This is a genomic window from Clostridium sp. Marseille-QA1073, from assembly GCF_054863625.1.
On record NZ_JBSVQM010000014.1, the window covers coordinates 54,593 to 112,263 of the forward strand.

Here is a 57,671-nt window from a genome sequence, read left to right on the forward strand (position 1 = left end):
AAGTAGATTAAATTATTATGTTAATCCTATATTAGTTATTAACAAATGTATATATTATTATAAATTTCTATAGAAGAAGAATTTCTATAAAAAGTTAAATCTTTACATAAAATATTATGAATAAATGATAAAATATACCAATAACATGGTGATGATATATCTATATTAGGTATTTTAAAAGCTATAAATAAATTTGTAAAAAACTAAGTTATGGGGGAAAGACTAATGAAGGGTAATATGTTAATAAGAAGTTTTTTGATATTAGTAATTGTAATAGGACTAGTTAATGATAATACATATGCTTATCAAGCTGCATCATCAATTATCAATAAAGAAAATATCATTGAAAATATAGAAAGTAAATTAAAAACAAATATTAATTTTGGTAATAGTGTACAACCTATAAAACTACAGGGAACTTGGAATGGTAAAAAAACCACAGTAAACCCCTTAGTAATTTTAATGGAATTTTCTGACTATACACACGAAGATATAAATAAAGAAGAAACACCGAAAGACTTTAAAGATTGGTCTAAAAAACACTATGAAGATATGATATTTGGAGATAAAACTTATATTGGACCTAAAGGTGAAGAACTTTTTACTATGAAGCAATATTATAATGAGCAATCAGGAGGGAGCTTTAATATAGAAGGTGGAGTAGCTGGTTGGTATAAAGCAAAGCATAGCGTAGAGTATTATGGAAAGCCATATAGAAATGTTAGAGATAGTAATGTTACTTCCTTAATAAGAGAAGCTTTTGATAATGTTTGTAATGATAAAAATATTGATTTAAGTGAATATGATATAAAGGATCCTCTAGACATGGATGAAGATGGAGATTATGATGAACCAGATGGAATAATTGATTATCTAATTGTTATACATGCAGGAAAAGGTGAAGAAGTAGATGGAGGAACATTAGGAGAAAATGCTATTTGGTCTCATAGAAATGCTATCAGTGAACATGCACCATATATGAAGAAAGATATTAATGGAAATTTAATTGGTATTTATGATTATATGATAGTTCCACAAGATGCAGGAATAGGAATTTTAGCTCATGAATATGGACATGTACTGGGGCTTCCAGACGAATATAATGTAACAGATAATGGAGAAGATAACCCTGTTGGATATTGGTCTGTTATGGCAAGTGGTAGTTGGGCTGGAATAAGTGCTGGAGTTGATCCTACTGGATTTAGCCCTTGGTGCAAAAAATATTTACAAGATGAATATGGTGGCAATTGGGTTAAGGAAACTAGGCTAAAGTTAGAGGAGATAGATGAAAAGGGATTAGATTTTCTTTTAGATGAAGCAAGTAAAAAAGGGGAAAACACTCAATTAATTAGAATAGATTTACCTAAACAAAATGCCTATGATAGAAATGAAAAGGATAAATACTACCTTATTGAGTGGCGTAACTATCAAGGAACAGATAGAGGATTGTCATCTACAGAGGGGGGACAAGTATTCTATGATCCAGGTCTTCTGATATGGTATGTAGATGAAAATTATTTAGAAAAGGATAAACTCGGCTATTTAACAGGAAATAAAGATAATGATGTTGAAGTACATCCAGGATATAGTTTTATAGGAGTAGTAGATAGTGATCAACATTTAATACTATGGAGTGACGCTAATACTGGCGAAGAGGTTGAAAAAGCTTCATCAACTTATCATGTGCACGATGCTGCTTTTAGTTTAAAAAAGAGTAAAAAAATCTCTGTAGATAATATAAAAAATAAACCAGGTAAAACCACTTCAGATAATATTATTTTTATGAATCCTATATTTGATGATAGTAAAGATTATTCCAATAAAGGAATAGAAGAAGCTGGTAGAATACTTCCACAGTATGGGCTTAAAGTTTATGTGACAGGGGAGAGTAAAGATAGAACTGTGGGAAAAATCCATATAGTTAGGAAAAAAGGAGATAATAATTTTACTGAAAGGAAGATATTAAAAGAGGATATAACTTCTAATTTTATTCAGAACATATCATTAGATAAAAAAGTATTTAAATTAGGAGCAACTGTAACAGTTACATTAGAAACAAATATAGATAATCTAGATAAGGAAGCAGTTTTATGTTATGTAAATAATACTGAAGGGGTTGAAGAGGAAAAAAAGATTGATTTGTATTTAGTTAAAGGTAAATATATAGGAAAATTAAATATTGAAGATAATTTTAAATTAGGAAATTGGAAGCCAAGATATATTATTTTACAGGATAGAGAAGAAAGGGTAGATATAATATATAATGTAGATTATGAAAACATCATTGGAAATTCTGCTAATAAAGAAAAATTAACTGATGGAGAATTTAACGTTATTTCTAAATCCTAAATGGTATAAAAAACACTTTATTTGCAGATTTAAATAACATTAACGAGTATAATTATTATTTAAATTAAATTCATTGAGATTATCATACAATCTCTTGAATTTTATACTTAAATATTTGGAAATAATAATTATATAAATTTAGGAGGTGAATTTTATGATCAATAGATTACCAGCTCTATTTATTGCACATGGAAGTCCTATGAATGCAATATTAAAAAATTCATATACTGAATCACTTGAAAAATTAGGAAAGTATATGGAAAGACCAGAGGCTATTATGGTTATTTCAGCTCATTGGGAAACAAAGGGAATTTTTATTACCTACGATGATAAGCCAAAACAAATTTATGATTTTTATGGTTTTCCAGAAGAATTATATAATATAAAATATAATCCCAAAGGTGGCAAAGCTTATGTTGATATGGTTGTTGAAGAGTTGAAAGATGAAGATATTAAAAGAACTAATGAATGGGGACTAGATCATGGAGCTTGGGGAGTACTTACTCATATATATCCTAATGCAGATATACCTGTATTTCAATTGAGTTTAAACTTATTGGGTGATGAAACATATCACTATAATTTAGGCAAAAAATTACGCAAGTTAAGAGAAAAAGGAATATTAATAATAGGCAGTGGAAATATTGTTCATAATCTAAGGATGATTAATTATAATATGTACTCAAAGCCATTTGATTGGGCTATTGAATTTGACGAGTACATTGCAAAGGCTGTAAAAAATAAAAATCATAAAGAGTTAATAGAATATAATCAAATGGGCATGGCTGCTAAGTTATCAGTTCCAACAAAGGAACACTATCTGCCATTATTATATATTGCAGCTATGCAACAAGAAAATGATGAAGTTAAATTTATCCATGAATCTATACAAAATGGTTCTATGTCAATGAGAACCATACAAATAGGATAAAGAGGTTTTGTAATAATAGTATTTTAAAAATAAAAAACATACTCATTTATGTACGTTAAGTGAGTATGTTTTTTTATTTAGAGCATTATTATAAAATCCTATAGAACTCAGTAGTTATATTACATTATAGTATATTCATTGTATAGAGATAAGTTTGAAAATACAATAATAGATGAAAAGCTTTTAGAGGGAGGAAAATATGCACAAAGTTTACTTTAGCCAATATGATAAAGAAATCCATGTAGAGAATGGAAGTTTGCTTATAGATGTTATACGAAAAAATGGTTTTAAGTTAGAAACACCTTGCAATTCTAAGGGCATATGTGGAAAGTGCAAGGTAAAAATATATGGAATAAAATCGGAACCTAAAGATGAAGAAAAAAAGTCTTTGACAAATGCTAATGAGAGATTAGCTTGCACTACTAAAATAGAAGAAGACGTTACAGTAGAGTTTTTATCAAATGAAAAAGAGGATTTGAAGACTATAAATGAAGGTTATTCTATAAATGTAGATATAAACGGTAGATTACAGAAGAAAAAGTTCCAAAATATAAAAAAAGCTGAATACAAATGTTCCATAGAATGTACAAGTTTTAAGATAAAAGATATGGATATTATAAAAAAGATAGGAGACCTTAGAAAATATGAAGAAGAAAATCTTTATGTTGTAACTTTTGAAGATACCATTATAGATTTATTTAATGAAAATAAAAATATACTAGGTATAGCTTTAGATATAGGTACGACAGGGATATCTGCATATCTTTTAGATTTAGAAAATGGGAATATACTTAATAAAGCTTCTACTTTAAATCCTCAAACTACCTTTGGAGGAGATGTTATTTCTAGAATAAGTTTTACTATGCAGGAAGAGAACGGTTTGGACAAGCTTCAGCAAGTAATAATAGAAAAAATAAATGAACTTATAGAAGAATTAATAGGTAAAAAATTTAATAGAGACGATATATACAATTTAAGTATAGCAGCTAATACTACAATGTTACATATATTAGCAGGAGTAAATCCAGAATCTATAGCAAAAGCACCTTATAAAGCTACATTCTTAGATAAGATTGATTTAAGGTCTAATGAATTAAATATTGAGATAAACCCTAAGGGAATAATTACTTTATTACCGTCTATATCTTCTTATGTTGGAGCAGATATTGTAGCTGGGATAGTAGCTATAGATATAAGTAAGTATCAATCTGTAATATTCATAGATATTGGTACCAATGGTGAGATGGTTTTACTTAAGGATGGTAAACTCTACTCAACATCTACTGCAGCAGGTCCTGCACTTGAAGGAATGAATATAAGTTGTGGTATGAGAGCAGAAAGTGGAGCTATAGAGAAAGTTGAGTTAGATGAAAACTTTAATATAAGCTATTCTACCATAGGAGGGGTTAAGGCAAGAGGGATATGCGGAAGTGGACTTTTAGATATAACCTCTAATCTTATAAAAACAGGAATATTAGAATCTAGTGGAAGATTTTCAAAAAACCTTCCAGAGAGTATAAAAGAAAAATTTAGAGATAAGAAATTTTATATAACAGAAGATATATATATTTCTCAAAAGGATATAAGGCAAATACAATTAGCTAAGGGAGCTATAGCTTCTGGAATAACTATGCTTTTAAAAGAAGTAGATGATTCCATAGAGAATATAGACCATGCCATTATAGCTGGTTCTTTTGGTTATCATCTTAAAGAAGAAAGTATAAGAACTGTAGGTATAATACCTAATGGTTTTAAAGGAGATATAAAATTTGTAGGAAACTCTTCTGTAGAAGGAGCAAAATTATCATTACTAAATAAAGACAAGCTTTTAGAAATGATAGACATAAAAGATAAAGTAGAAGTAGTGGATTTAAGTAGCAAAGATTATTTTCAAAAGTATTTTATAGAAGCTTTGAATTTTAATTAGGCTCCTAAAATTCAATTCACAATGAAGAATTCACAATTCACAATTGTAGATATTTCTCAGTTATTCCTGAGAAATTCTAAATTGATTCTGTAGCGGCGAACAGTGTTCGCCACATGCCTAGTAATTACATTACTAATTACAAATCTGTTAAAGAAATTATTTTGTCTAAAAATAATTTCCTCCTTAATTGTCCATTGTCAATCGTCAATTGTCCATTATATAAATTGTACATTAAAACATAAGGAGGTGTTAGAATTGAACAAATTTAAATGCTCCGGAGATGATAATGAGCATATACCTGAGGAAATTTTACACTTAGGAATAAGCTTTCCAGAGGCATATAGTGAGAAGATAGCTATGACAAGGTTATCAAAAGAACTTAAAATTTATAAAAAAGATAATATATGTTTTTTACCTTTTTGTATGACTGTGTTACCAGAGGCACTTGGAGCAAAGGTAAATTTAGGAGATTATAAATACCTTCCAAGGGTTAAGGAATATGCTATAAATTCATTAGATGAAATAGATAATTTAAAGACAATTAATTTTAACTTAGGTAGGGTAAAGGAAGTACTAGACAGTATAAAAGAACTTAAAGCTGAAAATCCATATGTGGCATTAAAAGTAGAAGGAACCTTTACGGTTATAACTTCTATAATGGAACCAAGAATTTTTTATAAACTATTAAGAAAAGATGAACATAGTGCTTTAGAAATAATAAAGAAGGTAGAGCAGGGAATTTTAGAATATATAAAAGAAGGAGTTAAAAGAGGAGCTAATATAATATCCTATGGAGATTCTAGTGGAGTAGAGTCTATCGTAGGTAAAAATATATATTTAAATTATAGTGGTAAAAGTACTTGTAATATAATAAGAAGTTTTGAAAAAAATATTAATAATAGTTTAATTCATGTATGTGGATTAACATCTTCAAGTTTGTATAACAATGATTTTATTGATTTTAATCCTATAAAATATGATAACAATTTAACCTATGGAGAAGGAATAATAAATATATTAAATAAAAGAAATTCTATTAAAGCTTTAGGGGGAAGATGTATAAAAAGTACTAATAAGTTACTAAAGGAACCTTTAGCATATGAAATAATTTTAAAATAAAGAAGGGATGAGAAACTATGTATGATGGAGATTTAATACTTGATTTAAAACAAAGTGTAGTTGAGATGGAGGAGGATGAAACTAAAGTCTTAGCAGAAAAATGCATAGAAGATGAAATGGATCCTTTTAAAGCAATAAATGAAGGACTAGCTATGGGAATGCAAGAAGCAGGAAAATTATATGAAGAAGGAGAATACTACATACCGGAACTTTTAATGTGTTCTGATGCTATGTATGTAGGTCTTGATGTTTTAAGACCGCATCTGAAAAGTGAAAGTAGTAATAATAATTTAAGAGCAGTAGTTGGAGTAGTGGAAGGTGATACTCATGATATAGGTAAAAACCTCTTTAAGATAATGCTAGAAACTAATGGTTTTGAAGTGTTAGATTTAGGGAGAGATGTACCTCCTATAGAATTTGTAAACAAAGCTAAGAATTTTAATGCTAATTTAGTTGGAATGTCTACTCTTATGACTACTACTATGGACAATATGCAGGTAGTTATAGATTTATTAAAAAAAGAAGGAATAAGAGAAGATGTAGTGGTTATGGTAGGTGGAGGTCCTATATCACAAAATTTTGCAGATAAAATAGGGGCTGATGCTTATGCTCCAGAAGCTTCTAGAGCTGCCAGAATTGCAAAGAATCTTGTGAAGGGGAAAGTTTTAAATGCATAAAGATAAAATGACTGCTTTAGAAAGAGCTATTGCACTATCTAAAGGTCAGGAGGTAGATAGAATTCAATGCAATCCTAATCTTTCTAATGGTATAGCAAGAATATCAGGATGTAAAATTTCAGAATTTAATCATAGCTCAAAGGCGTTAGCAGATGCAGTAATAGCTACTTATAATAGATTTGGTGGAGATGGCGCTAAGATTTTTACAGATTTATTTATACTTTCAGAAGCTATGGGAGCAAAAATGAAATATCCCGAAGATGGTACAGTAGATCTTTTAGAACCAGCAATAAATAAGGTAGAGGATATAGAAAATTTAAATATAGTTAATCCTTATAAAGATGGTAGATTAGCTATTCAAATAGAAGCAATGAAAATAGTTAAAGATAGAATTGGGAAAGAGGTGCCTGTTAGTACATTAATTGTAGGGCCTTTTACTAGTGCATTTTTCCTTATAGGAGTAAAGGAAATGACTAGACTTATGATAAAGAATTCTGAAACTGTTCACAAATTATGTGAAATTTCTTTAGAAAGCTGTTTAAGATTTACAGAAGAAGCTATTAAACAAGGTGTAGGCGTTACTATTGCAGAACCTATGTCATCTTGTACTGTTATAAGTCCTAAGCATTTTAGAGAGTACGCATATCCTTATATTAAAATCTTCAGTGATTTTATAAAGAAAAAATGCGGAGGAGTGTCCATACATATTTGTGGACAAACTGAAGATATTTGGGGAGATTTAGCAGACATGGGGATGGACGGTGTTAGTATAGATAATGTAGCTAGTCTTAAAAATTGTGTTGAGAAGGTTGGACATCGAATGAAGGTAATGGGAAATATAGATCCTTCTGCAATAATGTATTCCGGCAGCAGAGAAGAAGTTAGAAAAGCAGTGCTAAATTCTATAAAGATTGGACATAAAAGTCCTAAAGGTTATATGGTAATGTCTGGCTGCGGACTTCCTGTAGAAACGCCAGTAGAAAATATAGATGCTATGATGGATGCTGCTAGAGAAGTAGGCTGGCCTATAGATGAGGAAAAAATAGATTATCTTTTGAGTATAGATAGATATTAAAGGAGTAAAACTAAATGTTAACATCAAAAGAAAGATTATTTAAAGTATTAAAGAATGAAAAAGTAGACAGACCGCCTTGTATATGCCCTGGTGGAATGATGAATATGATAATAGAAGATTTGATGGATATAACAGGAATAAAGTGGCCAGATGCTCATATTAATCCAGAATTAATGGCAAACTTAGCATATAGTATGTATGAAAATGGAGGATTTGAAAACTGTGGAGTTCCTTTTTGCATGACTGTAGAGGCGGAATCTATGGGAGCAGGAGTTTCTTTAGGAGATAAGATTACAGAACCAAGAGTAACAGATTACGTTATTAATTCTGCTAAGGAATATGAAAAATTAAGAAATATAGATTCTAATTCTGGAAGAGCAAAAGTAGTGATTGATGCTATAAAAATTCTTTCAGAAAGGAATTTAGACATACCAATTGTAGCAAATATAACAGGACCAATAAGTTTGGCCTCTTCAATTATGGATCCTATAGTTTTTTATAAAGAACTAGTAAGAAAGAAGGAAGAAGCTCATAAATATATGGAGGTCATTACTGAAAATTTAATAAGTTTTGGTAAGGCTCAACTTGAGGCAGGAGCAGAAGTGCTTGCTATATCAGATCCAAGTGGTACTGGCGAAATATTGGGACCAAAGTTATTTAATGAGTTTGCAATACCTTATATAAATAGAATAGTAGAATGTTTAAAATCATATGCCAAGGGTGGAGTAATAGTTCATATATGTGGAAAATTAAAAAGTGTTTATGGGAGTTTACAAAACCTAAAATGTGATGCTATAAGCTTCGATTCAATAACCAGTGCGAAAGAGGTCAAGCAAAACGTTAAGGGAAAAGCAATAATGGGAAATGTAAGTACTCTTACACTATTTAATGGAGAAGGTGAGTTAATAAAAAATATATCCAGTCATTGTATAAAAAATGGAGTGGACATATTATCACCTGCCTGTGGCTTAGGAATAACTACGCCGCTTAAAAATATTAAGACCATGGTAGAAGTAGCAAAAGAAAGTTAAATATCTAAAATAACCTAAAACATTATTTAAACCACATAAAAATATAGAAAAATAAAAGGGTGTTAGTTTTTAAATTATCTAACACCTTTTTATGTTTAAAATTAATCTTCAATTTTATCTTCTACATATTCCAATATATCTCCAGGCTGACATTCTAATGCTTTACATATAGCTTCAAGAGTTGAAAATCTTATAGCTTTGGCTTTATTTGTTTTTAAAATAGAAAGATTGGCTTGTGTTATCCCAATTTTAGCTGCTAAATCTTGAGAACTAATCTTTCGTTTTGCCATCATAACATCTAAATTTACTATAATAGGCATATCATTCCTCCTAAATGGTTAAATCATTTTCTTCTTTTGTTAAAAAAGCAAGTTTAAAAATTCCAGATAATACATAAGCTAATGATCCAAAAATTAGAAATACAAAAGAACCTATCTTTAAAGAACCATACTTAGTAGATATAACTTGAAGATTTCCTTGATATGGAATTGGATAGGTTATAATTATGTAAAAAATAGAAAGAATTAAGGATAATAGTCCAATATGCCTAAAGTAATGATTATTTTTTATATTGAAGCAATCACCATTTTCTATATTTTCTACAATAAGTTTTAATTTGTATACAATTATTGTTATAACTATGGTAAGTATTAAATCTACTAAAGGAACTAAATATTCTAGTATATTTGAAGGATTAAAATTAATAATAATAGCAATAAGCGTAAAAAAGCTTATAAGACAACCTAATATAAAAAATAGATTCAATATTATTGTTAACGCATTTAAACTTTTTTTATTCATAAAATCACTCTTTATTCAGATATTACCATAATTTTTATTGTTTTTAAATAAAAATATATTAATATATAGTAAAAATATTGTTCTCTTCGTTAGAAGATAAATATTTATAATAAATAGGATGATTTAATTATTTATTTGCGACTTTATAGAGTTTCTCATAATGTAAAAAGCATGGCAATCCATGCTTTTTTAATAATATTCTTTTCCTTTTTCTTTGGAATGATCTTTACTATTGGCATAACTGCCTATTTTTTTGCCATCAATTATTCCTATATCTGCTCCATTTTTAGGATACATTTTTCTAAGCTCTGCGTTAGATTTTTCTCTGTCTTTGATGCGGTTTTTATTATTATCAACCATGTAAAATCCTCCTTATATATTGTTATAATGTTAATTTAACCTATATATATGTGAGGTATTCATATATAGATAAACTACCTTAAAACTTAATGTATATCTCTATGATATCTTAATTCACAATTCGCAATTCGCAATGCAAAATGCATAATTAAGGTGAAAGTTATTTTAATCAAAATAATTTCTTTTTAATACATTTTATAGTTTAATATTTATTCAACAATATATGGCGAACACTGTTCAATGCTACGATTAATCAATATCTAAATTTCACAGTTATCATAATTTATGAATTGAAATATTTAATGGCATAGATATATTCAGTTATATATTATTGAGGTAGTTTATTTATATTTTAGATAATATATTTAAAAACTAAAATGTAATGTGCTAAACTACCTAAGAGAACAAATATGTGAAAAATTTCATGAGCACCAAAGGTTCTTTTTTTACCCTTTTTCTCTAAGCAGTAAACAACTGCTCCTACAGTATAAAGTACTCCACCTAAAACTAATAGCGCCATAGCTTGAAATGGTAGGACTTTAGATAATGGTGAAAATGCAACAAGAGCAAGCCAACCTAAGCCTACGTAAAAGCTGGAAGACAACCACTTTGGACAATCAATCCAAAAGAATTTGAATACAATTCCTATTAGAGCTAATAACCATACACAAATAAATAATCCCCATCTCCAATAAGATTCTAAAGCAATGAGACATATAGGTGTATAGGTCCCTGCAATTAGTACAAAAATCATAGAATGATCTAATTTTCTTAACATTTTAATTACGCCTTCTGAAGAAACTGCTAAATGATACACAGTACTAGCTGTATATAAAAATATTAAGCTAAGACCAAAAATGACAACTCCTATCATACCTAATATGGAGTTTTGTCCTATATAAATTTCTTTATAAATTAGTGCTATTAGACCAACTAATGAAACTAAAGCACCAAATAGATGAGTAAAACCACTTACAGGTTCTCTAAAATTCTTTGACATGATGTACCTCCTAATTAAAACTATTTCACGTAGTTTTTAAAACTATGTTATATTATGTATATATTATACTATAAAATCATAAAAGTAAACATATAATTTTAAAAATTAAATTTATTTTAGTAAATATTTTCTAGATTTCTTCGTTGATATAAATGGAAAGATATATTATAATAACTAAAAAATTATTATTACTTATTATTTCTATATAAAAATAAACTAAACATAAATTTTATAAAAGGGAGAAAAATATGGATTATAATAGAGAAGATATATTAAAATTACTGGAGGAATTAAATCTTAATGAGCATATTGAACCTAAAGAAATACCATCAATTGATTTATATATGGATCAAGTTATAACATTATTTGAAAGTAATTTATCTAATTCAAAACGATATGATGAAGATAAACTTTTAACTAAAACTATGATAAATAACTACACAAAAGATAAGCTTTTAATTCCAGCTAAAAAGAAAAAGTATTCTAAAAATCATATAATATTGATGATTCTTATATATAATTTAAAGCAAAATTTAAGTATTTTAGATATAAAATCACTGTTTAATGATATGGTGGTTAATTTGCAGCAAGAAGATGGGGAAAAGATTAATTTAGAGGAAATCTATAAAAAGTTTTTACATATAAAAAATCTTCAGACCATTGAAGCAGAAGATCAAATAAATAGTTTAATTTCAAAAGTTGAGGAGCAACTATCTGATAAAGATGATGAGGGGTATGAAAAGCTTTTAATAACTGTACTTTGCTTAATAAATAGTGCTAATATACAAAAACGGTTAGCAGAAAAAATAATAGATAAATATTTTAGACATATTTAAAAAAAATAATAGATTAGTGTATTATTATACTGTGTTGTTAGAAACAGCATGTAGCACCACTATAAGCTGAACCCGACTAAAATATGCTAGTATCTTTGAGTTGTTATTTTCTTTCAGATGCCTCAAATAAAACCTGTAATTATTTTACAGGTTTTATTTTATTAAAGAATTAACTTTAAATTCTGCGTAATCCTCTACTATATTTTCTAATTTTTTAATATGTTGAATTTGTGCTTCCTTAAGTTTCTTTTTTCTTATTTCTCTATCTTTTCTTTCTTCTATTCTTTTATTTCTATCAGCATCGTTACTTATATCTTTTTTATTTGCTTCTTCTATAGCATCACTTAAATGCTGATTTATATTTTGAGCTTTTTCTATAACTTTATCGTTTATTTTTTCTAATCTATTTTCTAGTTTAGAAAGGTCCTCAAGCTTTTCACTATATTTATCAAATAATTGAGAATTTTTGTTTTTTATTGCCTTTTCTATATTTTCATCTTTTATATCATTATCTTTATCCTTAGATAAATTTACCTCAGTCTTAAGTGTATTTATTTCTCTTCTAAGTGAGCTATTCGCACTATTCATAATAGTAGCATGCTTATGCATATTACTAGCATTGATTAGGCTATTTGCAATAATACTCTCTTTACTTTCATTTTTTCCACTGACTATTAAATCGTCTTTAGGCATCATACTTTCTATGTCAATTTTTTGAGATTCTTTTAATTTCTCTATTTGTTTTTTCTGAATTTCCTTGTCAATATCTTGAATTTGCTTATTTATCTCTTTAACTTTTTCCATATCTAAAGAGCTATTCCCTTTATCTAATGAAAGTTGTTGCATAAGGATAGTTTTTTGATCTTCTAAGGTTTTAATTTCATCATCAATAGGGGATGAAGTTTTAGTTGTGGATGTAAAAATTTTATCTAATCCTTTTATGTTCATATTGTACCACTCCAATTAAATCTTTTTCATATTACTTATCGTAAGAGTTTCCAATAACTTTAATAAAATAGTTATATTTTGGAAAGTGATTTCACATTTATATTTTCTTTGGAAAAGGAAGGAGAAACTTTACAAATAAAAGGTATAGATTCCCATAAATAAATATATATTTTAATATAAGGTATCTTAAAAAATAATCTAACAGGTTAGTTTATCTATATATACTCTTTTATCAGAAAATACAATAGGGCCACTAGTAGTAAAGATTAATGGTTTATGAGATAAAAAATACAGAAGCATTTTTAACTTGTTATTTTATTTTAGATATCTAAGATAATTTTTATATGAGGAGAGAAATAAATGGCTGTAAAAGTAGATATATTTTCAGGTTTTTTAGGTGCAGGAAAGACTATGTTAATTAAAAAGTTAGTTAGTGAGAGTTTATATAAAGAAAAAATAGTGATTATTGAAAATGAGTTTGGTGAAGTTGGAATTGATGGAGCTATATTAAGAAAAGCTAATATTGAAGTTAAAGAAATAAATGCAGGATGTATCTGTTGTAGTATATCAGGAGATTTTAAAAAGGCACTTGTAGAAGTTTGTAGCAAATTTAATCCAGAGAGGGTAATAATTGAACCATCAGGAGTAGGCAAGCTTTCAGAAATAATTTCGATAATTAATTCTAAGGAATTAAAGAATATTACAAAACTAAATATGGTTATAACTGTAATTGATGTATTTAAATATAAAATGTATGTAGAAAACTTTGGAAAGATATATAAAGATCAGATTCAAAATGGGAAAACTTTAGTTTTAAGTAGAACAGGTCAAGCGGAAGAAAACCTAATAAACTCAATATTAAAAGGTATAAGCACTATTAATCCAAAAGCTACCATAATAACTACACCGTGGGATAAATTAAGAGGAGAAAGAATAGTTGAAATTAGTGAAAATGCTATTGAGAACAAGTTAAAAGAAATAGATTTAATTACTAAACCAGCAAAAGACATAAAAACTATAAATAAAACTATCCATTCAGCTTATAATACCTTTGAAAGTTTTGGAACTGTAACTGCAAAGAAGTTTAAAAAAAGTGAGTTATTGAGTTTATTAAAAAAATTAGATAATGAAAACTATGGACAAGTATTAAGAGCTAAAGGAATTTTAGAACTTGAAAATAGTAAGTGGATTCAATTTGATTATGTACCTGAAGAATTACAGATTAGAAATACTACTCCGGATTTTTCAGGGAGGTTATGTATTATAGGAGCTAATTTAAAAAAAGAAAACTTAAAAAAACTATTTAAACTTTAGTAGGTGAAAATATGTTAAAAACCAATATTGAAATAGTAACGGGCTTTATTTCGTCAGGGAAAACTAGTTTTATAAATGCACTGCTTTGTAGTACCTTAATGAGTAGTGAAAAAGTAATAGTAATTCAATGTGAAAAAGGTAATAGTGCTGTTAAGGAAGAGTTCTTAAAAAATAAAAATTTAAGGATAAGACAAATAGAGTTTGATGATTTAAAGGAAGAACTACTAATAAAATATATTAAAGGGTTTAAACCGTATAGAATAATAATTGAACATAATAGCATGGAGAATATAAGTTCTTTAATTGGAAAATTGAATTCTAGAAAGCTTTCTAAAATAAGTAGCGTTACCACTATATTCAATATAATAGATGGTAAAAACTTTTTATTATACTTGTACAATATGGAAGGAATTATCGTTCCAACTTTGGAAAGGTCAAACCTAGTAATTGTTAATAATATAGGAGAATTAGATGAGGATGAAAAGAATAAATTGCTAACTACCATAGAAAAAATAAATAATCATGGATTTATACTGCCAGTTAATAAAAGTGAGAATATTAAAAAAGAATTAGAGAATTTTAGTAAATTGGATAGAGGAATCACTAAAAAAATATCCTTATTTTTAAAGAATAAAGGCTATTAGTTCCAAAATCTATAAGGAGTAAGAGATGATAAATAATAAAGATATATTTTTTACAATATTTATAAGCATAGTTTTAGAAGGATTACCCTTTATAATATTAGGTTCTTTTATAGCAGCAATAATTCAAATTTATATTTCGGAAGATACAATAAAAAGAATAATTCCTAAAAATAAACTTTTAGGAACACTAATTGCAGCTTTATTAGGAATTATTTTTCCACTATGTGAATGTGCTACTGTTCCAATTACTAGAGGACTAATTAAAAAAGGTGTACCATTTAATATAGCTATAACTTTTATGTTAGCTGCACCCATTGTAAATCCTATAGTGCTTACTTCTACTTATTATGCATTTAAAGACATGCCTTATATGGTACTGTTAAGAGGGGGAATAGGATTTTTAGTAGCTATAACTATAGGATTGTTAATAGAGGGTTTGATAGATAAAGATAAAGTTATAAAGGATAATGACACTAGTTATTACTGTAGCTGTGGATGCAATGATTATATATTTTATAATAATAGTAAAATATCAAATATATTAAATCATTGTTCAGCTGAATTGCGCAATATAGGTGGAATGCTTATAATTGGAGCATTAATATCAGCAGCTTTTCAAAGTTCTATACCTAGAGATTATTTATTAATGGTTGGTGAAAACAATATTTTATCTATAATTGCAATGGGAGCTTTTGCTTTTATAATTTCCCTCTGCTCGGAAGCAGATGCTTTTATAGCAAGTAGTTTTATAAATCAATTCTCTCTAGGCTCTATTGTAGTATTTTTAATTTTAGGACCTATGATAGACATAAAAAATGTATTTATGTTAAGTAGTGGTTTTAAGAAAGGATTTATTATAAAACTTCTCTTATTAATTTTTGCAGTATGTTTTGTTAGTGGGTGTCTAGTAAATATTTTTATTGCAGGAAGGATGGTATAAATGAAAAAGTTCAATTTAAATGAATTAATTTGGTTTTTGATTTTATTATCTCTCAGCTTATCTTTGGCAAATTTGATATATACTAAGAGAATTTTTAGTTTTATCCATCCTAACATGGTTAAATATATGTATTTTGCATTAGTAGCTCTTATAATTCTAAATTTTTTTCAATTTAAAAAAATATTTACTATAGAAAAAAATGAGAAGATAAAATACTCTTATCTCTTATTTATCATTTTATTAATATCCATACCTTTAGTAAAAACTGATACAATAAATAGCAATATGGCAAATTTAAAAGGATATAAATATTTTAAGGGTAATAATAGCGAATACTCTTCTTTTAATAGTTTACAAAATACTGATTTAAAAGGGAAAATTGAAATTGATGAAAAAAACTTTGTGAGAACTTTTGAGGAGATTGCTAATAATTTAGATTATTATGAAGGAAGAAAAATAGTAGTGGAGGGCTTTGTCTATAAGAATGTTAGCTTTGAAAATCAACAATTTCTATTGTCTAGGCCAGTGATGAATTGCTGTGCAGCAGATGCAGAAATTTATGGTATATTATGTGACTATGATAAGGCTGATGAGTTACAAAAGGATAGTTGGGTAAGAGTTGAAGCTACTATTCATAACATTATAAGTAAAGATGATGATGAGATATTTAATTCACCATTATTAAAGATAACTTTAATAGAAAAAGTTGAAAAACCTATAGTTGAATATGTTTATCCTAAATAAGTCTTAAATTAAGGCTTATTTTTATTTAAATACCTTTAAAAAATATTAAATATTTAGATATGATTAGCATATATTAGTAAAAATATTTTGTTTTCCAGATTAAAATTTATATTTTAGTAATTTGAAGGTAGTTTTTGTGGAAAGTAGTGCTATTTTATTTTTAATAGTATTTTGGGGAACTATAATTGGAGCAATAGGTATAACTTTAACTTCATTAATGAAGCATCAAAAAGCTGAAAATAACTAAAGTCATAATTTCAAGATATATGTAGAAATGATTTTTTATAATTAATAACTAAACTTAATACTGAACTAATTTTCATACAAAAACCAGCTTAAGCTTAATAAATAAGTTTAAGTTGGTTTTTAATTTGGTCTACTATATTAATATTAAAAATAATTAAAGATTAATGAATATTATTAATTTTTAATATTCATTTTTGAAGTTTAAAAAATAAATAAAACCTAGTAAATTTCATTTGTTCATAATAATTAAAATATAAAAAATAAGATTTTAAGCGTTAACAATTGTTAACAATTTGTTAATAATGGTAACAGTTTACTAAAAACTACAATATATTACATTTTATATTTGTATAATAACAACTAGAAACTGTAAGTTTTTATAACCTTATGGCATGTATAATTAATTGGATTGCTATGATAAAAATATAAATTTCAATACCTAGGTATGAATAGAAAAAATATATGCATAAAAACTTTAATTATTATTGAAAATACTAGTTTTGATAAGCTTTATAGTAAACTAAAAAAATAAGAAAGAGGGATTTTATGTTACTAAATGTAGATGGCTTTACAAGTAAATTACATGAATACTCACTTACACCATATCAACAAGATATTTGGATAAAGCAGCAAATATATCCTAAGAATGCACTTTACAACATTGGAGGATATATGGAAATAAAGGGAAAGATAGATTTAGATATCTTCCAGAAATCCATAAATATATTAATAGAAGAAAATGATGCACTAAGAATAATGATTAATGAAGTTAATGCAGAACCTACTCAAAAGTTTTTATCAAAATTAAATTATACTGTACCTTTTCATGATTTTTCGAAAAAAGAGAACTCAGAGGAGTATGCTCTACAGTGGCTACAATCAGAAATGACAAAGCCTTTTGATCTAAATAATAATATTCTTTTTCAATTTGAATTAATAAAAGTTAATACAAATTTATATTATTGGTTTACAAAAATCCATCATCTAATCGCTGATGGATGGACAATCTCTCTTATAAACAAAAGAGTTATGAAAATATATAACAGTCTTATAAAAGGAAATCTTCCAGAGGGAGATAATTTATGTTGCTATAAAAATTTAATACTAAAAGATAAAGAATATTTAGATTCTAAAGAGTATGAGAGAGATAAGATTTATTGGAAGAAAAAGTTAGAAGTATTACCAGATCCTCTTATCAAGGAAAAAATAGATACAGAGGATGATATAAATAACTATATAGTAAGTTCTAGGAAAACACTAACTATAAAACGTTCAGCTTATAATAAAATAATAAAAATTAGTAAGGAAAATAATTGTTCTGCTTTTCATTTTATTTTAGGAACAATGTTTACTTATTTTTCAAGAGTTTATGACAAAGAAGAACTTATAATTGGTGTACCAGTATTAAATAGAAGAAGTGATAAACATAAATCTACAGTAGGACTTTTTGTTAACTTATTACCATTAAAGATAGAAATTGATAATAATTTAAAATTTATAGATTTTGTTGTAAATATAAAAAAAGAATTAGTTGAAAGTTATAAACATGAGCAATTTCCTTTAGGACATATAGTTAGAGAAGTCTATAGCAATAATGGTTATGAGAAAAACTTATTTGATGTAGTACTTTCTTATCTAAAGCATGATTATTCTCAAAAGTTTTCTGACTATGAAACAGAGTACAAGCTACTTGCGAATAGATGCGAAAGAAATGCACTAACGATTTTTGTGAGTGATTTTGGAGATGAGAAAGATATAAATATAGGTTTTGATTATCAGCTTAAAGTATTTGATGAGAGTTTTCCTATTGATAGTGTTATTTCACACTTTGAAAACTTATTGTATCAACTTGGTAATAATCCTTATAATCGTCTTTGTGATATAGATATTATTACAAAGGATGAAAAAAGAAAAGTTTTATATGATTTTAATAATACAAAAACTGAATATCTAAAAAATAAAACAATACATGAACTGTTTGAAGAACAGGTGAAAAATACGCCTAACAATATAGCAGTAGTATATAAAGATAATCAGTTAACCTATAATGAATTAAATGAAAAATCAAATTATCTAGCAAAATTATTAAGGGATAAGGGCGTAAAAGTAGATACAATAGTGGGAATAATGGTAGAAAAATCCTTAGAAATGATAATTGGAATATTAGGAATATTAAAAGCAGGAGGAGCTTATTTACCTATAGATCCACAATATCCTAATAAGAGGGTAAAGCACATTATAAATGATAGTAATGTAAATATAATATTAACTAAAAATTATTTTATAAAGGATATAAATTTTAGTGGAGAGATAATAGAATTTGAAAGTGTAATAAATTCTATTGAGGGACTACCTAATTTGCCAAATATAAATAAGCCAGAAGATTTAGCTTATGTAATGTATACATCAGGTAGTACTGGACAACCAAAAGGAGTTGCAGTAGAACAGAAAAATGTAGTAAGGCTTGTAAATAATACTGATTATATTAAATTTAAAGAAAATCATAGAATATTACAAACAGGAGCAATAGTATTTGATGCTTCAACCTTTGAAATTTGGGGAGCATTACTCAATGGATTGCCATTGCATTTAATTAGTAACGACATACTTATGAACGCAAAAAAGTTAGAACAATATATTCAAAAGAATAAAATAAGCATTATGTGGTTAACGTCGCCATTATTTAATCAAATATCAAAAGAAAAACCAGAAATCTTTGAAAATCTAGAATATCTTTTGGTAGGAGGAGATGTATTATCAGCTAAACATATAAATAATGTGAGAAGTAAAAATAAGAAATTAAATATTATAAATGGTTATGGACCAACAGAAAATACTACATTTTCTACATGCTTTCATATTAATAAAGACTATGAGAAAAGCATTCCTATAGGAAAACCAATAGCTAATTCTACATGCTATGTTCTAAATAAATATGAGAGATTACAGCCTATAGGAGTTTACGGAGAATTATATGTAGGTGGTGACGGATTAGCTAGGGGATATATAAATAACGAAGAGCTTACTAAAGAAAAATTTATAGCTAACCCTTTTATAAAGGGAGAGCGAATTTATAAAACTGGTGATTTAGCGAGATGGCTGCCGGATGGAAATATAGAATTTCTAGGAAGAATAGATCATCAGGTAAAAATTAGAGGATTTAGAATAGAACTAGGAGAGATAGAATCGAAACTTTTAAAAAATGAGAAAGTAAAAGAATCGGTAGTTATAGCTAAAGAAGATGAAGAAGGTAATAAATATATTTGTGCTTATATAATAGGAACGGTAAATTTTACTGTTAAAGAGTTAAGAGAATATCTTTTAAAAGAGTTACCAGAATATATGATACCATCATATTTCGTACAGTTAGAATCAATGCCATTAACACCAAATGGAAAAATAGATAAAAAGAGATTACCAGAACCAGAAGGTGAAATAGACACAGGAGTAGAGTATGAAGGAGCAAGGGATGAAATTGAAAAGAAACTAGTAGAAATATGGGAAGATATATTAAATGTTGAGCATGTAGGAATAAATGATAACTTCTTTGAAATAGGAGGACATTCTTTAAAAGCTACATCTCTTGTAAATAAAATATGTAAAGAGTTAAATGTAGAAATTTCTTTGGGAGAAATATTTAGAAACACTACTATAAAAAGCCTTGGAAAATATATAAGGAATTTAGAAAAAGGTATACATTCGTCAATAGAAAATGTGGAAGAAAGTGAGCATTATGCATTATCTTCAGCACAAAAGAGAATGTATATACTAAATCAAATTGAAGACGTAGGGGTAAGCTATAACATACCAATGATAATGACAATAGAAGGTAAATTAAATATTAGCCAATTTGAAAAAACAATAAAAGAACTTGTAAAAAGACATGAATCTTTTAGAACAGCTTTTGAGTTAATAGAAGGGGAACCAGTACAAAAAGTATATGAAGAGGTAGATTTTAAAATAATCTATGATGAATTAAGAGAAAATAGAATAAAAAATAAAATAGAGAAATTTATACAGCCATTTGATCTTAGCAAAGCACCACTATTAAGAGTAGAACTGATAAAACTATCAAAAAATAAGCATTTATTTATGATGGATGCTCACCATATAATATCAGATGGAATATCAATGAGAATATTTATAAAAGAGTTTATTAGCCTATATGAAGAGAAGAAATTGCCAGAGTTTAGGATACAATATAAAGATTTTTCACATTGGCAAAATAACATATTAGAAACTAAAATCGTTGAAAAACAAAAAGAATATTGGTTAAACAAATTTAATGATGAAATACCTGCATTAAATATGCCAACAGATTATACAAGGCCTACTGTAAGAAGTTTTGAGGGTGATGCAGTAAATTTTGAAATAGAAAAGGAATTAGTAGAAGAGATAAATAAACTTGCAGCTAGAACAGGGACAACCTTATATATGGTATTATTAGGAGCTTATAATGTATTGTTATCTAAATATACAGGCCAGGAAGATATAGTTGTAGGAACACCAGTGGCTGGTAGAAGACATTCTGATTTAGACAATATAATAGGAATGTTTGTAAACACTGTTGCAATGAGGAATTATCCTAAAGGAGAAAAAAGTTTTAGAGAATTCTTAGAAGCAGTTAAAAAAACAGCATTAGAAGCATATGAAAATCAAGATTATCAATTTGAAGAGTTAATTAGCAATTTAGATATAGCTCGAGATCTTAGCAAGAATCCATTATTTGATGTGATGTTTACACTCCAAAATATTGATATAGGGAATATAGAAATTGAAGGATTAAAATTTAGCCCATATGAATTTGAAAATAAAATATCCAAGTTTGATATTACATTAAGCGCTATTGAATTAAAGGATAAAATAATTTTTAGCTTAGAGTATTGTACAAAGCTCTTTAAAAGGGGAACTATAGAAAGATTATCAAAACATTATATAAATATACTAAAAGAGGTAACAAATAATGTAGAAATAAAGTTATCAGAAATAGAGATTTTATCACTGGAAGAGAAAAAACAGTTAATTTATGGTTTTAATAATACAAAGACTAAATATCCAAAAGACAAAACAATACATGAGTTATTTGAAGGACAGGTAAAAAATGTACCTAACAATATAGCAATAGTATATGAAGATAAACAGTTAACCTATAGTGAATTAAATAAAAAATCAAATTATTTAGCAAAAGTATTAAGGGATAAAGGTGTAAAAGCAGATACAGTAGTAGGAATAATGGTGGAAAAATCCTTAGAAATGATAATTGGAATATTAGGAATATTAAAAGCTGGAGGAGCGTATTTGCCTATAGACACAGAGTATCCTCAGCACAGAATAAAGCACATTATAAATGATAGTAATGCAAAAGTGTTACTAAGTAAAAGTTGTTTTGTAGATGGAATAGATTTTAGTGGAGAAATAATAGATATAGAAAATTTAATAAATTCTGTTGAGGAATTACCTAACTTACCAAATATAAATAAGCCGGAAGATTTAGCTTATATAATATATACATCAGGCAGTACTGGACAACCAAAAGGAGTTGCAGTAGAGCAGAAAAATGTAGTAAGGCTTGTAAAAAATACTAACTATATAAAGTTTAAAAGAAATCATAAAGTATTGCAAACAGGCGCAATAGCATTTGATGCTTCAACCTTTGAAATTTGGGGAGCATTACTCAATGGATTGCCATTGTATTTAATTAATAATGATGTGCTTATGAGTATAAAAAAATTAGAACAATTTATTCAAAAGAATAAAATAAGTACTATGTGGTTAACATCACCATTATTTAATCAAATATCAAAAGAAAAATCAGAAATATTTGAAAAATTAGAATATTTATTGGTAGGAGGAGATGTATTATCCACTAAACATATAAACAATGTGAGAAATAGAAATAAGAAATTAAATATTATAAATGGTTATGGACCAACAGAAAACACTACATTTTCTACATGTTTTCATATCAATAAAGACTATGAGGAAAGCATTCCTATAGGAAAACCAATAGCTAATTCTACATGTTATGTATTAAATAAACATAGAAGATTACAGCCGGTAGGAGTTTATGGAGAACTATATGTAGGCGGTGACGGATTAGCTAGAGGATATATAAATAATAAAGAACTTACTAAAGAAAAATTTATAGCTAACCCTTTTATAAAGGGAGAAAGAGTTTATAGAACCGGTGATTTAGTAAGGTGGCTAGAGGATGGAAATATAGAATTTTTAGGAAGAATAGACCATCAAGTGAAGATAAGAGGATTTAGAATAGAACTTGGTGAGATAGAATCGCAACTTCTAAAAAATGAAAGAATAAAAGAAGCAGTAGTAATAGCTAAAGAAGATGGTGGAGGTAATAAATATATTTGTGCTTATATAGTAGGAACGGTGAAATTTAATGTTAAAGATTTAAGAGAATATCTTTTAAAAGAGCTACCAGAATATATGATACCATCATATTTCGTGCAATTAGAAACAATGCCTTTAACATCAAATGGAAAAATAGATAGAAAGAGATTACCAGAACTAGAAGGTGAAATAAATACAGGAATAGAGTATGAAGCGCCAAGGAATGAAATTGAAGAAAAATTAGTGGAAATATGGGAAGATATATTAAATGTTGATCAGATAGGAATAAATGATAACTTTTTTGAAATAGGAGGACATTCCTTAAAAGCTACATCTCTTGTAAATAGAATATGGAAAGAATTAACTATAGAGATTTCATTAAAAGAAATATTTAAAGATGCTACTATTAAAGGTCTTGCTGATTACATTGTGAATATAGAAAACAAAGAAACATCAATATTAACAAATGAAACTGATCTTTTGAAATTAGAAGAATTGTTAAATGAAATAGAAGATTTAGATGATGATAATGTACTGAGCTTAATATTATAATTATTTAAATTTATTCAAGCATATTGAAAAATAACTAGTCAGCATGAGTATAATAGCTTATTTTGTGATATATAGTTGTTGGAATTAATTGATAGAACATTATCAATAAAATCTAACATACTGTTAATGCAAAATACTTTATACATCTTTGACTAGTTATTTTATTTGAAATGTTTAAAGTTATAAATTTACACTGAGTTAAATTTTTATTATTTGTAATTGGAAAATAGGTAATCAAATATAAATGATTTGATCATAAGGAGGAGCTAATAAAGATGAATGATCTATTAAAAAGAATTTCAAAACTACCACCTGAAAAGCTAAAACTTTTGGAGAAACGCCTTAAAGAAAATAATATAGATATTAATAAAAATATTTTAGATATTAAAAAAAATAAATTTGAATCAATAGAACCTGTAGAAGATAGAAATTATTATTTGTTGTCATCTGCACAAAAAAGAATGTATATACTGAATCAAATTGAAAATGTAGGTATAAGTTATAATATACCAATGATAATGATAATTGAAGGAAATCTAAATATAAATCAATTTGAAAGAACAATGAAAGAACTTGTAAGAAGGCATGAATCCTTTAGGACAGCCTTTCAGGTAGTGGATGGTGAACCAGTACAAAAAATATATAAAAATATAGAGTTTGAGATAGCACATAGCGAAGCAAGAGAAGATGAGATAAAGAGCAGAATAGATGGATTTGTGCGACCATTTGATCTTAGTAAAGCACCACTTTTAAGAGTAGAGCTCATAAAAGTATCGACAAACAAACATCTGTTTATGATGGATACTCACCATATAATATCAGATGGAGTATCAACAGGAATATTTATAAAGGATTTTATTAATTTATATAAAGGTAAAGAATTACCAGAGCTTAGGATACAATATAAGGATTTTTCACAGTGGCAAAATAATATATTAAAAACTAAATCTATTGAAAAACAAAAACAATATTGGCTAGATAAATTTAAAGATGAAATACCTGTATTAAATATGCTAACAGACTATAAAAGACCTAACATAAAAAGTTTTGAAGGTGATGTAGTAAAATTTGAAATAGAAAAAGACTTAGTAGAAGAGATAAATAAACTTGCAGCTAAAACAGGGACAACCTTATATATGATATTATTAGGAGCTTATAATGTATTACTATCTAAATATACAGGTCAGGAAGATATAGTTGTAGGAACACCAGTAGCTGGTAGGGCTCATTCTGATCTAGATAATATAATAGGAATGTTTGTAAACACTGTTGCAATGAGAAATTATCCTAAAGGAGAAAAAAGTTTTAGGGAATTTTTAGAAGCAGTTAAAGAAACATCACTAGAAGCATATGAAAATCAAGATTATCAATTTGAAGAATTAATTAGTAAGTTAGATATAATTAGAGATCCTAGCAAGAATCCATTATTTGATGTGATGTTTACATTACAAAATATTGATACAGAAAATATAGAAATTGACGGATTAAAATTTAGACCATATGAATTTGAAAATAAAGTATCTAAATTTGATATTACATTAAGTGCTATTGAATCAAAGGAAAAGATAACTTTTGATTTACAATATTGCACGAAACTCTTTAAAAAAGAAACTATAGAAAGATTATCAAAACATTATATAAATATACTAAAACAAGTAACAAATAATGCAGAAATTAAATTATCAGAAATAGAAATTTTATCTAAAGAGGAGAAAAATCAACTACTTTATGATTTTAATAGTGATAAAATTGAATATCCTAAAGATAAAACCATACATGAACTATTCGAAGAACAAGTAAAAAGGACTCCTAACAATATAGCAGTAATATATGAAGACAAACAGTTAACCTATGATGAGTTAAATATGAAAGCAAATCAGTTAGCGAGAGTATTGAGAAAAAAAGGAGTTAAAGCTGATTCTATAGTAGGAATAATGGTAGAAAGATCTTTGGAAATGATAGTAGGAATATTAGGAATATTAAAAGCAGGAGGGGCGTATTTACCTATAGATCCAGACTATCCAAAAGAAAGAGTGGAGTATATCCTAAAAGATAGTAAAAGTAAATTGCTACTAACTAAGAAAAAAAGTTCAAGTAATATAGATTTTTTAGGAGAAACTATAGATTTACTAGATGAAGAATTATATAGATGTGAAAGAAATAATTTAGAAAGAATAAATAATTCCAAAAGTTTAGCGTATATTATATACACTTCAGGTTCAACTGGAAATCCTAAAGGAGTAATGGTAGAACATACTAGTGTAATTAATACACTAGTATGCATGGAGAAAAAGTATCCCTTAGGACATGAAGATACTCACTTGTTAAAAACCAAATTTACATTTGATGTGTCAGTAAGTGAATTATTTGGCTGGTTTGTAGGAAGTGGTAAGCTTGTAATAATGAGTAGTAATGAAGAAAAGGATATAAATGCTATTATTAATTTAATAGATGAACATAAAGTAACACATATTAATTTTGTACCAGCTATGCTAAATGTGTTTATGGAAAGCATAGGAGATGATTTAGATAAAATAAACAGTTTAAAATACGTGTTTGCTGCAGGAGAGGAATTAAAAACAGATATAGTTTCTAATTTTTATAGTAAGTTTAATACTATAAGATTAGAAAATCTATATGGACCAACAGAAACTAGTATCTATTCATCTAGATATTCAGTAGATAAAAATTTAAAATATATTAGTATACCTATAGGAACACCTATTGAAAATACTCAAATATATATTATGAATAATAATGAACTAGCACCAATAGGAGTTGCAGGAGAATTATGTATATCAGGAGATGGTCTAGCAAGAGGATATTTAAACAAGCCAGAATTAACTGCAGAAAAGTTTATAGAAAATCCCTATAAGTCAGGTGAAAGAATATATAAAACTGGTGATTTAGCAAGACGGCTATCAGATGGAAATATAGAATTTTTGGGAAGAATAGATCATCAAGTGAAGATAAGAGGATTTAGAATAGAGCTTGGTGAGATTGAAGCACAACTTCTAAAGAAGGAAAAGATAAAGGAATCAGTAGTAATAGCTAGAGAAGATGAAGAAGGTAATAAATATATTTGTGCTTATATAGTAGGAACAGTAAATTTTACTGTTAAAGAGTTAAGAGAATGTCTTTTAAAAGAGTTGCCAGAATATATGATACCATCATATTTCGTACAGTTAGAAACAATGCCATTAACACCAAATGGAAAAATAGATAGAAAGAGATTACCTAAGCCAGAAGGCGCAATGGATATAGGCATAGAGTATGAAGAAGCAAGAAATGAAATTGAAGAGAGTTTAGTAAAAATATGGGAAGATATATTGAAGGTCGATGTGATAGGAATAAATGATAACTTCTTTGAAATAGGAGGACATTCTTTAAAAGCTATGTCTCTTGTAAATAAGATATGCAAAGAGTTAAATGTAGAAATTTCCTTGGGAGAAATATTTAGAAACTCTACTATAAAGAGTATGGGAGAGTATATAAGAAATTTAGATAAAAGTATATATTCTACAATAGAAATTGTAGAGGAAAAGGAATATTATCCATTATCCTCTGCACAAAAAAGAATGTATATACTAAATCAAATTGAAAATGCAGGTATAAGTTATAATATGCCGATGATAATGACAATTAAAGGTGAATTAAATATAAATCAGTTTGAAAAGGCAATGCAAGAACTTGTAAGAAGACATGAATCTTTTAGGACAGCTTTTGAATTAATAGAAGGTAGACCAGTACAAAGAATATATAAAAATGTGGAGTTTGAAATAGCTTATAGTGAATTAGGAGAAGGTGAAATAAAAGATAAAATAGAGAAATTTATACAACCATTTAATCTTAGTAAAGCACCACTTTTAAGAGTTGAATTGATAAAACTATTAAAAAATAACCATTTATTTATGATGGATACTCATCACATAATATCAGATGGAATATCAACGGGAATATTTATAAAAGAATTTATTGCACTATATGAAAATAAAGAATTACCAAAGTTAAGAATACAATATAAGGATTTTTCACAGTGGCAAAATAATATATTAAAAACTGAATCTATTGAAAAACAAAAAGAATATTGGCTAGGTAAATTTAAAGATGAAATACCTGCATTAAATATGCCAATAGACTATATAAGACCTGCTACGAAAAGTTTTGATGGTGATTTAATAAAATTTGAAATTGAAAAGGAATTAAAAGAAGATATAAATAAGCTTGCAGCTAAAACAGGGACAACTTTATATATGGTATTACTAGGAGCATATACCATATTATTATCTAAATATACAGGTCAGGAAGATATAGTTGTAGGAACACCAGTAGCAGGTAGGGCACATTCTGATTTAGATAATATAATAGGAATGTTTGTAAATACCATCGTAATGAGGAATTATCCTAAAGGAGAGATGAGCTTTAAGGAATTCTTAGAAACCGTTAAGGATACTGCATTAGAAGCATATGAAAATCAAGATTACCAATTTGAAGAACTAATTAGCAATTTAGATATAAATAGAGATTTTAGTAAGAATCCATTATTTGATGTGATGTTTACATTGCAAAATATGGACATAGAGAATATAGAAATTGATGGATTAAAATTTAGTTCATATGAGTTTAAAAATAGGATATCTAAATTTGATATTACATTAAGTGCTATTGAAATAAAGGAAAAGATAACTTTTAATTTAGAGTATTGTACAAAACTCTTTAAAAGAGAAACTGTAGAAAGATTATCAAAACACTATGTAAATATACTAAAAGAAGTAGTAAATAATGTAGAAATTAAATTATCGGAAATAGAAATGCTATCAAAAGAAGAAAAGAAACAACTGCTTTATGATTTCAATGCTACAAATGCTAAATATTCTGAAGATAAAACTATATATGAACTATTTGAAGAACAGGTAAAAAATACTCCTAACAATGTAGCAGTAATATGTGAGGAGAATAAGCTAACCTATAGAGAATTAAATGCTAAAGCAAATCAGTTAGCAAGAGTATTGAGAGCATGTGGAGTCAACGCTAATTCTGTAGTCGGAATAATGCTAGAAAGATCTTTAGAAATGATAGTAGGAATAATAGGGATATTAAAAGCTGGTGGAGCATACTTACCTATTGAATCAGAATATCCTAAAGATAGAATAGAATATATGATACAAGATAGTAAAGTGGATATATTACTTACACGTCACAAATTATTAAAGAAAATAGATTACAGTGGAAAAGTATTAGATGTATATGATAAGAAAATTAATTTACAGAGTGAAGAAAATTTGAAGAAAGTAAATACTTCACAAGATTTAGCATATATGATTTATACTTCTGGATCTACTGGAAAGCCAAAAGGAGTAATGATAGAGCATAAAAGTGTGGCAACTATGCTTCAATGGAGAAGAAAAGAATATAAGTTAAATTCTATGGATAGTGTACTTCAGTTATTTTCTTATGCTTTTGATGGATTTGTAACAAGTTTTTATACACCAATTATCTCTGGAGCAAAAGTAGTTATTTTAACTGATATTGAAGCAAAAGATGTATTTGTGATAAAAGATAAGATATTATCACATAATATTACACATTTTATAACAGTACCATCTATGTGCTTAGCAATAATGGACTCTTTGACTACAGAAGAAGCAAAGAGTTTAAGGATAATAACATTAGCGGGAGAAAATTTAACTTCTAAGGTTGTTGAAAGATGTAAAAGTATTAACAAAGAAGTTGAAATAGTTAATGAATATGGACCAACCGAAAATAGTGTAGTTACAACAATTATGAGAAATGTTGATGTAAATAAAAAAATAGCAATAGGCAAACCAAGAGATAATACAAGAATATTTATAGTAGATAAAAATAATAAGGTTCAGCCAATAGGGGTAGCAGGAGAACTATGTATATCTGGAGATGGTCTTGCAAGGGGATACTTGAATAAACCAGACTTAACAAGAGAAAAGTTTATATTAAATCCATTCGAGCCAAATATAAGAATGTACAAAACGGGAGATTTAGCAAGATGGCTATCTGATGGGAATATAGAATTTTTAGGAAGAATAGATCATCAGGTAAAAATAAGAGGATTTAGAATAGAATTAGGTGAGATAGAATCACAGTTGTTAAAAAATGAAAAAGTAAGGGAAACAGTAGTAATATCTAGAGAAGATGAAAATAATAACAAGTATATTTGTGCCTATATAGTTGGGGATAATGAAATTAATGCTAAAGAATTGAGAGAATATCTTTCAAAAGAGCTACCAGAGTATATGGTACCGTCATATTTTGTACAACTAGAAAAAATACCAGTAATGTCAAATGGAAAGGTTGATAGAAGAGCATTACAGAAATATGATAAGTTTATTGACATAGGTACAGTATATGAGGCACCAAGAAACTTTATAGAAGCTAAAATGGTCTCTGTATGGGAGGAAATACTAGGAATAGAGAGAATAGGAGTAAAAGATAATTTTTTTGACTTAGGTGGAGATTCTATTAAAGCAATTCGTATTGTATCTAAATTAATTGTTGATTTTGAAATAAAAATAAATGATATTTTTGAATGTAAAACTATATCTCAGCTGTCTAAAAGAGTTTCTTTTAAGAAAAATAATCTTAAGATGAAAATTGATTCTTTTAAAGAAGTAGCAGTTACTTTAGAAAATTCAAGCAACAGTTCAATTTGTGATAAAAAGTTAAATAGTAGTATTATGAATTATCGAGAGTTAAATAAAGCATATGAACAAATTCATGTTATTAAAAAAAGAAAGTACAAAAGCATTTTCTTAACAGGATCAACAGGATATTTAGGTATGCATATTCTACATGAATTATTGAATAATGATGATGTAACAATTCATTTACTTATAAGAGGGAAAAATAAAGAAGAAGCAGAAGAAAAGTTAATGAAAAATTTTGAATTATATTTTGGAAGTAATAATATATATGAGGTTTATTCAGATAAGATATCCATAATAAACGGAGATATAGCAAAATATAATTTTGGTTTGGAAAAAGAATTATATGAAGTTTTAGCTGAAACTGTAGATTGTATTATTAATTCTGCTGCTAATGTAAAGCACTATGGTCATTATGAGGATTTTTATGAGGTGAATGTAAAGGCTGTTGAAAGATTAATAGAATTTGCTAAATTTGGGCAAAAGAAAGATTTAAATCATATTTCAACTATTAGTGTAGGCTCAGAAAAAGTAGATAAGGAAGATATGTTATTTAGTGAATATAACGATGAATTAGAAAATCACATTGATAACTATTATATAAAGACTAAAATAGAAGGAGAGAGAGTTGTCCTAAAGGCAAGGGAAGATGGTATTAACACTAATATATTTAGAGTAGGAAACATTGTTTTTAATTCAAGAACAGGGGTATTCCAAAAAAATATAGATGAGAATGCTTTTTATTCACAGTTAAAATCTTATATAAATTTAGGAGCAATGCCAAAAATAAATTCAAGTTATGATTTTTCCTTTGTTGATTATGTAAGTAGGGCAATTATTTTATTATATGATAGAGCAGATTTAAAAAATGAAATATATCATATATTTAATCCTAATTCTGTAACTCCAATTCTAGTAGGGGATTTATTAAACAAATTAGAATTTTCAATTGAGATGAAGTCCTTTGAAGACTTTTTAGAATATGTATATGATAACTATAATAGGGAGGACTTAAGAGAGCATATAGACAATTTCTTAGTACATTCTAATATATTGAACAATGAAGAGAATAAAGCCTTTGTAAGTATATGCGAAAAAACTCAGATATTACTTAAGCAAGCAGACTTTATATGGCCAAGCTTAAATTTAGAGCATATGAATAAAATGATAGATTATTGTAGAAAAGTTAATTTTTTAGAATGATAATATACTATTATAATTTATCAATTCTTATAGAAAAGTTGTTTGAATTTTATTTTACTATGTGGTAAGAATAGATAAACAAATCATTTAAAAGAATAGTGAAAAATATTGAAGCAATAGAAGATTTTTTAATTCAAAGAAAGCACAAAGATATAATTTATAACTAATTAAAAACTTCTTCTGTTATTTTTTTAAGAGCAACAATGCTGTGAAAATAACAGAAGAAGTTTAATCATATTTTTATTATTTTCTCTTTAAAAGATTAATATAAATTGAGAAAAGGTATAGATAAAGGAAGTTGATTCAAAAAAATTTTATTTATTTTAGTGGGAGGCTCGAAGAAAAACTTGTCACTGTCCACTTGTCATTATAATTGCTTAATTTAAGATGTCCAGACATAGGAACTTCTTCACTAGATTCATTTTCAAAAGATTTTTTTATTAAAGTTCCAGTATATTCGTAATCATAGATACCTTCTTCAGAAGAATTAACTTTAATTAAAGTAACATCTTTTACTTCTAGTGTATATTTGTTTCTATGAGAACTCTCAAGTTGAGAAATTATAATTTTTTCGCTAATTGTTATTAAATATAAATTCTCTTCAAAATAATCTTTAATAGGGCTATGTAATTTATCAGCGGATTCTGCACTAGTTACACCATCTATGCCAAGCTTTGCATATAAATCTATGCGATCCTTATCAAAGGTATAATATTTGATTACAACATCTTTAGCGATATCATCAGGATTTATGGTTTCAGATTTTTCTTTTGTACAACCAATTAAAGAAAATGAAAATAAAATACACAATATTGATAAAAGTTTTTTCATATAAATACCTACTTTCCAATTTTATCATTTCTATTATATCATAATTTTGGAACAACTTGAAAATATTAAGGATAAATATTGGTGTATTTTACAAATATAATAAAAATTTAGGAAATATAAAAAAATTTGATTAAACTGTAAGAAAATATTTAAATAAAGTAAAAAATATATTATAATTAAGTTATTATACTAAAAATGTTACATAGTATTTATAAATTTAAAATTTATTTTATATAGAGTTTTATTATGATTGGAGGTAAAAAGATGACAGTAAAGGAAAGAATAGAACAGTTAAGAGTGTTAATGAGAGAAAAGAATATTGAGGCTTATATTATTCCTAGTTTTGACTCTCACCAAAGTGAGTATGTAGCAGAACATTATAAATCAAGAGCATGGATATCAGGATTTACAGGGTCAGCAGGTACAGTTGTTATCACATTAAATAGTGCAGGATTATGGACAGATGGAAGATATTTTATACAGGCGGAAAAACAATTACAGGGAAGTGGAATTGAATTATTTAAAATGGGACAACCAACAGTTCTAACTTATATTGAATGGATAAAGGAAAATGTAGAAAAAAACTCAACTATAGGTTTTGATGGGAAGGTATTTCCTGTTTCCTTATATAAGGATATGTCATTAAAATTTACTTCTAAAAAGTTTAAAATTGAAACAAGATTTGATTTAGTAGGTGAGATTTGGGAAGATAGACCGGCACTTCCATCAGAACAGGTATTTATTCATGATATTAAATATGCTGGAAAAACCAGAAGCAAAAAATTAAGTGAAGTTAGAGATAGAATGAAGAAAATAGAAGCTAATTATTTTATATTAAGTTCATTAGATGATATAGCATGGTTATTTAATATAAGGGGAAGAGATATAGATAAAAATCCTGTAGTTATTTCTTATGCTGTGATAGATGAAGAGAAAGCTTATCTATTTGTTGATTTATCTAAAATATCAAGAGAAATAGCAGAAGAGTTAAAAGGTGAAAGTATTGAAGTTAAGTCATATGAAGAGATAACAGAATTTATTGAAAGTATACCAGAAGATAGAGTTGTAACATATGATCCATCTAAAACCAATGTAATGATTTTAGATGCTATAAGATCTGATATTAGTAAAATAGAGGAAGTAAATATAACAACTAAATTAAAAGCGATAAAAAATAAAATAGAAATAGAAAATACAAGAAAAGCTACAATTAGAGATTGCGTTGCTGAAGTAAGGTTCATAAAATGGTTAAAAGAATCAGTTTCAAGAGGTGAAAAAGTAACAGAAATATCTGCTTCTAATAAATTAACTAGCTTAAGAGCTGAAGATGAATTATTTATAGAACCAAGTTTTAATACAATAGCAGGATATAAAGAGCATGCTGCTATGATGCATTATAGTGCAACTCCAGAAACGGATTATGAATTAAAGCCAGAAGGTTTATTCTTAATTGATTCTGGTGGACAATACTATGATGGCACTACAGATATAACAAGAACAATAGTTTTAGGACCACTAACAGAAGAGCAAAAAAGAGATTTTACCTTAGTTGCTAGAGGTAATATTGGATTATCTAAAGCTAGATTTTTAGTTGGTACTGTGGGATGCAACCTAGATATACTTGCTAGAAAACCACTTTGGGAAGCGGGAATAGATTACAAATGTGGTACAGGTCATGGCGTAGGATATCTATTGAATGTTCATGAAGGACCACATGGAATATCTAGAGTTCCATCAAATGTTAAATTAGAGGTAGGTATGAATCTAACTAATGAACCAGGTGTTTATAAAGAAGGTAAGCATGGTATAAGATTAGAAAATACATTATTTGTAACTGAGGATGAAACAACTGAATATGGTGGAGAATTTTTGAAATTTGAAACTATAACATTTTGTCCTTTTGATTTAGATGGAATAATTCCAGAGATGATGACTGAAGATGAAAGAGAATGGTTAAATAATTATCATAAACAAACATATGAAAAGCTATCACCATATTTAAATGAGGAAGAAAAAGCATTTTTAAAATACGAAACAAGAGCTATATAAATAAGAAAAGAATTTCCTAAGTTTTTAGGAAGTTCTTTTCTTATTTATATACCAATTTCAAGATTAATTTATATGAAATAATTTTTAATTCTACCAATAAAACTAAAAAAATTCTTTATAAAAAATTTTTTATAATTAACGGAAGAATTTAATCTACTATAGAAAATAACAACGTAATTATTAATAAACATTATTTTATATAACTATAGACATAGAAAAATAAATATATTATAATAAAAATATAAATGAAAATGATTATCAGTATCATTGATAGAAGGTGAGAATTTATGATAAAGAAAAAAATTAAAAATAGATTAGTCGTATTATTAATTGGTTTATTAAGTTGTATAGTAATTTCAGCTATAGATAGGAATGTAAATGGAAAATTAGTAAAAGAAAATAATACTCCTAGCAAAGTTATTTTAATGAGTAGTAATTAATTTCTATAGTATAAAACTTTTAGCCTAGGTAAAAATAAGGCTGAAAGGAGTGAATAGTATGGATAAAACCAATAACAGCAATAATAAGGGTAAAAGAAGACAAAAGATAAATAACTTACCTAAAAATAAAGGAAATAAAAAGACTTCACCAAGATATGTAAATTTTGATGGTGAACCAACTGAATAAATAAAGTAGAAATCTCTTAGGATAATCCTTAAGAGGTTTTGTTTTTACTGTACATTTATAAATAGATGTATTATTTATATCCATAATATATAATAGAATTAATAGTAAAATCTGAAATATATTGATTAGGAGTGCACTATGGATAAGGTTATATTAAAGGATATAGAAAGATTAGAGAACTTTGGAAGACTAGATAAAGATATATTAATAGAAATTTGTGAGAAAAGTTACAAAACAAATTTTTATAGGGGACATCAACTCTTTATGGAAAGAGATATAGTAAATAATATTTATATAATTTTAAGTGGAAAAGTATCTTTATATAAAATATCAGAAGAAGGACAAAAGCGGGTAATATTTATATTAGGAGAAGGAAGTATAATAAATGATGTAATAATTGATAATGGAAGCTCTTCGGTAAATTGTGAGATTTTTGAAGATAGTGTTATTATGATAATTAATAAAGATGAATTACTAAAGCTTATGGAAAAATACTTTTCACTAACTAAAGTAGTTATAGAATCTATGACTAAAAAAATTAGAAGAACTTATAGACAACTAAAAAATACAGTGCCATTAAAAATTGAGAAAAAACTAGCAGCAAAACTTTGGAAGCTTTCAAAAGATTATGGAATAGATGGGGAAAAGGGCACAGTAATTGATATGACCATGACTGTTACATATCTTGCAAACATGTTCGGATGTTCAAGAGAAACAATGTCTAGAGCTATAAAAGTATTGGAAGATAAAAATCTCATAGCTATAAAAAATAAAAAGATAACAGTTATTAATAGAGAAAATTTAGCTAAATATTTTAAGGGTATGTGATAAAAATCACATACTTTTTTTTATATATCACTTAGAATTAGAGTGAGTAATAGGGAGATTATTGTTAATAATAGTGAATTAATTAACATAAATAGTGAGATTTTATATAAAATTTTCAAAATAAACTTAATATCCAGATGATTCAAAACATATTCTTATAATATTTAAAATTTCACTATAAAGAATAAAAAGTATAGGAGTGTACAATTATGGGAGTTATAATTTCTAAAGACAGGTTTAATGATGTGCTAAAAAACTTAAATGAAAAATATGAAATATATGCACCTGTAAACCTAAAAGGTAAGGGAACTTTTTCTGACACAGACAGAGTAAGATATGGATTAGTAAGTTCAATAGAGGAGATTGTAGTTGATGTAAAATCTCATTTTTCTTTTAAAGAAATATTACTGCCGATAACTCAAACTTTATTTTATTTTACAGAAGATCAATGGATTGAACCTAAAATTGATAGAAAAGAAATATTAGTATTTTTAAGAAGTTGTGATTTACAAGCTGTAAAAAGAATAGATGAGATATATTTAAAAAATGGCGACAAAGACCCATATTATAAGGCTATTAGAGGTAATGTAAAATTTATATTGATGGGCTGCAATAAAAGCTTTGAAAATTGCTTTTGTGTAAGCATGGGTACAAATAAAAGTGATAAGTATTATGCAGCAATAAATTTTAGAAATGATGTTGTAGAGTTAGATGTAAAAGATGAAGAATTATTGGTTTATTTTAATGATGTTGAAGGTAGAATTTGTGAAGTAAACCCGGATTATGTTACAGAAAATTCTGTAAAAGTTAATATACCAGAAAACTTAGATCAAAGAATTCATAATTCAGATATGTGGAAGGAATATAACTCAAGATGTATTAGTTGCGGAAGATGTAATTTTGCTTGCCCTACTTGTACATGCTTTTCAATGCAAGATATTTTTTATAAAGATAATGAGAAAACAGGAGAGAGAAGAAGAGTATGGGCATCTTGTCATGTAGATAATTTTACAGTTATGGCTGGAGGACATGAGTTTAGAAAATCGAAAAGTGAAAGAATGAGATTTAAAGTAATGCATAAGGTATATGATTTTAAGAAAAAGTTTGGATACCATATGTGCGTAGGTTGTGGAAGATGTGATGATATCTGTCCAGAATATATATCTTTTTCAAATTGCGTAAACAAGCTCAATGATGCTATGGAAGGAGAAAAATAAAAATGTCAAATATATATATGCCATTTAAATCTAAGATAATTAGCATAAAAAAGCATACAGATATAGAGTATTCCTTTAGAATGGAGTACTACGGAGATGTAAAGCCAGGCCAATTTTTTGAAGTATCACTTCCGAGGTATGGTGAAGCTCCAATATCTGTATCAGAAATAGGAGAAGGATATATAGAACTCACCATAAGAAGAGTGGGAGTTGTTACAGATGTAATTCATAGCTTTAAACCAGAAGATATCCTTTTCTTAAGAGGACCTTATGGTAATGGTTTCGATATAGACAACTATAAAGATAAAGAGCTTATAGTGGCTGCAGGAGGAACAGGATTATCTCCAGTTAAAGGTGTTATAGATTATTTTGCAGATAATATTGAAGAATGCAAAAATCTAACAGTATTAGTAGGTTTTAAAACTATTGATAATGTACTCTTTGAAGATAATATAGAAAGATGGAAAAAAACTTCTGATGTTACTATAACAGTAGACAGTGCAGAAGAAGGATATAAAGGAAAGGTCGGACTTGTTACAAAATATATACCAGACCTTAAGATAAATAATATAGATGAGGTTCAAGTAATAGTTGTAGGACCTCCAATGATGATGAAGTTTACTGTTTTAGAATTTTTAAAATTAGGAATTAAAGAAGAGAATATTTGGATTTCTCAAGAAAGAAAAATGTGCTGTGGAGTGGGAAAATGTGGTCATTGCAAGATAGATGACACGTATATTTGCGTGGATGGACCAGTGTTTAATTATATTAAAGGAAAAACTCTTATAGATTAGGGGGAAATATTGTGGATATAAATACTAAAAATTTAAAAAAGAATGCTTTTAGAGTTACTAAGCATAGAGGAAAAGTTGCCATAAGAATAAGAGTACCTGGTGGTCATATGCCAACTAAATACTTTACAATTTTAAATGAAATTGCAGAGAATTACGGGAGTGGTACAGTACATTTAACAACTAGACAGGGTTTTGAAATTCCAGGTATAGATATGAATAAGATGGATGAAATAAATAATTTAATTCAACCAATTATAGAAGGTTTAGGAATAAATCAGCTTAATCCCAATAAGGGATATAACGCAGCTGGAACTAGAAATGTATCTGCTTGTATTGGCAATAACGTTTGTCCTTTTGGGAATTATAATACTTCTGAATTTGCTTTAAAAATTGAAAAAGCAATTTTCCCCAATGACTATCATGTAAAAATTGCATTAACTGGATGTGCTAATGACTGTATAAAAGCGAGAATGCAGGATTTTGGAATTATAGGTATGACAGTACCTCAATATGAAAGTTATAGATGTGTTGGTTGTGAGTCCTGTGTTAAGAATTGTAAGAAAAGGGTTACAGGAGCATTGAGTTTTGAAAATTTTAAGGTAGTGAGAGATCATTCTAAATGTGTTGGTTGTGGAGAATGTGTTGGAAAATGTCCTACAGGTGCATGGTCAAGGAGTATAGATAAATATTATAAGCTAGTAATTATGGGCAGAACAGGTAAGAAAAATCCAAGAATGGCTCAAGATTTTATAAAATGGATAGATGACGAAAGTATAATTAAAATAATTCTAAATACTTATGATTATATTGAAGAGTATATTGATAAAGATGCGCCAGGTGGAAAGGAACATATAGGATATATAGTTGATAGAACAGGATATAGAGAATTTGAAAAATGGGCATTAAAAGATGTAAAGCTTCCAGATATTGCAGAAGTAACTGAAAATATTAATTGGTACTAAGTTTCAATAAAAAAACCGTGAGTAATCACGGTTTTTTATTAAGTCATCTTCAAAAAATAATAGACCAGTACATTAGCCTATTTTCCATCATACTACGCTCACAGAACCCGCACATAGCACCACTATGAGCAGAACCTAACGCCTTGTCTGATATGAGGCATATTCAAAAAAAATAGATAGTCAGTATGCTTATCTATTTTGTATCATACTGCGTCGTTAGGTTTTCATGATAGGTAGACTATCGTAAAAACCTATCTCCTTGTCTGATGCAAAATATATTTCGCATCTTTAACTAACTATTTTATTTCATATGCTTAAAATATACTAATATCTTTGGTTTATTATTTTTTTCATATGCCTAAAGTTCATTCTTTACTATACTTCCATTTATCATAACAAATTTAACTTTATTTCTTAAATCAAAAGGATGTCCATTGTAAATTACAATATCAGCATCTTTATTTACTTCTATAGATCCAACTCTATCATCTATTCCTAATACTTCAGCGGCATTTATAGTTATAGCTTTTAAAGCCTCTTCTTCATTCAATCCTTCTCTAGCAGCTAATGCAGCACATACAGGTAAGTATTGAAGAGGAATTACAGGATGGTCTGTCATAAGAGCAATTTTAAGTCCTGCACTATTTAAAATTGCTGGTGTTTCAAAAGTCAAATTCTGAAGTTCGAATTTAGATCTATCTGAAAGGGTAGGACCAACTATTATACCTTTTAAAGTTTCTTCTTTTAAGTAATCAACTATTAGATGACCCTCAGTACAATGCTCTAAAGAAATTTCTACTCCAAATTCTTTAGCAATTCTTATAGCTGTCAAAATGTCATCAGCTCTATGAGCATGGGCTTTAAGAGGAATCTCTTTTCTTATTACTTTTGCAAGAGCATCAAGTTTCATATCAAATTCTGGTGCTTTTTCATTTCCTTCAATAGATTTACGTTGTTTTTCAACATAATTTTTAGCTTTTATTAAGTTTTCTCTGAGAACTGCTGCAGTACCCATTCTTGTTGAAGGACATTTATTTTGTTTATTATAAACTCTCTTAGGATTTTCACCAAAAGCAACTTTCATAGCGGCACAGTCATCTATTATCATTTCTTCTAGTTTTTTCCCATAAGTCTTCATTATAGCAAATTGACCACCAATTACGTTTGCGCTTCCAGGGCCAGTAGCAACAGTTGTAATACCAGCTAATAGTGCTTCTTCAAAGGATTTATCTACAGGATTAATACCATCAATTGCTCTTAGATGAGGCGTAACAGGGTCAGTAGCTTCATTTCCATCTGCACCTTCAAAGCCAATACCATTTTCCCACATACCTACATGACAATGAGCATCGATCATACCAGGCATTAAAAAACCACCTTGTGCATCAATAACTGTAGAATTCTCAGGTATTTCTAAATCTTTTCCTATTACTACAATTTTACCATTATCAACGATAATTGCTCCCTTATCTAAAACTTCCTTTGTCATAGTGTGGATGTTAGCATTTTTAATAAATATCATAACATTATACCCCCATAATATTCTTTAAAATATACTTATTTTTATTTAACGGAACATTTTACAATTATTTATATGAATACATCTTCAAAAAAATAACAATTCAGTTATGTCAGACTATTTTTACCACATGCCTAAACAAGATATCTATTATTGCTTTTTTACTATATTTGTGAAATGTCTTGGTGGAATATAATTCTTTTTTATACCTTCAGTAACTATTAAGTAAGTAGCAGCTGTATCGAATCTAGCATCATGATAACTTCCACTACCTTCGAAAAGTTCTTTTGCTTTATCTCTAATTTGACTTCTTTCTATACCTAAAAATCTAATAACTTCTTCAAGCTTAGGATTTTTAATTCCACCTCTATTATTTATGAACTTACATATGTTTTTATAATAATTCATTGTGCAAAAAACATTTTTAGGAGCATATTCTATATCACAATATTCAAGTTCATGACATAGGAACTTTATATCAAAATTAACATTATGTCCAATTAATATATCGGCAGATAAAAAATCATTTACAAACTCTTCATAAGAATCTTCAAAGTATTTTCCATTACTTAATTGGTATAAATCTTCAGCAGAAAAACCATGAACCTCTTCAGCTTCAGGTTCAACATATTCTACTGCAAAGAAAACATTTTTACCTTCAGTCTTTGCAGGTTTCACGCTAGTATCTACAACTATATAAGATAGCTGGCATATATTTCCTGGAGTTATTCCAGTAGTTTCTGTATCAAAAAATATCATCTTCATATGTAAAAACCTCCTAAGTATACTAATATAATAATACAAATTAGAGAATAAATATAGAGTGAATATGATAAATTACTTGTAAAGGTTTAAATAAAAAATATTAATAAATATACAAAAAATTAATGTCTTATTTGTGAATTTTGTAATATAATGTTGAATAAAAGTTACTTTAATATAGGAGGGAATGGAATGGACGAATATATGATATACACTATCCCAAGAGAAAAACATAATGAAAAAGATTTAAAATCAATACTTAATGTTCATAAGGAAATTAAGTTTGTGTCCCTAGTAGGAGTAGATCTATTAGGTAATGACACTGACGAAAAAATTCCTGTAAAAAATTTTTTAGAAGATATACATACTTTTTTAAATGGAATGGCAGCACAGACAGACGGATCCTCAGTTGTTTTACCAGGTATAGCAAAATTAAATAATGCTAAAGTAGATATGAAGGCTGATTTAGATTGTAACTGGTTTATAGATTATAATTATGAAAATGTAGATGAAGAAACAAATAAACCTATAGGTACTTTAAGAATTCCATGCTTTTTATATCACGAAGGAAAAGCTGTAGATTCAAGAAATATTTTAAAAAGCACCATAACATTTTTAAAGCAAAATATTATGAAGTTATTGGAAGAGAATAAAGAAGCCCTTAGTTATTATGGAGTTACTTTTGATGAGGTAGAAGGAGTAGAGATAACTTCTGCTACAGAATTAGAATTTTGGGTAAAAAGCCCTAATGAGCTTGCAGAGTTAGAAGCATTATCTACTTCTCAAGCTTTAAAAGAACAATATTGGAAAAGAACAAAGGGTTCTGTAAGAACAGCTTTAGAGCAAAGCTTATTACTAATGGATAAATATGGACTAGAGCCTGAAATGGGGCATAAAGAAGTTGGAGGAGTTACAGCTAAATTATCTCAAAGTGGAGATTTAGTTCATGTAATGGAGCAGCTTGAAATCGATTGGAAATATTCTAATGCCATACAAGCTTGTGATAATGAACTATTTATTAGAACTCTTATAAAAGAAACTTTTAGAAGGAATAAATTAGAAGTTACTTTTGCAGCGAAGCCTATGGATAGTGTTGCAGGTAGCGGAAAGCACGTTCATATGGGCATAGTGCTAAAATTAAAAAACAATAAGAGAATTAACCTTTTTACATCAAAAGAAGGTGGATTCATAAGTCCAATAGGATATGGTGCATTGATGGGAATGCTTAAAAATTACGAAGTTATGAATCCATTTATATCTTCTTCAAATGATGCATTTAGAAGGTTAAAACCAGGATTTGAAGCTCCAGTTTGTATAGTTACATCTCTAGGACTAACTAAAGATGTACCTTCAAGAAATAGAACTATACTTATAGGATTAATTAGAGATAAGGGTAATCCTATGGCGACGAGATTTGAATTAAGATCTCCAAGCCCACGTACTAATACATATTTAACATTAGCAACTATGAATATGTGTATTCTAGATGGTATAAGATATGTTATTAAAAATAATAAAAATGAAGAAGAATTATTGAAGGAAATATCTAAAAAACCTGGAGAAGACTCACCGTATTTAGAAAAGCACAGATCCTATAGAAGTGAAGAAGATATATTTGAGGATTTTTCAGAAGAAGAAAGAGGAGAGTTTTTTGGAAAATCTCCAAGAACAGTGTATGAAAATATCATAGGTTTTGACAACTGTAAAGATAAGCTTAAAGTAATAACTGAAGGTAATATAATAACTGAAAATATAATAAATAGTTATAAAATAGCTATTTTAAATAAATATGCTATGGAAATAGAGCATAGAATAATCTTAAATTATATGGATGAAGTTAGAAACTGTAAAATACTTCATCATAATGAAATTGATTGTGATTTAGATAAGAGTAATTGGGAAGATATTAAACTTATTAGAGAAAATATAATGAAGGATACAAATGTTAGAAAAAGTATATTCTCAGAAATAAGAGAAGCTATTAATAACGAAGAGTATGATAAATTATCAGAGCTTCAAATAGTATTAGAAGAAGAAATGCAAAATTTAAGAGATAAATATCTATCATATTCAAGAAATTTGATAGATTTTCATATATAAAGTTCTAAAAATTATATTTAGAAAAGCTAGCTTGAAGCTAGCTTTTTTTCTAAACCTTTTACTACATCCTTATATTTCTGTTGTGATTTTATGCCATCTGGGGAATTTTCAAGTTGAAAACATCTTTCATTTAATTCATCCATTTTTTCTTTAGATAAGCTTCTTTCTGCAAAGCTATATATAGTTGAATTCTCTTTATTAATATGTCTTTGTAATAAGTCCGTATATCCTATGGCATTAGCTATTATATCTAATTTAGACTCTTCATTACCATTATTAAAATCTGAAATAGCTCTTTCTAAATTAACTACATATAGTCTTCCTAAATCATGCTCTACAAGCATACCCATAATAGGACCATTTTTTATTCTTTCGCCAAGAGCATCACCCATAATTTTAAATAATATAAGCTCTTCCTTATTATGATGATGACTATCAGCAAAATTTTTTATAAAATCTATACAGATATTAAAGTCTTCAACACTTACTGTATTTTCATTTAATATCTTAAGACATAATTTTCTCATTATTTTTAACATTCTTACAATAAGATTATGTTCCTCTACCATTAAATCGATCGCTTTCATAATAGTTACCTCCTAAGATTTTAATATTATTATTCTAATATAAAAATTTACTATTATATTTATAGGTTTATCATAAATTTTTATAAAATACAATATTAAATAAATAATATAGAATCTTTTTTATAATTTTATAAAAAATATTAAGTTATAATAAATTTAAAGAAGTGGATATGAAAAAACATATTAAAGTAAATTAATACAGTATAAATTCGTAATAAAATGAAGATAAGTTTATAAAATTAGGTATTTCAGTAGAAATTAATAAATCGTAGTATTTGAATATATGAATATAATGTGATATTCTAAATTTAAATACTTTATAGAAATTTTATATTATAAAAAATAATAATTTTAAGAGAGGCTGATAATCATGAAAAAAGTATTAGTGGTAGGTGGAGTTGCTGGAGGAGCTTCAGCAGCAGCTAGATTAAGAAGATTAGATGAAGAAATTGAAATTATCATGTTTGAAAAAGGCCCTTATATTTCCTTTGCTAACTGTGGACTTCCATACTATATAGGTGAGATTATAAAAGATAGGAATAAACTTATAGTTACAAAAGAAGAATTGATGAAAGATAGATTTAATATTGATGTTAGGAGTAATAGTGAGGTAATTGAAGTTAGCAGTGGAAATAAAGTTGTTAAGGTGAAAAATGGTGATAAAGTTTATGAAGAAAGTTTTGATTATTTAGTTTTATCACCAGGGGCTAAACCTATAGTACCTAAAATAAAGGGTATAGAAGATAGCAGAATAAAAACTCTAAGAAATATTCCTGATACTGATAAAATTAAAGCAGAAATAGACAGTGATAAAGTTAAGAAAGTCACTGTTATCGGTGGTGGATATATAGGCATAGAGATGGCTGAAAACTTAAGAGAAATAGGTTTAGAGGTAACTTTGGTGGAAGCTGCACCGCACATTTTAGCGCCGTTAGATGATGATATGGTAGTACTAATAGAAAAGGAATTGGAAAATAAAGGTATTAAGTTAATATTAAAAGATGGAGTTAAGGAGTTTAAAGGAGATGAAAATTCAATTACTGCTATACTAAATAGCAATGTAGCCGTTGAAGGGGATCTAGTGATACTTGCTATAGGAGTTACTCCAGATACAGAATTCTTAAAAAGCAGTGGAATAGAATTAGGAGCTAAAGGCCATATTTTAGTAGATCAGTATTTAGAAACGAATATTAAAGGTATTTATGCTGCAGGAGATGCGGTAGAAGTAGTAGATTTTGTAAATAAAAATAAAACCGCTATACCTCTTGCTGGACCAGCAAATAAAATGGGTAGGATAATAGCAGATAATATTTGTGGATATAAAAATCAATATAAAGATACTCAAGGAACTTCTGTCATAAAGGTCTTTGATTTAACAGCAGCATCTACAGGAAATAATGAAAGAACTTTAAATAAATTTAATATTCCATATAAAATAATATATGTTCATCCGAATAATCATGCTGCCTATTATCCTGACGCTACACAAATGACTTTAAAGCTAATATTCAATGATGAAGGAAAAATTTTAGGAGCGCAGGCAGTAGGATACGATGGAATAGAAAAAAGAATAGATGTTATTGCTACAGTCCTTAGGTTAGGCGGCACAGTTTATGATTTAACTGAGCTAGAATTAAGCTATGCACCTCCATATTCTAGTGCAAAGGATCCTGTAAATTTTGCAGGATATATAGCTGAAAATGTATTGTCTGGAAAAAGTCATATAGTATTACCTAGAGAGGTTGATGGAAGAGATAGAGAGAAAGTTGTTCTAATTGATGTTAGAACTAAAATGGAACGAGACAATGGTTATATAGATGGTTCAACCCATATAGATGTCAATGAGTTGAGGGATAAAATTTCTGAGTTAGATAAATCTAAGGAATATTGGATACATTGTGCAGTAGGGTTAAGAGCTTATATAGCAGAAAGAATGTTAAAAAACTATGGTTTTAATGTGAAAAACGTAACTGGAGGATATAAAAGCTATAAGGCAGAAAAATTTGTTCCTAAAAAGTTTATAAATAATCAAGAAAATCAATATTTCACTAAAATTAATCATAATAAAAAAGAAATTGCTTTAGATGTTTGTGGATTACACTGTCCTAATCCTTTAATTAATTTAGAAGAAAAAATAAAAGAACTAAACAGAGGAGAAATATTAACAGTAAAATCTTCAGATACTGATTTTCAAGATGATGTGAAAAGTTTTTGTGAAAGAAATAAGTGTAAATTAATCCATGTAGAAATTGATAAAGGTATTGTAACCGCTAAAGTAGAAAAGCTTTAATTAGAGATAAAGCCGTGACTATTTGTCACGACTTTATTTATATATATAGTAAAAATTAGTTTTAATACAAATATGATAGATAATAGGTACATAACAATTGAAATAGATTTCTTTTTATTTGAATTAATAAATAGATTTATTAGTACATTAAGAATTACATATGAAAGTATTTCTAATATCAATTTAAAAAGACTTCTATAAATTCCTTCTTTAGCGGAATTAGTACTATTGCTATATTATATTAATTTATAAATTAATATAATAAAAATTATACATATACCATTATTGGTATAATTTCTATATAATTATATATTTTATCACTTTCCACAATATCTTTTTCATTATCATATCCATTAAGACTTAATAGCTTATTTTCCATTAATTTCAGTCCCAAATCTTCATATAAATCTTTAGAATGTTCTTTTACTTCCTTATCAATAGAGTTTACTTTCCCAACTATAGTAACATATTTGTTTTCCAAACATTGAGAATATGCATTTAAATATTTGCTTTCTAGGTGAATAATGGCTTTATAACTATTAAATAAGGGCTCAGAAATATATTCCATGCAATGATTATCTTCAAGAGATGAATAAGTATCTTTTAAAAAATTTAAAAGAGCACTTTTATCAACCTTGCCTTCTAGTATATTTTCTTGTGGATTAACTATACTTTCTATCTCAAGTGTATTTATTAAATTTTGAAGTTTTTTTAGCTGAGAGCTTTTATGAATTCTACAACTTATTTGAATAGTATCGCCAATTTTAGCTTTTTCCAATGCTTGTATAGTAGTTATATTTTTTAATAATTTGTATTCGGTTAGTAATTGATGAAGTTTTACAAAAGTAGTAATGGGGCATGCAGTAACTTCCTCTAAAGTCAAATTTAGAAATCCTTGTAGTACTTGCACAAATGCAGTACCTTGGCTAATTTTACCACAGGTAAGTTCACTTAAAGGAACGTTGCTATTTATAATTATTTCTCTTCTATTTGCAACAACATCTATTTCTCTAAATCTTATAAAAGCAATTTTATACATGCTGACAATAGTATCATTATTTACATAAAGTGGAATAAACACATCACTCACTTTATTCACTCCTTTTAGTATTATAATAAATTCTATATTGTATTTATTACATTTAGAACAATTATTTGGGTTAAGAACATTATTTACATTAAATCTATTTAGAATTTTCGATAAAGTGATATAATATTTATGAAAGGGGGATGCATATGAAAATAATGATTGCATTGATACTAGGAATGATATTAGGCTATTTCATTCCATTGACAAAAAAACAAAAGGAAGTTAATGGAAAATTACAACAACTAGGTGTAGTATTTTTGCTATTTTTCATGGGAGCCTCAATTGGTGCGAATGAAGAGGTAATAAGGAACATAGGATCGATAGGATTGAAATCCTTTACGTTTTCACTATTAGCTTGTGCTTTTAGTGTAATAGTTGTGTATTTTTTAAGCAAAAAATTTTTTTGTGATAAAAAAGAAGCAATTCAAGCAGAAAAAGAAGCTATAGTTGAAAAATGTGAAGAGGGGGGAATGTAAATGACTATAATTGTTATAGTTTCAATGATCTTAGGCATCGGATTTGGATATTTTATATTCCCACAAAGTATAATAGAAAATTTAGATAGTATTGCATCTATCTGTTTATATGTACTTATATTTTTAGTAGGAATTGATGTTGGATCAAATAAGAAAATAATAAAAGATATAAAAGCTATAGGAATTAAAGTTCTCATTATACCAATAGGAGTTATTTTTGGCTCTCTAGTTGGAGGACTTATAAGTGGATTAATATTTAGAATGCCGTATAATGAAAGCTTAGCAGTAGCTTCAGGTTTTGGATGGTACAGCTTATCTGGAATTATGCTTACAGAACTTGCGAATGCACAGTTAGGTGCTACAGCCTTTTTATCTAATGTATTTAGAGAAGTAATTGCAGTAATATCCATACCTATATTGGCAAAAAGACTAAATTATTATTCCGCAATTGCACCATGTGGAGCCACTTCTATGGACACTACACTACCTTTAGTAGCAAAAGCTACAGACTCAGAAATAGCAGTAATAGCATTTATAAATGGAGTTATATTAAGCTCCTTAGTACCGGTTTGCGTTACATTTTTTTATAATCTTTAATTTAAGCAAGTAGATAATAAATAAGTTTTATTATCTACTTATTTATTTAAAAGAAAATTTAGCTTTGATATAATAAATTTATAGCAAGTTTTATAGCTTTTTAATCTATGAACAATAAAACTTATTATTGGAGAATATTTTGTAGTAAAAGAGTTACCTGCAACTATAGAATTAGAACTATAGATATTAAAATAGAGCTTTAGTTTTTAATGTAGGAGCAAATGTTATTATGAGAAAAGTTGAACCTTATAAATATAGAGCTTTGTATGATATATATCCTAAAAATCTTAAAAATGAAAAAGTTATATTAACTGAAGTAAAAGAGAAAGAAAATTTTATACATAGCATTAATAGAACAGTTTTTAATACCAAAGGAGATTTAATAAAGTGATAGGAGGAAATATATGGAGAGATATAGTGGGGGAGATTTTATAATTCATGATGAAATTTTAGAAAGTATTAATTATGGATTGGAAAAATCAAAAGATGTAAATTTTATTGAAAAATTATTAGATAAAGCTAGAGAAGGAAATGGACTTAGTTATAAGGAGGCAGCAGTACTTTTAAATGTAGAAGATGAGAAAATATTAAATAAAATATTTAAGCTGGCAAAAGAAGTTAAAGAAAAAATATATGGTAAGAGAATTGTAATTTTTGCGCCACTTTATGTAAGCAATTATTGTGTTAACAATTGTAAATATTGTGGTTACAAATCTTCAAATGAAAATTTTAGTAGAAAAAAGCTGACAATGGAAGAACTTAAAGAAGAAGTAAGAGTTTTAGAAGCTTTAGGACATAAAAGAATTGCATTAGAAGTAGGAGAAGATCCTATTAATTCACCAATTGACTATGTACTTCAATGTATAGAAAATATATACTCATTAAAATTTGATAATGGATCTATTAGAAGAATAAATGTAAATATAGCAGCAACTACTGTAGAAAATTATAAAAAATTAAAAGAAGCAAATATAGGAACATATATATTATTTCAAGAGACTTATCATAAAGAAAGCTATGAAAAATTTCATCCTAATGGACCTAAGCATGACTACGATTATCATACTACTGCAATGTATAGAGCTAGAGAGGCAGGAATAGATGATATAGGATTAGGAGTACTATATGGATTATATGATTATAAATATGAAACTATTGCAATGTTAATGCATGCAGAAAGTTTAGAGAAAGATACTGGAGTTGGCCCTCATACTATTTCTGTTCCAAGAATAAAGACAGCAGAAAATGTAAGTTTAGATAATTATCCATACTTAGTTAGCGATGAAGCATTTAAAAAAATAGTGGCGGTATTACGATTATCGGTGCCTTATGCAGGAATTATATTATCTACTAGAGAAGAAGCTAAGTTTAGAGATGAGGTAATTTCCTTAGGGGTTTCCCAAATAAGCAGTGGTTCTTGTACAGGAGTAGGTGGATACCAGCATCAAAAGGGTAAGCCACAATTTGAGCTAGGAGATAATAGATCTCCAATAGAAATTATAGAAAGTTTATGTGAAAGTGGATATATTCCAAGTTATTGTACTGCTTGTTATAGAGAAGGACGAACTGGTGATAGATTTATGGCATTAGCAAAGTCTGGCGAAATAAATAATGTGTGCCAACCTAATGCATTACTAACTTTAAAAGAATTTATTATAGATTATGGTAGAGAAAAAACAAAAATTTTAGGTGAAAATATAATAAATAAAGAATTAAAAGAAATGAAAAATGAAGGTATTAAAGCTTCTGTTATTGAAAAGCTTAATAAAATTGAAAAAGGTGAAAGAGATTTAAGATTTTAAGATAGAAGGAGTTTAATATTATGTTACAAACACCAAATTCAAATAGAGTTCATATATCTGTATTTGGAAGGAGAAATGTAGGAAAATCTACTCTTATAAATGGATTAACTAACCAAAATACATCTTTGGTTTCCGAAGTAAAAGGTACTACTACAGATCCGGTATATAAAGCTATTGAGTTTCATCCAATAGGCCCAGTGGTTTTCATTGATACTGCAGGTATTGATGATGAAGGTGGTATTGGAAAGCTTCGCATTGAAAAAACTAAAGAAGTTTTATTAAAAACTGATGTAGCTATACTACTTTTTGATGATGAAAGTTTTAAGGATTTTGAAATTGAAATACATTGGTATAATTTATTAAAAGAGAAAAACATTCCTGTGATTGGTGCTATAAATAGAAAGAATGTAAATTCTATAGATAAACATAATCTATCTAATATATTTGATATTAAAATTATGGAAATTAATGCCAGTAAAAAGGATAATTTAAATCAGCTAAAAGAGGAATTAGTAAAAATAATTTCTAAAACAGAAAACGACTTATTAATATTAGGGGATATTATTAAACCTAAGAGTAAAGTATTATTAGTAGCTCCACAGGACATTCAAGCTCCAAAAGGGAGATTAATACTCCCACAGGTACAAACTTTAAGAGATATATTAGATCATCATGGTATTCCTACGATAGTTGCTTTAGATGAGGTAGAAGAAGCTCTAAAGCTTTTAAATAATAAGCCTGATTTAGTTGTGGTAGATTCTCAAGTATTTAAAATTATTAATGAATTAATATCTAGGGATGTGCCATTGACTTCTTTTTCTATTTTAATGGCAAGACAAAAAGGAGACTTAAAAACTTTAGTAGATGGAGCAAAGACTATAGATAAGCTTAAAAGTGAAGATAAAGTATTAATTTCAGAGGCTTGTAGTCATCATAGCTTAAAAGGGGATATTGCAAGAGAAAAGATTCCTAAACTTTTAAGTAGCAAGGTTAAAGGAATAGAAATTCATAATGTAAGTGGAAGTGATTTCCCAAAAGATTTATCACAATATAAATTGGTTATACACTGCGGTTCTTGTATGTTTAATAGAGCTCAATTTATGTCAAGAATAAATTGCTGTAATAATATTAATGTATCTATAACTAATTTTGGATTAGCAATAGCAAAATTAAATGACATGTTAGATAGAGTTATAGAACCCTTTAAATTATAATGTAGACTAATGCATAATTAAGTAATATTGTATAGGATTTTAAAGACTAACAATTTTTATTGTTAGTCTTTAATAAAATTTCCGTAAATTTAACTATTATTTTTTACTATAATGGGTATGGAGAAGCTCATGAGATTTTTTACTATAAGGCTCTCCTAAAAACTCATCATAAAGTTTTATGATATATGGATTTTCATGAGATTTTCTTATAGACTTATTTTTATCCTCTTTATATAATGCAGCTCTACGTTTTTCAAGAATAGAAGTATCGTCTTTAGAATAAGGTTGACCACCTCCATTAATACAACCTCCAGGACATGCCATTATTTCGATTAAATGATAATTAGCAGTACCATTTCTAATTTTTTCAAGTAAGCTTCTTGCATTTCCAAGACCGCTTGCAATAGCTACATTAACATAAATATCTTTAATTTTTATAGTAGCTTCTTTAACACCGTCTAAACCTCTAACAGAAGTAAAGTCTAAATTTAAAAGTTCTTCTTTAGTAATCCATTCATATGCTGTACGTAATGCAGCCTCCATAACTCCACCGCTAGCACCAAAGATTGTACCAGCACCAGTAGATTCACCTAATGGATTATCAAAGATATCTTCATCTAAGGATGTTAAGTTAATTCCAGCTTCTCTTATCATTTTTGCCAGTTCCCTTGTACTAATAACAATATCAACATCTGGAATTCCATTTCTAGACATTTCTGGCCTTGAAGCTTCATATTTTTTAGCAAGACAAGGCATTACTGAAACAACTACTAAGTTTTTAGGATCAATATTCATCTTCTCAGCCCAGTAGGTTTTAGCAATAGCTCCCCACATTTGTTGAGGAGATTTACAGGTTGAAGGTACGTCTAATAAATCGTGGAATTGATGTTCAAAGAATGAAACCCATCCAGGGCAACAACTTGTTAACATAGGAAGTTTTCCATCATTTTTAAATCTATGAATAAATTCAGAAGCTTCTTCCATAATAGTGAGGTCTGCACCAAAATTAGTATCAAACACATAATCAAAACCAATTTTTCTTAGCGCTGAAACCATTTTTCCTGTAACAGGGTTATCATCATCTATACCAAATTCTTCTCCTAGTGCTGCCCGTATTGCAGGTGCCGTTTGAACGACTACAATCTTATTCTTTTGATTTATTGCTCTCCAAACCTTTGAAGTGTTATCCACTTCAGTTAGTGCACCAGTTGGACAAACAGAAACGCATTGACCGCAGAAAGTACAGCTTGTCTCTGTCATAGGTTCGCCAAAAGCAGGAGAGATAACAGTTTGAAATCCTCTTTCTACAGCACTCAATACCCCTACAGTTTGAACTACATCACACATAGTGGTGCATCTTCTACACAATATACATTTATCTAAATCTCTAACAATTGAATTACTTGATGTATCTAAGGGATAAGTAGACATCTCGCCAAAGTAGGGTATTTCCCTTATACCTAAATCAGCTGCCAATTTTTGAAGTTCACAATGCATGCTTTTATGACAAAGCAAGCAATTTTGTGGATGATCTGAAAGCAATAATTCCACTACTGCTCTACGAGAAGCAATTGCTCTAGCAGTATTAGTTTTTACTACCATACCATTTTGGACTATTGTGGAACAAGCTGGTGCAAGATTTCTTCTTCCCTCTATTTCAACTACACAAACTCTACAGGAAGCAGGTTGGTTTTTTGTTTTATCATCATGCAATTTTAAATAACATAAATTTGGTATATTTATATTAAGTTTTTTAGCAGCATCTAGCACTGTTGAACCTTCTTGAATAGATACATCTATATCGTTTATTTTAAGTGAAACTAAACTCATTTTTATACCCCTTTTCTATATTATTTAAGGACAATAGCATCAACGGGACAACTTGTCTTACAGTTACCACACTTTATGCATTTTTCTTGATTTATGCTATGACGAACTTTTACTTTACCAGAAATACAATTTACTGGACATTGCCTTGCACATTTAGTACATCCTATACATTTATCTGTAATTACATATTTAAGTAAATCCTTGCAAACTCCTGAAGGACAAGTTTTATCAAATACATGAGCTTCATACTCATTCATAAAATATTTCATAGTGCTTAATATAGGATTAGGCGCAGTTTGTCCAAGACCGCATAATGAGGTATCTTTAATAATCTCTGAAAGTTCCTTTAATCTTTCAAGAGTTTCAGCATCGCCTTTTCCTTTAGAAATTCTATCTAACATTTCCAATAAACGAGTAGTTCCAATTCTACAAGGAGTACATTTACCACAAGATTCCTCTCTTGTGAATTCAAGATAAAATTTCGCTATATCTACCATACAATTATCTTCATCCATAACTATCATTCCGCCGGAGCCCATCATTGAGCCAATAGAATTTAAGGATTCGTAATCTATAGGAGTATTAAGATATTGAGCAGGAATGCATCCACCAGATGGACCACCAGTTTGTACTGCTTTAAACTTACGGTTGTTTTTAATACCTCCGCCAATGTCATATATTATTTCATTCAATGTTGTACCCATTGGTACTTCAACTAGCCCAACATTATTTATTTTACCTGCTAACGCAAAAACTTTAGTGCCTTTAGAGGTGGTTGTACCAATTTTATTATACCAATCAGCACCTTTGTTTATAATTACAGGTATAGAAGCAAGAGTTTCTACATTATTAACGCATGTTGGTTTACACCATAACCCTGATTCGGCAGGAAAGGGAGGTTTATTGGTAGGTTCTCCTCTTTCACCTTCAATAGAGTGAATTAATGCAGTTTCTTCACCGCATACAAAGGCACCAGCACCATATTTAATTTGTATGTCAAAGTTAAAATCAGTATTTAAAATATTTTTCCCTAATAATCCTAATTCTCTTGCTTGCTTAATTGCAATTTGCAATCTACTTATAGCAAGAGGGTATTCAGCTCTTATATAAACACAGCCAATAGAAGCTCCAATTGCATAAGCGGCGATTGCCATTGCCTCTATAACACTATGAGGATCACCTTCTAATATAGAACGATCCATAAATGCTCCGGGATCACCTTCATCTGCATTACAAATTATATATTTTTCATCAGATTTATAATTTTTAGCCATATGCCATTTTTTACCAGTAGAGAAGCCACCACCACCTCTACCACGTAGTCCAGAATCATTAATTATATTTATAACCCCATCTTGACCCAATTCTGTTAAAGATCTTCCAAGAGCAAGATATCCATTTTCAGCAATATATTCTTGTATATTCTCAGGATCTATTAATCCACAATTCCTTAAAGCAATTCTTACTTGCTTTTTATAAAATGTCATTTCATCCTGTGTTCTAACTTTTTTACTTATGGTAGGCTCCTCATATAATAATCTTTCTATGATCTCACCATTAACTAAATGAGATTCTACAATTTCTCTAGTATCTTTTGGAGAAACATGAACATAAAAGACATCATCAGGAGTAATCTTTACTATAGGACCTTTTTCACAAAATCCAAAACAGCCAGTTGTAGTTACAAAGATCTCTTTTGAAAGACCAAAATCTTTAATTTCTTTAATTAGATTTTCTTTAATTAGATCACTTTCAGCAGATTTACAACCAGTTCCACCACAAATTAATATAACTTTTCTATATTGATCTTTACTATAATTATAATTGTCACAGCCAGTAGATTTTCTTATATTTAATAAGTTTTTGTTATCATTATGAATTTTTTTTAGTTCTTCAAATGAAGCTATTTTATTCAAGATACCGCCTCCTAATTAGTATATTCCCTAAGGATTTGTGAAACCTTGTCCACTGTTACATGACCATAAACTTTATCATTAACAGATACCACAGGTGCAAGTCCACAAGCTCCAACACATCTTAAAGAACCTAAAGTGAATTTCATATCTTCTGTAGTCTTACCACAAGCTATACCCAACTGATTTTCAAACTCCTTTAGAACGTCACCAGCACCTCTAACAAAACAAGCAGTACCTAAGCATACATTTATGACATACTCTCCCTGAGGCTGAGTTTTAAAAAATGAATAAAATGTAACTACCCCAAATACTTTAGAAGCAGGAATGTCCAGTTTTTTAGAAACAAAAAGCTGAACTTCTTCAGATAAATATCCAAATATACTTTGTGCTTTGTGCAAAACTTCTATAAGTGCACCTTTTTTATTAGGAAGTGAGTCTATAAATGTTTCTAACTCTAAAAATTTTTCATCTTTTTCATAACAACAGCACAATTAAAAAACCTCCTTATAATTTAATTAATGTTATCTTTTTAACAATAAAATATGAAATCTTTAAAAAATAGCATATTTCATTACGTAAAGAATTTAGAATATGTAATATACTATGACGGAACATTTAAAATATTATGAAAATTAATTTAAAAATATTATATATTATGAATAATTAAAATGTAAAGTTTTTTATAGATGATAAAATAAATTTTTAGATAATAAATTAAAACTTCAAAAGTATCTATGATATAATTTATATAAAATACAAAGGAGGGGATGGCATGATTTATAATTTTGATGAAAGTATAGATCGAAAAAATACAGGATGTGTTAAATTTGATGGGTTAAAAGAACGATTTGGAGTAGAAGATTTAATTCCTATGTGGGTTGCGGATATGGATTTTCAAGTAGCTGAACCTATAATTAAGGCTATAAAACACAGAGCAGAGCATCCTATATTAGGATATGCTAAGTTTGAAGATAGTTATTATGATGCTATAATTTATTGGATGAAAAATAAGCATAATTGGAATATAAAGAAAGAATGGATATGCTTTACTCCAGGCGTTGTTTCGGCACTAAATTATGCAGTTCAAGCATTTTCCTCCCAAGGAGATGAAATAATAATACAAACGCCGGTATATGCACCATTTTCAAAAGTAATTAAATTTAATGGAAGAACTATTGTTAATAACCCATTAAAGTATGAAAATAATAATTATACTATGGATTTTGATGATTTAAAAAGAAAAATAACTCCAAGAACTAAGTTGTTATTTTTATGTAATCCTCATAATCCAGTAGGAAGAGTTTGGACTTTAGAAGAGTTAAAGATTTTAGGTGAAATATGTATAGATAATAATATAATTATAGTATCTGATGACATACATTTTGATTTAATATACAGTGGATACAATCACACAGTAATTGCTTCAATTAGTGAAACTTTTGCACAAAATTCTATTATTTGCACTGCTCCAAGCAAAACTTTTAATATTGCAGGATTACAAGTTTCTAATATTATTATTCCAAATAAAGAATTGAGGAAAAGATTTAAGGTTACTTTAGAAAATAATGCTGTATTTGGTGCAAATGTATTTGGGATAGAGGCTTTAAAAGCATCATACTATCATTGTGATGATTGGTTATCTCAATTAATGATATATTTAGAAAAAAGTTTAAATTATATAATAGATTTTATTGAAAATTATATACCAAAAATAAAAGTTATAAAACCACAGGGAACTTTTATAATTTGGCTAGACTGTTCTAATTTAAACATGAATGAAAAAGAAATTAAAGAATTTTTTATTAGAAAATGTAGACTAGGTCTTGATGAAGGAAGTATATTTGGGCAAGAAGGAAAATATTTTATGAGAATGAATATAGCATGTTCTAAAAAAATTATTGATGAAGCTAAATAGAATTAAAAAAGAAGTTGATAAGTTAAAATAAAATTTTATTATAATTTTTGTATATATAAATAATAGAAACATATTAAGGAAATATATAATTATTAATAATAACTCAGATGACAAAAGTTCTGAAAAAATTGTAAAAATAATCATAGATTAATATAAGTAAAATGGTTCTTCTATAATTTTAAGAAGAGCCTTTTATTTATGTAAAAAATATGTTATTTTAAACTTATTTTTATATTTAAGGAGTGACGAATCAGGCAAATTTCGTAAAATTAGTTAACATAATTAAAATTAAGAACATTAAATTTTAAAGTAAACTAGAATATGAAATAAACATTAAATTTATAAGATATTAATAAAAATTGTTAATTAAATCCAAAATTTATCATAAATGTAATATAATTATGAAATTTAAATTAAAATATATAAGAGGGATATCAACAATCTAATTTTAACTTTTAAAATTTCATTTAATAGTAATGTTTTAAATTTAACTTTTTATAGCTAATTTTATAAAATTACCAAGGCGTATTTTAGATGAAA

At 27.7% G+C, this 57,671-nt stretch carries 41 protein-coding genes and 1 pseudogene; 29 read left to right on the forward strand and 13 right to left on the reverse strand.

Annotated elements, in window-relative coordinates; translation table 11 throughout:
• Positions 1–225: 225 nt before the first annotated feature.
• The 7 genes from ACY1IQ_RS13335 to ACY1IQ_RS13365 all read left to right on the forward strand — a co-directional run bounded on the left by ACY1IQ_RS13335 (position 226) and on the right by ACY1IQ_RS13365 (position 9,109).
• Complete coding sequence (locus tag ACY1IQ_RS13335) at positions 226–2,349, forward strand: immune inhibitor A domain-containing protein (protein WP_461614403.1); 2,124 nt, start codon at positions 226–228, stop codon at positions 2,347–2,349.
• A gap of 154 nt (positions 2,350–2,503) precedes the next feature.
• The gene (gene ygiD, locus ACY1IQ_RS13340) at positions 2,504–3,280 is read left to right on the forward strand and encodes a 4,5-DOPA-extradiol-dioxygenase (RefSeq protein ID WP_461614404.1); all 777 of its coding nucleotides are present in this window, start codon (positions 2,504–2,506) and stop codon (positions 3,278–3,280) included.
• 199 nt (positions 3,281–3,479) lie between these two features.
• Positions 3,480–5,207: an ASKHA domain-containing protein gene (locus tag ACY1IQ_RS13345; protein ID WP_461614405.1), complete on the forward strand. Its 1,728-nt coding sequence runs from the start codon at positions 3,480–3,482 to the stop codon at positions 5,205–5,207.
• Between the two features lie 255 nt (positions 5,208–5,462).
• Positions 5,463–6,326, forward strand: a complete 864-nt coding sequence (locus ACY1IQ_RS13350) for a uroporphyrinogen decarboxylase family protein (RefSeq protein ID WP_461614406.1) — start codon at positions 5,463–5,465, stop codon at positions 6,324–6,326.
• A 17-nt stretch (positions 6,327–6,343) separates the two neighbouring features.
• The gene (locus ACY1IQ_RS13355) at positions 6,344–7,003 is read left to right on the forward strand and encodes a corrinoid protein (RefSeq protein ID WP_461614407.1); all 660 of its coding nucleotides are present in this window, start codon (positions 6,344–6,346) and stop codon (positions 7,001–7,003) included.
• Positions 6,996–8,078, forward strand: a complete 1,083-nt coding sequence (locus ACY1IQ_RS13360) for a uroporphyrinogen decarboxylase family protein (RefSeq protein ID WP_461614408.1) — start codon at positions 6,996–6,998, stop codon at positions 8,076–8,078. Before ACY1IQ_RS13355 ends, ACY1IQ_RS13360 begins: the two co-directional genes overlap by 8 nt.
• 14 nt (positions 8,079–8,092) lie before the next feature.
• Positions 8,093–9,109 carry a methylcobamide:CoM methyltransferase MtbA gene (locus ACY1IQ_RS13365; protein WP_461614409.1) on the forward strand — a complete coding sequence of 339 codons (1,017 nt, stop codon included), beginning with the start codon at positions 8,093–8,095 and terminating at the stop codon, positions 9,107–9,109.
• Between the two features lie 101 nt (positions 9,110–9,210).
• Here the strand turns inward: ACY1IQ_RS13365 and ACY1IQ_RS13370 are convergent, their stop codons facing one another.
• The 4 genes from ACY1IQ_RS13370 to trhA form a co-directional block, all read right to left on the reverse strand.
• The gene (locus ACY1IQ_RS13370; protein ID WP_461614410.1) at positions 9,211–9,429 is read right to left on the reverse strand and encodes a helix-turn-helix domain-containing protein; all 219 of its coding nucleotides are present in this window, start codon (positions 9,427–9,429) and stop codon (positions 9,211–9,213) included.
• Between the two features lie 10 nt (positions 9,430–9,439).
• Complete coding sequence (locus tag ACY1IQ_RS13375) at positions 9,440–9,910, reverse strand: DUF2975 domain-containing protein (protein ID WP_461614411.1); 471 nt, start codon at positions 9,908–9,910, stop codon at positions 9,440–9,442.
• 189 nt (positions 9,911–10,099) lie between these two features.
• Positions 10,100–10,270 carry a hypothetical protein gene (locus tag ACY1IQ_RS13380; protein ID WP_461614412.1) on the reverse strand — a complete coding sequence of 57 codons (171 nt, stop codon included), beginning with the start codon at positions 10,268–10,270 and terminating at the stop codon, positions 10,100–10,102.
• 352 nt (positions 10,271–10,622) lie between these two features.
• Positions 10,623–11,270 carry a PAQR family membrane homeostasis protein TrhA gene (gene trhA / locus ACY1IQ_RS13385; RefSeq protein WP_461614413.1) on the reverse strand — a complete coding sequence of 216 codons (648 nt, stop codon included), beginning with the start codon at positions 11,268–11,270 and terminating at the stop codon, positions 10,623–10,625.
• A gap of 248 nt (positions 11,271–11,518) precedes the next feature.
• On the opposite strand from trhA, the gene ACY1IQ_RS13390 reads away from it, so the two are divergent.
• Complete coding sequence (locus ACY1IQ_RS13390) at positions 11,519–12,106, forward strand: DUF1836 domain-containing protein (protein WP_461614414.1); 588 nt, start codon at positions 11,519–11,521, stop codon at positions 12,104–12,106.
• A 153-nt stretch (positions 12,107–12,259) separates the two neighbouring features.
• Here ACY1IQ_RS13390 and ACY1IQ_RS13395 read toward each other — a convergent pair whose 3' ends face one another.
• Positions 12,260–13,054, reverse strand: a complete 795-nt coding sequence (locus ACY1IQ_RS13395; protein WP_461614415.1) for a hypothetical protein — start codon at positions 13,052–13,054, stop codon at positions 12,260–12,262.
• Between the two features lie 360 nt (positions 13,055–13,414).
• Between ACY1IQ_RS13395 and ACY1IQ_RS13400 the strand changes: the two genes are divergently transcribed.
• From ACY1IQ_RS13400 to ACY1IQ_RS13425, 6 genes are all read left to right on the forward strand, one after another.
• A complete protein-coding gene (locus ACY1IQ_RS13400) occupies positions 13,415–14,368 on the forward strand; it encodes a CobW family GTP-binding protein (RefSeq protein ID WP_461614416.1) in 954 nt (317 codons plus the stop codon).
• Between the two features lie 11 nt (positions 14,369–14,379).
• Complete coding sequence (locus tag ACY1IQ_RS13405) at positions 14,380–15,012, forward strand: GTP-binding protein (RefSeq protein ID WP_461614417.1); 633 nt, start codon at positions 14,380–14,382, stop codon at positions 15,010–15,012.
• Positions 15,013–15,037: 25 nt separating this feature from the next.
• Positions 15,038–15,952, forward strand: coding sequence for a permease (locus ACY1IQ_RS13410; protein WP_461614418.1), 915 nt, complete (start codon positions 15,038–15,040; stop codon positions 15,950–15,952).
• On the forward strand, positions 15,953–16,696 hold the full coding sequence (locus ACY1IQ_RS13415; protein WP_461614419.1) for a TIGR03943 family putative permease subunit: 744 nt from the start codon (positions 15,953–15,955) through the stop codon (positions 16,694–16,696).
• Between the two features lie 792 nt (positions 16,697–17,488).
• On the forward strand, positions 17,489–23,845 hold the full coding sequence (locus ACY1IQ_RS13420; RefSeq protein WP_461614420.1) for an amino acid adenylation domain-containing protein: 6,357 nt from the start codon (positions 17,489–17,491) through the stop codon (positions 23,843–23,845).
• A gap of 275 nt (positions 23,846–24,120) precedes the next feature.
• Positions 24,121–31,725: a non-ribosomal peptide synthetase gene (locus tag ACY1IQ_RS13425; RefSeq protein WP_461614421.1), complete on the forward strand. Its 7,605-nt coding sequence runs from the start codon at positions 24,121–24,123 to the stop codon at positions 31,723–31,725.
• A gap of 318 nt (positions 31,726–32,043) precedes the next feature.
• On the opposite strand, the gene ACY1IQ_RS13430 is transcribed toward ACY1IQ_RS13425, so the two are convergent.
• Positions 32,044–32,556: a hypothetical protein gene (locus tag ACY1IQ_RS13430; protein ID WP_461614422.1), complete on the reverse strand. Its 513-nt coding sequence runs from the start codon at positions 32,554–32,556 to the stop codon at positions 32,044–32,046.
• A 264-nt stretch (positions 32,557–32,820) separates the two neighbouring features.
• Between ACY1IQ_RS13430 and ACY1IQ_RS13435 the strand changes: the two genes are divergently transcribed.
• The 7 genes from ACY1IQ_RS13435 (at position 32,821) to asrC (ending at position 39,033) form a co-directional block, all read left to right on the forward strand.
• Positions 32,821–34,605 (forward strand): aminopeptidase P family protein, encoded by a 1,785-nt coding sequence (locus tag ACY1IQ_RS13435; protein ID WP_461614423.1) that lies wholly within the window; start codon positions 32,821–32,823, stop codon positions 34,603–34,605.
• Between the two features lie 287 nt (positions 34,606–34,892).
• Complete coding sequence (locus ACY1IQ_RS13440) at positions 34,893–35,045, forward strand: hypothetical protein (RefSeq protein ID WP_461614424.1); 153 nt, start codon at positions 34,893–34,895, stop codon at positions 35,043–35,045.
• A gap of 58 nt (positions 35,046–35,103) precedes the next feature.
• On the forward strand, positions 35,104–35,232 hold the full coding sequence (locus ACY1IQ_RS13445; RefSeq protein WP_252120199.1) for a clostri-philic family protein: 129 nt from the start codon (positions 35,104–35,106) through the stop codon (positions 35,230–35,232).
• A gap of 138 nt (positions 35,233–35,370) precedes the next feature.
• Positions 35,371–36,060 (forward strand): Crp/Fnr family transcriptional regulator, encoded by a 690-nt coding sequence (locus ACY1IQ_RS13450; protein ID WP_461614425.1) that lies wholly within the window; start codon positions 35,371–35,373, stop codon positions 36,058–36,060.
• Positions 36,061–36,269: 209 nt separating this feature from the next.
• Positions 36,270–37,277, forward strand: coding sequence for an anaerobic sulfite reductase subunit AsrA (gene asrA, locus ACY1IQ_RS13455; RefSeq protein ID WP_461614426.1), 1,008 nt, complete (start codon positions 36,270–36,272; stop codon positions 37,275–37,277).
• 2 nt (positions 37,278–37,279) lie between these two features.
• Entirely contained in the window at positions 37,280–38,071 is a 792-nt protein-coding gene (asrB, locus tag ACY1IQ_RS13460; RefSeq protein WP_461614427.1) for an anaerobic sulfite reductase subunit AsrB, read from the forward strand.
• Positions 38,072–38,082: 11 nt separating this feature from the next.
• On the forward strand, positions 38,083–39,033 hold the full coding sequence (gene asrC / locus ACY1IQ_RS13465; protein WP_461614428.1) for a sulfite reductase subunit C: 951 nt from the start codon (positions 38,083–38,085) through the stop codon (positions 39,031–39,033).
• A 358-nt stretch (positions 39,034–39,391) separates the two neighbouring features.
• Here asrC and ACY1IQ_RS13470 read toward each other — a convergent pair whose 3' ends face one another.
• On the reverse strand, positions 39,392–40,555 hold the full coding sequence (locus ACY1IQ_RS13470) for an amidohydrolase (protein ID WP_461614429.1): 1,164 nt from the start codon (positions 40,553–40,555) through the stop codon (positions 39,392–39,394).
• Between the two features lie 147 nt (positions 40,556–40,702).
• Positions 40,703–41,317, reverse strand: a complete 615-nt coding sequence (locus tag ACY1IQ_RS13475; RefSeq protein ID WP_461614430.1) for a 3'-5' exonuclease — start codon at positions 41,315–41,317, stop codon at positions 40,703–40,705.
• Between the two features lie 189 nt (positions 41,318–41,506).
• On the opposite strand from ACY1IQ_RS13475, the gene ACY1IQ_RS13480 reads away from it, so the two are divergent.
• Positions 41,507–43,414 (forward strand): type I glutamate--ammonia ligase, encoded by a 1,908-nt coding sequence (locus tag ACY1IQ_RS13480; protein ID WP_461614431.1) that lies wholly within the window; start codon positions 41,507–41,509, stop codon positions 43,412–43,414.
• A 26-nt stretch (positions 43,415–43,440) separates the two neighbouring features.
• Here the strand turns inward: ACY1IQ_RS13480 and ACY1IQ_RS13485 are convergent, their stop codons facing one another.
• Positions 43,441–44,001: a hemerythrin domain-containing protein gene (locus tag ACY1IQ_RS13485; protein ID WP_461614432.1), complete on the reverse strand. Its 561-nt coding sequence runs from the start codon at positions 43,999–44,001 to the stop codon at positions 43,441–43,443.
• Between the two features lie 367 nt (positions 44,002–44,368).
• Between ACY1IQ_RS13485 and ACY1IQ_RS13490 the strand changes: the two are divergent.
• Positions 44,369–46,285, forward strand: a pseudogene (locus ACY1IQ_RS13490) (FAD-dependent oxidoreductase); the annotation flags it as partial.
• 274 nt (positions 46,286–46,559) lie between these two features.
• On the opposite strand, the gene ACY1IQ_RS13495 reads toward ACY1IQ_RS13490, so the two are convergent.
• Positions 46,560–47,381: a hypothetical protein gene (locus ACY1IQ_RS13495; RefSeq protein WP_461614433.1), complete on the reverse strand. Its 822-nt coding sequence runs from the start codon at positions 47,379–47,381 to the stop codon at positions 46,560–46,562.
• A 146-nt stretch (positions 47,382–47,527) separates the two neighbouring features.
• Between ACY1IQ_RS13495 and ACY1IQ_RS13500 the strand changes: the two genes are divergently transcribed.
• From ACY1IQ_RS13500 to hydF, 5 genes are all read left to right on the forward strand, one after another.
• Positions 47,528–47,857 carry a LysO family transporter gene (locus ACY1IQ_RS13500; RefSeq protein ID WP_069187782.1) on the forward strand — a complete coding sequence of 110 codons (330 nt, stop codon included), beginning with the start codon at positions 47,528–47,530 and terminating at the stop codon, positions 47,855–47,857.
• Positions 47,858–48,454, forward strand: a complete 597-nt coding sequence (locus ACY1IQ_RS13505; protein ID WP_461614434.1) for a LysO family transporter — start codon at positions 47,858–47,860, stop codon at positions 48,452–48,454.
• A 229-nt stretch (positions 48,455–48,683) separates the two neighbouring features.
• The gene (locus tag ACY1IQ_RS13510; RefSeq protein WP_461614435.1) at positions 48,684–48,845 is read left to right on the forward strand and encodes a hypothetical protein; all 162 of its coding nucleotides are present in this window, start codon (positions 48,684–48,686) and stop codon (positions 48,843–48,845) included.
• Positions 48,846–48,858: 13 nt separating this feature from the next.
• Entirely contained in the window at positions 48,859–50,256 is a 1,398-nt protein-coding gene (hydG, locus tag ACY1IQ_RS13515) for a [FeFe] hydrogenase H-cluster radical SAM maturase HydG (protein ID WP_461614436.1), read from the forward strand.
• Positions 50,257–50,276: 20 nt separating this feature from the next.
• Complete coding sequence (gene hydF, locus ACY1IQ_RS13520; RefSeq protein WP_461614437.1) at positions 50,277–51,470, forward strand: [FeFe] hydrogenase H-cluster maturation GTPase HydF; 1,194 nt, start codon at positions 50,277–50,279, stop codon at positions 51,468–51,470.
• A gap of 96 nt (positions 51,471–51,566) precedes the next feature.
• On the opposite strand, the gene ACY1IQ_RS13525 is transcribed toward hydF, so the two are convergent.
• From ACY1IQ_RS13525 to ACY1IQ_RS13535, 3 genes are read right to left on the reverse strand one after another with little or no spacing between them, the layout of a single operon-like run.
• Entirely contained in the window at positions 51,567–53,300 is a 1,734-nt protein-coding gene (locus tag ACY1IQ_RS13525; RefSeq protein ID WP_461614438.1) for an NADH-dependent [FeFe] hydrogenase, group A6, read from the reverse strand.
• Between the two features lie 20 nt (positions 53,301–53,320).
• Entirely contained in the window at positions 53,321–55,216 is a 1,896-nt protein-coding gene (locus tag ACY1IQ_RS13530; protein ID WP_461614439.1) for an NADH-ubiquinone oxidoreductase-F iron-sulfur binding region domain-containing protein, read from the reverse strand.
• Between the two features lie 11 nt (positions 55,217–55,227).
• Complete coding sequence (locus ACY1IQ_RS13535; RefSeq protein ID WP_461614440.1) at positions 55,228–55,707, reverse strand: NADH-quinone oxidoreductase subunit NuoE family protein; 480 nt, start codon at positions 55,705–55,707, stop codon at positions 55,228–55,230.
• 281 nt (positions 55,708–55,988) lie between these two features.
• Between ACY1IQ_RS13535 and ACY1IQ_RS13540 the strand changes: the two genes are divergently transcribed.
• The gene (locus tag ACY1IQ_RS13540) at positions 55,989–57,131 is read left to right on the forward strand and encodes a MalY/PatB family protein (RefSeq protein WP_461614441.1); all 1,143 of its coding nucleotides are present in this window, start codon (positions 55,989–55,991) and stop codon (positions 57,129–57,131) included.
• Positions 57,132–57,671: the final 540 nt, after the last annotated feature.

Bases quoted from the DNA above. Each gene is read 5' to 3' on its own strand.
- ACY1IQ_RS13335 (WP_461614403.1), top strand. From the start codon at position 226: ATGAAGGGTAATATGTTAATAAGAAGTTTTTTGATATTAGTAATTGTA.
- ygiD (WP_461614404.1), top strand. From the start codon at position 2,504: ATGATCAATAGATTACCAGCTCTATTTATTGCACATGGAAGTCCTATG.
- ACY1IQ_RS13345 (WP_461614405.1), top strand. From the start codon at position 3,480: ATGCACAAAGTTTACTTTAGCCAATATGATAAAGAAATCCATGTAGAG.
- ACY1IQ_RS13355 (WP_461614407.1), top strand. From the start codon at position 6,344: ATGTATGATGGAGATTTAATACTTGATTTAAAACAAAGTGTAGTTGAG.
- ACY1IQ_RS13360 (WP_461614408.1), top strand. From the start codon at position 6,996: ATGCATAAAGATAAAATGACTGCTTTAGAAAGAGCTATTGCACTATCT.
- ACY1IQ_RS13365 (WP_461614409.1), top strand. From the start codon at position 8,093: ATGTTAACATCAAAAGAAAGATTATTTAAAGTATTAAAGAATGAAAAA.
- ACY1IQ_RS13370 (WP_461614410.1), bottom strand. From the start codon at position 9,429: ATGCCTATTATAGTAAATTTAGATGTTATGATGGCAAAACGAAAGATT.
- ACY1IQ_RS13375 (WP_461614411.1), bottom strand. From the start codon at position 9,910: ATGAATAAAAAAAGTTTAAATGCGTTAACAATAATATTGAATCTATTT.
- ACY1IQ_RS13380 (WP_461614412.1), bottom strand. From the start codon at position 10,270: ATGGTTGATAATAATAAAAACCGCATCAAAGACAGAGAAAAATCTAAC.
- trhA (WP_461614413.1), bottom strand. From the start codon at position 11,270: ATGTCAAAGAATTTTAGAGAACCTGTAAGTGGTTTTACTCATCTATTT.
- ACY1IQ_RS13390 (WP_461614414.1), top strand. From the start codon at position 11,519: ATGGATTATAATAGAGAAGATATATTAAAATTACTGGAGGAATTAAAT.
- ACY1IQ_RS13395 (WP_461614415.1), bottom strand. From the start codon at position 13,054: ATGAACATAAAAGGATTAGATAAAATTTTTACATCCACAACTAAAACT.
- ACY1IQ_RS13400 (WP_461614416.1), top strand. From the start codon at position 13,415: ATGGCTGTAAAAGTAGATATATTTTCAGGTTTTTTAGGTGCAGGAAAG.
- ACY1IQ_RS13405 (WP_461614417.1), top strand. From the start codon at position 14,380: ATGTTAAAAACCAATATTGAAATAGTAACGGGCTTTATTTCGTCAGGG.
- ACY1IQ_RS13410 (WP_461614418.1), top strand. From the start codon at position 15,038: ATGATAAATAATAAAGATATATTTTTTACAATATTTATAAGCATAGTT.
- ACY1IQ_RS13415 (WP_461614419.1), top strand. From the start codon at position 15,953: ATGAAAAAGTTCAATTTAAATGAATTAATTTGGTTTTTGATTTTATTA.
- ACY1IQ_RS13420 (WP_461614420.1), top strand. From the start codon at position 17,489: ATGTTACTAAATGTAGATGGCTTTACAAGTAAATTACATGAATACTCA.
- ACY1IQ_RS13425 (WP_461614421.1), top strand. From the start codon at position 24,121: ATGAATGATCTATTAAAAAGAATTTCAAAACTACCACCTGAAAAGCTA.
- ACY1IQ_RS13430 (WP_461614422.1), bottom strand. From the start codon at position 32,556: ATGAAAAAACTTTTATCAATATTGTGTATTTTATTTTCATTTTCTTTA.
- ACY1IQ_RS13435 (WP_461614423.1), top strand. From the start codon at position 32,821: ATGACAGTAAAGGAAAGAATAGAACAGTTAAGAGTGTTAATGAGAGAA.
- ACY1IQ_RS13440 (WP_461614424.1), top strand. From the start codon at position 34,893: ATGATAAAGAAAAAAATTAAAAATAGATTAGTCGTATTATTAATTGGT.
- ACY1IQ_RS13445 (WP_252120199.1), top strand. From the start codon at position 35,104: ATGGATAAAACCAATAACAGCAATAATAAGGGTAAAAGAAGACAAAAG.
- ACY1IQ_RS13450 (WP_461614425.1), top strand. From the start codon at position 35,371: ATGGATAAGGTTATATTAAAGGATATAGAAAGATTAGAGAACTTTGGA.
- asrA (WP_461614426.1), top strand. From the start codon at position 36,270: ATGGGAGTTATAATTTCTAAAGACAGGTTTAATGATGTGCTAAAAAAC.
- asrB (WP_461614427.1), top strand. From the start codon at position 37,280: ATGTCAAATATATATATGCCATTTAAATCTAAGATAATTAGCATAAAA.
- ACY1IQ_RS13470 (WP_461614429.1), bottom strand. From the start codon at position 40,555: ATGATATTTATTAAAAATGCTAACATCCACACTATGACAAAGGAAGTT.
- ACY1IQ_RS13475 (WP_461614430.1), bottom strand. From the start codon at position 41,317: ATGAAGATGATATTTTTTGATACAGAAACTACTGGAATAACTCCAGGA.
- ACY1IQ_RS13480 (WP_461614431.1), top strand. From the start codon at position 41,507: ATGGACGAATATATGATATACACTATCCCAAGAGAAAAACATAATGAA.
- ACY1IQ_RS13485 (WP_461614432.1), bottom strand. From the start codon at position 44,001: ATGAAAGCGATCGATTTAATGGTAGAGGAACATAATCTTATTGTAAGA.
- ACY1IQ_RS13500 (WP_069187782.1), top strand. From the start codon at position 47,528: ATGAAAATAATGATTGCATTGATACTAGGAATGATATTAGGCTATTTC.
- ACY1IQ_RS13505 (WP_461614434.1), top strand. From the start codon at position 47,858: ATGACTATAATTGTTATAGTTTCAATGATCTTAGGCATCGGATTTGGA.
- ACY1IQ_RS13510 (WP_461614435.1), top strand. From the start codon at position 48,684: ATGAGAAAAGTTGAACCTTATAAATATAGAGCTTTGTATGATATATAT.
- hydG (WP_461614436.1), top strand. From the start codon at position 48,859: ATGGAGAGATATAGTGGGGGAGATTTTATAATTCATGATGAAATTTTA.
- hydF (WP_461614437.1), top strand. From the start codon at position 50,277: ATGTTACAAACACCAAATTCAAATAGAGTTCATATATCTGTATTTGGA.
- ACY1IQ_RS13525 (WP_461614438.1), bottom strand. From the start codon at position 53,300: ATGAGTTTAGTTTCACTTAAAATAAACGATATAGATGTATCTATTCAA.
- ACY1IQ_RS13540 (WP_461614441.1), top strand. From the start codon at position 55,989: ATGATTTATAATTTTGATGAAAGTATAGATCGAAAAAATACAGGATGT.